Raw genomic sequence first — 57671 nt, forward strand, 5'->3', positions numbered from 1 at the left:
AGGGCAAAAGCGAAACCATCATCTTATGCCCCCACTCGTCTCGCTACATGTCAAGGTGGGGGCTTCTGTGTAAGAGACATTCCTTTCTCTTTCCATGAAATGAATGGTCAAATTAGCGTTTCTGTTCTCATGAAGAAACAAATCGATGAAAATAACGTTTACTGATGACGATGGTTGTTAAGAAAAGAAAACAAGCCCGTAAACAAGAAAATAGCTCCTACTGTTTTATAAGCATTGATATATTCTTTTAACATCTGCCAATACTCTTACGAACCTACAGAACCGCCTGCAGACCGAACCTATGATGAGACGGAATCACTCCCTCATTCAGGGCTGTTTAGAATGAACCACAACCCAATGATAGAAATAGCAAGCGAAACAACCTTCATTCTGTTTGTAGCTTTGAAAAAACTCATTTTTTCTCTCCCTCCCCAAGTCAACACTATCCCTTTCTGTTTATCAGCTATGAGGAAAATGGATAGAACCGCACACGAAACGTCTCAAACATCACCAAGATCATGGAGCATAAAATCAAAAAGATCCGTCTCCACTAATAGGTTATGGCACATTCATGAATGTCCGGAAAAAATAGTATGGAAGATGGGACGGCGCAACCGAAAAGTGAACTTTTCAAGGTGCATTTATGTAGATAGTAGCGAAAGCAACAATCATATTCAATATATTACCAAACATATATCCTCTATCTCTTCCCTTATGTCAATCCAAAAGAGTATGTATATCCGCCAACTAGAGGCAGTCATTCAGCACATTGATGTTGGTTGAATGTGCCGACTTGTTTTTATTTCCTGACTCTAAAAAGGAACGCCGCCCTCAAGCAACATGAGGGCGACGCAAGCTAGCTTAACTCATTCTCTCTTGTTCAAGTCCATCTGCTCCACCCGCAGGCTGCCGGAATGGCCACCAATTCGCGCGTCCGAACGTGCGAACCATGACTGGGACAAACAACGGCAGCACAACGAGCGCATAAAGCAGCAGCCCGGTTAAGACAATGGTTGCGATTTGCAAAAGCGACAAAACGCCGGACGGGTACATAGCGGCAAATGTTCCACCTAAAATGACAGCCGCTGAGATGATGACCGTACCCATATGCCCCATCGCCGAAAGCATCGCTTCTCTCACTGGACGGTCACGATATTCATTGAACCGGTCCATGAGGAAAATGCTGTAGTCGATGCCGAGCGCCATAAGCAGGACGAAAGCGAAAAACGACACCGCCCAGTTCAAGCCGGCATAGCCGAGGCCGTTGACGAAAATAAGTTCCGTGACGGCCATGGACGTGAAATAGGTCAACACGAGCGACAGCATCAAATAAAGCGGCATGATGAGCGAACGGAGCAGCACCGCCAACACAATAGCGATACCAATGATCATCAGCACCGCGGTACGCTGATAGTCGGCGTTCGAAATCGCCTGCAAATCGGCATACGTGCTCGTGACGCCACCAATCGCAATCGTCACGCCTTCCCATTTCGTTCCTTTCACCGCCCGTTCAGCGGCGGCGCGAATATCATCAATGCGGCCAAGCGCGGAGATGGAATACGGATTTTCGTCTAAAATGACGTCAAATGTGACGATGCGTCCATCTTTTGACATGTACGCGTCTTTCGCCTGCGCAAAGTCTTTGCTTTCGAGCGCTTCTTTCGGCATGTGCCAACCGGCCATTTCCTTCACCGGCGCTGATGACAAATCAGCCAAATACGTTTCCGCCGTTCCAAGACCGTCGGCCACTTGGCGCAAACCGGACGCGCTTTGGTCCAAGCCGTTGACAAGCTGGCCGAGCTGGCCGCCAAGTGCGGAGAAATGTTCGAGCAATTGTCGCTGGCCGCCGTTGACTTGCTCAAGACCGGCTGAGAATTGCGGCAGTTTATCAACCGCTTGTTTTTGGCCGTCGGCTGCTTTCTTTAAACCATCCTCAAGTTCACCAAGCCCGGCGATCACGTTGTCTAAACCGCCGTTGACGGCTGCCTGACCGTTGTTGAGTTGGGCAAACGACTCATTCGCTTTCACCAATCCAGCGCGCGCTTGATCAAGTGCCCCATTCAACTGCGTGAGGCCGGCCGCCATTTGCTTCACTTGATCAGATAAAGCAGCGACTGTCATTTTCGCCCGTTGATATGTCTCGTCTTGACGGAGCTCTGCATGCGACTGCTCGACTTGCTCGAGCATCATTTGTACGGCTGCGAGCTGATCGGCGACCGCCTTTAATCCCGTTTCAACTTGCTGGTATTGGCTGCTGATCGTCGACAGACCTTGTTCGGCCTGTTTGTAACCGCTAAGCAGCTGATTTGCGCCGGCTTGCAGCTTTTTCGCATTGTCGCGGAGCGTAGACACCCCTTTTTTCAGCTCGCCGGCCCCCATCGCTCCTTGGCGCACACCTTGTTCGATTTGGGTAAGGCCGTTTTGCAGCTCAACGATGCCGTTTTTTAACTGCTCCGTTCCCTCGACAAGTTCGCCAATGCCGGATGAAGCCTGCTTAAGCTGCGGCGCGGAAGCGGAGAGCTTATTGCTCGCTGTTTCGAGCCCAGCGCCGATTTTTTCGATACCGTCTTTGCCGGCGCCAAGACCGTCTTTCAGCTGTTTGGCCTGTTCGGTGACAAGCAACTGTTCAATCGGCTCTCCAGTCGGGCGTGTTGCCGAGCGGACGCTTGCCACACCGTTGACTTTCTCAACTTCGCGGCTGATCGTTTCGATTAACGCCAACCCTTCTTTAGAATCGAGTGTTTGCTTGCCTTTTAGCACGATTTGCGTCGGCATTGCGTCTCCTGGATTGAAGTGGTCAGCGATGATACGAAACGCTTTTACCGAGCGATAATGATCGCCAATTTCTTCCATTGAATCAAACGACAGCTTGCCTTCGTACGTCGCCAGCACCGGCACGGTCACCGCTGCGACGATAATGAGCGCCAACAGCGGGCGGGCGAACGCAAATCGGCCAGCCGCCAGCCAAAGCCGGCTTTGCCCGTGCTCAAGCTTTCCTCGAACCGGCCAAAACAATTTTTCGCCAAGCACGGCCATAAAAAACGGCACGAGCGTCACGAGCGCCACAAGCAACACCGCTACTCCAACGGCGACAGCTGCTGCCGATTGGTATAACTTAAACGTTGACAAGCCGATTGACGCAAAACCGATCATCACCGCCAATCCGCTCGCCAACACCGTTTTCCCGGCTGTTCGGTACGTCACAACAATCGCTTCCGTCCGATCGCCGAGTTTCGCTAACTCTTCTTTAAACCGGCTCAGCAGCAAAATGCAATAGTCGGTTCCAATCCCAAACAAAACGGCGACTAAAAAGATTTGCGTAAACGTCGATAGCGGAAAATCGACTTTGTCAACCAAAAAGGCGACGACCGACTGTGAAACGGCGTATGTCGCCCCGACCGCCACCAATGGAATCAGCGGCGCTACTGGTGAACGGAACACGGCGAGCAGAACAATTAAAATGAAGACGATCGTAATCCCTTCCGTTTTCTTCACGCCTTCAAGCGAGCTTGTCACCACATCTTCATCGATCATCCACCCGCCGGTGAAATAATGCTCAACCTTGACGCCATCCAACGCTTCATATAACGCATCGGTCAACTGTTTCGCCGTCCGCCCGTCCGGATCGATACTGACCGAAACGAGCATCGTCGTTTTGTCTTTAGAGATCAACTCTTTTTCTAACTCCGGGTTGGCAAACGGGGAAATGATATTCGTGATATGAAGGTCGCTTTTCTTCTTTTCGAGCGCGTTCACTGCTCGCTCAATTTCTTTTTTGTCTTCCGCCGTCAATCCGTCTTTCTGATAAAAGACGAGCACGGTAGAGAGCTCATTTTCTTTGTTTTCTTGCTTATTTGCTTCTTTGATCAATTCTGCTGCCACCGACGACGAATAGCCGTCCGGCACGCTCAGCTGCCCTTTTTCACGGACGAGCTCGCCCATGTTCGGCGCGGTCATCACGAGTACCGCCGCCACGGCAATCCACGTCAAAAGCACCAACCATCTTCCTCTGATGATCGCTCTCATTTCGCCTCTTCCACCTCCTGCAATACGCGGGCCAATTTCTCATACGTACGGATGAACGCTTCAATTTCTTCTTCTGGAAAACGAGCGATCACCTCTTCCACAAGTCGGTAGACGTTGCGATCCGTCTCGGCCACCCATTCCTCTCCTTGTGGCGTCAACGATAAGGCCACAACGCGCCGGTCGTTCTGATCACGGTCGCGGCGCAGCCAGCCTTTGTCGACGAGACGGTTCGTCATCGCTGTCACCGCGCTTTTATTGACACCAAACACCGTCGAGAGCTCCGTCGATGTGCACGTCCCCCGCCGGCGAATGTAGCGAAGCAAATAATATTGGTCATGCGTCATTTCCTCGTCAAGCCCGACTTTCACGAGCGCCGCTCCACGTTTTATCACGAGAAATGACACAGACAAATAGCGGTCGATCCAATCATCCACGTTCCGCTTCTTCACGATTTCACCTCCATTGGTTCACGAATTGAACTATTAGTCCGCTATACTCCTCACACGGCATTCATTGTCCATTTAGTTCAACTATTGAACTATTAATCAATTTATCAAGCGAAAAAGAAAAAGTCAATGAGGAAGACAGGCAAAACCTTACTGGTTGATAGACTGTTTTCATGCCTTGAAATTAAGAACGGTTGCAAATGGAGCCGCGGTCATCTTCATCCGTTTTCGTCCTCTTCCCGAAAACACACTGCTCAATGAGCAGATAGGAAAAAGAAAATACTGGTTTATTTGCAAAACGATTACATAGAATTCACATTCTCTTCATCTCGAGCTTGTACGATAAACATGACAAAATGAATTTGAAAAAAGGAGAGGAGAACGATGTTCAAATCGAAACGCTGCGCTGCTCTACTTATCGCTACGCTAAGTGTCGGACTCACGCTCAACCATGGCGGACAAGCAGTATCGGCTGCACCGTCCAAGCCCGCAAAGCCACCTGTCGTGAAAAATGTCATCATGCTCGTCGGCGACGGTATGGGAATAGCCCAGCGCAATGCCATTCGCCTAGCGACGAAAGGGATAGACGGGGAACTAGAAATGGACAGCATGCCATACAGCGGGCTCATTCATACAAACTCCGCCGACCCCAAATCATTCATCACCGACTCCGCTGCGGCTGCCAGCGCGATAGCGACAGGTGTGAAAACGTATAACGGCGCCATCTCCGTTGACTTACAAGGAAAACCGGTGAAAACGATTTTGGAACAAGCGAAAAAAGCCGGGAAAGCGACCGGGCTTGTCACGACTGCCCAAGTAACCGATGCTACCCCAGCGGCATTCGCTGCTCACACCGCCAATCGCTCCGCACAAAGCGACATCGCCAAGCAATACATCGAAAAAACCAAAGTTGACGTCATTTTGGGCGGCGGGGAAGACTACTGGTATCCAGCTGGACATCCTGGCTATTACCCAGATACGGCTGAAGATGCAGAAGAAGGAAGCAAAGGCACGCAAGGAAACTTAGTTGAACGCGCCAAGAAGCTCGGTTACACCTATGTCCGCACCGCCGATGAGCTGAAACGGGCAAAGGGGCGCAAACTGCTTGGATTATTCGCCAATGAAGAAATGTTCCAAAAACGTTCCGAAGGAGAAGGTAAGTACAACCCCGTCGTATCGCTGCCTGATATGACAAAAAAAGCGATTGATGTGTTGTCGAAAAACAAAAAAGGCTTTTTCCTTGTCGTCGAAGAGGAAGCGATTGATGAAATGAGCCATGACAATAACGGTTCGCTCATGATCAAAGCGGGGCAACAGTTTGATCAAGCAGTCGCCGTGGCGAAACGGTACGCCAAGCACCATCCAGACACACTCGTTCTTGTGCTCGCCGACCACGAATCCGGCGGCCTGACGATTGAAACGCCGGGCGACGCAGATGAATCAGAAGACAGTAACACGCTCTCTGACGAAAACGGCCCGTTTGTCGTCGCCCATTCTAAACAAACATTCACCTTAAACTGGACGACAACAGGCCACACTGCTGCCGGTGTGCCACTGACCGCCATGGGTCCGGGAGCGAAACGGTTTGCTGGCGTGTATGAAAATACGCACATTCATGACATTCTTGAGACGTTATTGTTTGGAAAAAGAGAAAGATAACCGATGCGTTATTTCCATCGTTCCCCTTCATCCGCTCTCTCTTCCCCGCCAATGTGTCGTTGACGGGGAGAGAGTTTTTGTCGATTTCTCCAGTCTTCGATCGGATGTCATGTCATTATGAACGTCCAAATTGATAGCCTAGCCATGCCAACCATATTCCAAATGAGTAGGTGACAGCCAAATAAGCCAGCGATTTTCCCCATTGTTTTTGCTGCATCATTTGCACACTCTCCCACTTTAAGGTGGAAAAAGTCGTGAACGCTCCCATAAACCCCGTGCCGATGAGCAGTTTTTCTGCATTGGCGGCACCGCTTCCTGCAAGCCAACCCAGCAAAAACGAGCCAAGCAAATTGACAAAGAGCGTCCCGAACGGAACATGTGGCATGCAGCGAGCGAACCACCGACTGACGGCATAGCGAGCCACAGCACCGAAAAAGCCGCCAAGCATCACCAACCATGGCGCTATCATGATTCCACTCCTTCCTTTCGTCCCCCATCACTCCGTTGGGCTGCAGCGTACCCAGCCCATGAGGCGAACAGACCGCCAAACAAACTAGCCGCAATATAAACAGCCGCCGCTCCCCATGCCCCTTGCTCCATCAATTCGACACACTCAACGCTAAGCGTAGAAAACGTTGTATACGAGCCGACAAAACCGGTCGTCATCGCCGTTTTCCACCACGTCGGCCACGTGGGGCGACAGGTGAAAACAACCGTCAGCCAGCTAAGCAAAAATGCGCCTGTCCAGTTCATTAACAGTGTCCCGAGCGGAAAACCGCCGACGGCGGCAGCGGGAACAGCCAATCCGAGCGCATAGCGGACAAGTGCGCCGATCATGCCAGCGATGCCGACAGCGACATACACCATAAGACATCCCTCCTCTGCAAAACAAGCAAACTCCTGCCACTCACAAACGCAGCAGGAGTCATCAGCAGGAAGCCGGTGGTTATGGCGAACCCCATCGCCTAGTATGTTGATATGTCTTTTATTTTACAATGATGGCCTGTTCGTGTGAAGACAAGTGCGTTTGGATGCTAGTGGGCACGGCGGAACCCGTACTGTTCAAATTGCTTCAACGCTTGTTCACTCGTCAAATAGGCATAAAACTGGCGCGCTTCTTGCAGATGTTTGCTCGTCTTGACCACACCGAGCGGATAGACGATCGGTTCGTGCATCTCATCAGGCACCGCAGCGGCGATGTGCACGTTGCCCGAGACAAGCGCGTCCGTCCGATATACAAAGCCGGCGTCGACGTTGCCCGTTTCGACATACGTCAATACTTGGCGAACGTCTTTGGCAAGAACAAGGCGCGGCTCGACGTTTTCCCAAAGCCCGGCGCGCTCAAGTGTTTGTTTCGCGTATATGCCGGCCGGCACCGACTCAGGGATGCCAATGGCCACCCGTTTCGCGCGAGTGATGTCATCGAGCGACTGAATCGCTCCTTCTTCCTGTTTTGGCACAATGAGCACGAGTTCGTTGGCAACCACCGTTTTTTCATGCGTGGAATCGATCAGCCCTTCCTTTTTCAGTTCTTCAAACGGCAGGACGGCGGCAGAGAAAAACAAGTCGACCGGCGCTCCTTGAGCGATTTGTTTTTGCAAGGCGCCGGATGACCCAAAATTATAGTGAATGCGGATATTCGGATGTTCATGCTCGAAGGCGGTTTTCACTTCCTTTAGCGCGTCTTGCAAACTGGCAGCCGCTGAGACGGTGAGCTCAACCGGTTGTTTTCCACCTTCTGATCGACCTGCGTCACACCCGTGCAACCCGACAAGTAAAACCATCGCAATGATCACAGCTCGAACGCTTCGCATCGTTCTCCCCCTTTTTTCGCGATGGGCGCGAATAGAAAAACAGGGAGCTGCCTACGCTCCCTGCCTAACACAGCCGCGGCATTACCCGCGCAACACCGCGCCAAACTGCTCCTCGACCGCTGCCAAAACCCGTTCATGGACGGCAGTAACTTCTTCATCAGTGAGCGTCCGTTCCGGATCGTAGTAGCGGAGCGAGAAGGCGAGCGATTTTTTCCCGGCCGGCAGACGGTCGCCTTTATAGACGTCAAAGAGGGCCACGTCTTTTAATAGCGGGTTCCCCGCTTCGGCGATCGCCTGCTTGAGAGCACCTGCTTCGACATTGTCGTCGACGACTAAAGCGATGTCGCGCACGACTGACGGGAAGCGCGGAATCGACTCGTAACGGATCGTTTCGCCTTCTGTATTCAGTAGCTCAGCGAAGGCGAGTTCAAAGACATACGTTTCTTTCAAATCGTACTCTTTTTGTACAGCCGGATGGAGCTGGCCGACAAAGCCGATCTCTTTGCCGTCAAGCACAATCTCCGCCGTCCGCCCCGGATGCAAATCAGCACGCTTCGCCGGACGGTAGCTGATGCGATCAGACAGCCCAAGCAGGGCGAACAAGCCGTCAAGCACGCCTTTTGCAACATAGAAATCAGCTGCTTTTTTCTCTCCTTGCCAAAGGTGGGCATGCCATAAACCGGTGATGACGCCGGCGAGCCGTTCTTTTTCCGCCGGTTGGACGTTTTCCCCCTTGGACAAATAGACAGAGCCGATTTCATATAGCGCGACGTTCTCAACTTGGCGGGCACGGTTGTAGCTCGCCGCTTCGAGCAAATGCGGCACCAAGCTTTGCCGGAGAACGCTCCGCTCCTCACTCATCGGCAACGCCAAGCGGACTGGTTCGGTTGTCTCCAAAGCAAACCGCGTCGCTTTGTCCGGACTAGTAAGCGAATACGTGATCGCCTGGAACAAGCCCACGCCTTCGAAATAGCGGCGGACACGGCGGCGTTTCGCTTGGTACGGTGTCAACTCGCCCGGTTTTGCTTCGGCCACCGGCAAAGTCGCTGGCAAATGGTCGTAGCCATACAAACGGGCGACTTCCTCGATAATATCTTCTTCGATCGTAATATCGCGGCGGCGCGATGGAACATGGATTGTAAACGTTCCATTATCTTCCGTAAACGAGAATTGCAAGTTTGAAAGAATGCCAGCCACTTCCTCTTTCGTCATCGCTGTGCCGAGGACGCCGTTGATGCGTTCCAGCGCCACCGTTACAACAACCGGCTCTTCTTTCCATGTATTAGCTTCCACGATACCGCTGACGACCTCGCCGCCGGCGTATTCTGCCATCAAAGCAGCAGCGCGCTCGAGCGCTTCTTTCGTCCGCGCCGGATCAATCCCTTTTTCAAACCGGGTGCTCGCTTCGCTGCGCAACCCGTGGTCTTTCACCGCCTGGCGGATGACCGGGCTCGTAAAATACGCGGCTTCGATGAACACTGTTTTCGTGTCATCCTGCACTTCCGAGTTCGCTCCGCCCATCACACCGGCTAAGGCGACCGGCTCACGGCCGTTTGTGATGACGAGATGATCTTCAGTCAGCTTCCGCTCGACATCGTCAAGCGTCACGATCATTTCTCCCGCCTTGGCACGACGAACGACGATCTCCTTCGAACCGAGACGGTCGTAGTCAAACGCGTGAAGCGGCTGGCCGTACTCAAGCAAAATGTAGTTGGTGATATCGACAACATTGTTGTGTGGACGAATGCCGGCCGCCATCAAGCGCGCTTGCATCCAAAGCGGCGACGGGCCGATTTGGACGTTTTTCACGATCCGTCCGGCGTACAGCGGATTGTCTTCCGGCGCCTCGACACGGACAGAAATGTAGTCATGGACGCTTTCTTCATTTTCGTTCACCGCCGTTTCCGGCAACTTCACATCGCAGCCGAGAATCGCAGCGACTTCGTAGGCAACGCCAAGCATGCTTAAGCAATCGGCGCGATTCGGCGTCAAGGCGAGTTCGAGCACTTCATCGTGCAAGCCGAGCCATTCAAGCGCATCAGCGCCGACCGGCGCGTCGCTTGGGAAGACGAAAATGCCTTCGGCGTATTCTTTCGGCACGACTTTTGTTTCAACACCGAGTTCTTGGAGCGAGCAAATCATGCCGTTCGACTCTTCGCCGCGCAGCTTCGCCCGTTTGATTTTAAAATTGCCCGGCAGTCTCGCCCCAACTTTCGCTACAGCAACTTTTTGCCCCTTGGCGACGTTCGGGGCGCCGCAAATGATTTGCACCGGCTCTCCTTCGCCAAGATCAACAAGACATTTCCGCAGTTTATCGGCGTTTGGGTGTGGCTCGCATTCGAGCACATGGCCGATGACGACTCCTTTCATTCCCCGCTCAAGCGCTTCAACCCGCTCGACTTCAATGCCGCTTTTTGTAATGCGATCAGCGAGTTGTTCCGCCGTCACGCCCGTCAAATCGACGTATTCGCCTAGCCAACGATAAGAAACGAGCATTCCCAACTCCTCCTTTTTCTTTTAGACACGCAAAAATTGTTGCAAGAAACGAAGATCGTTCTGATAGAAATGGCGGATGTCATCAATGCCGTATTTCAACATCGCGATCCGCTCCGGCCCCATGCCGAACGCAAATCCGGTATACGTTTTCGAATCAAAGCCGGCCATCTCAAGCACGTTCGGGTGCACCATGCCAGCGCCTAAAATTTCAATCCAGCCCGTACCTTTGCAAACGCTGCAGCCGTGCCCTTCGCAGCGGAAGCAGGACACATCGACCTCGACTGAAGGCTCGGTAAACGGGAAAAAGCTCGGACGAAAACGAATGTCGCGCCCTTCACCGAACAGCTTGCGGGCAAATTCGCGCAGCGTCCCTTTTAAATCGCTCATCCGGATGTTGCGGTCAACAACCAATCCTTCAATTTGCGTAAACTGATGTGAATGGGTCGCATCATCGGTATCGCGGCGATACACTTTCCCCGGGCAAATGATTTTTACCGGACCGCGCCCGCGATGTTTTTCCATCGTCCGTGCCTGCATCGGCGACGTGTGGGTGCGAAGCAAAATTTCTTCCGTAATATAAAACGAATCTTGCATATCGCGGGCCGGGTGTCCTTTCGGCAAATTGAGCGCCTCAAAATTGTAATAATCGGTCTCGACTTCCGGACCTTCGGCGACCGTATAGCCCATGCCGATAAACAAATCTTCAATTTCCTCGATGACGCGCGTCAGCGGATGAGGATTCCCCAGTTTCACCGGACGGCTCGGAAGCGTCACATCGATCGCTTCAGCCGCCAACTTCCGCTCGACTTCTTCTTCTTCCAGTTTCGTTTGTTTTGCTTCGAGCGCCTTTTGGATCGCCTCTCTTACCTCATTGGCAAGCGCACCAATTTTCGGACGCTCTTCTGACGGCAATGCTCCCATGCCGCGCAGCACTTCGGTAATCGGCCCTTTTTTGCCTAAATAGGCGACACGCACATCGTTGAGCGCTTTTAAATCGCCAGCTTGTTCAATTTTTTCAAGCGCTTCTCGTTCAAGCTCATGCAACCGTTCTTTCACGCCAATCCCTCCTCTAACAAAATAAAAAACCCGTCCCTCATAAGGGACGAGTTGTTGCTCGCGGTACCACCCTTGTTAACAGCGCAAACGAAGACGCACTGTTCCCTTCATTGCTATAACGGCCCGAAGCCGGATCACCTTTACATCCTGCCTGAGAGGATGGTCCCGGTGTCAACTCGGGAGGTGAACTTCACTTGCGTCGGCCATAAAAACGCTCCCAGTCTATGGCGTTTTCTCCCTGGATGGCGAGCAGCAAGCTACTCTTCTCCGTCATCGTTGTTATCGATATGGGAAATGTCGCTATTCATTATACGCAAACCAAGAGACAAAGGCAAGGTAAGTCAGAAATTTTTTACTGCGCCGTCTGCAAGGAGTAAAGTAAAATTCCAGCTGCAACGGCAACGTTGAGTGACTCGGCTTGGCCGTAAATCGGAATGTAGACATTTTCCGTTGTCATCTTGAGCAGCTCGCGCCGGACGCCGCTTCCTTCATTGCCAACTAAAAGCGCAAATGAGGATGATTGCGGGATGGCACGGTAGTCGACCGCATTCTCCAAGGCGGTGCCGTACACTGGAACACCTTGCTCTTTCAAGCGCGTGATCCATTCTGCCACATCGCCTTTGACAATCGGAAGATGAAACAACGACCCTTGGGTTGCGCGGATCACTTTCGGATTGTACAAGTCAGCGCATCCTTCTCCTAAAATGACAGCATCAATGCCGGCTGCGTCGGCAGTGCGAATCATTGTGCCAAGATTGCCTGGGTCTTGCACGGCATCAATGAGCAACGCCGTTTTCACACCTGTAAGCTCATGCGGCCGCTGACGACAGATGGCAGCGATCCCTTGCGGCGTTTCCGTGCTGCTGATCGCCTTCATCACCGTCTCGGTCACGATCACTACCGGAACATCGCTGACGTCCCAGCCGGGCGGGATCGTCGTCCGTTCATCCACAATCAACTCGACAAGCGGCGCTTGGCTTTTGACTGCCTCTTCAACGAGATGAAATCCTTCTAGCAAAAAGCACCCGGTTTCCTCGCGTCCTTTTTTCGTCAATAACTTTTTCCAATGCTTTACACGTGCATTTTTCGGCGATTCGATCCGCTTCACCGCTTCGCCCCCCAATGTTTGGCGATAAACTCGTCGCGCCCGGAAGCGGCACGATCTTGCTTGTAATGCTCCGGATTTTTCTTATGGTAGTTTTGATGGTGCTCTTCCGCCGGGTAAAACGTTGTAGCTGGCAAAATTTTTGTCACAATCGGCTTTGAGAAACGCCCACTTTCTTCTAACGCCCGCTTTGACTGCTCAGCGAGCCGGCGCTGTGTTTCGTTATGGTAAAAAATCGCCGTCCGGTATTGCGGTCCACGGTCATGAAACTGACCGCCGTCATCGGTCGGGTCAATTTGGCACCAATACAGCTCTAAAAGCCGCTCATATGGGAACACGTCCGGGTCAAACGTGATTTGCACCGCTTCATAATGGCCGGTCGTCCCTGTTTTCACTTGCTCATACGTCGGATTTTCAACATGCCCACCCGTATAGCCAGAGACGATGCCGTAAATGCCGTCCAGCTCTTCAAACGGCGTCACCATGCACCAAAAGCAACCTCCAGCGAATGTCGCTTTTTCCATTGTGTCGTCACCTCATACGTCAAGTTTCTTCATTTTGATATTTGCTCCCCATTATACCATAGACGTGAACCACCGATGTATAAATCCGCTGCCATTGGCAAACGATAACGTTGTACAACAACGGCAAACGAGGTGATGACAATGAATTTAAATCTTCGCCATGCGATTATGCACAATGTCGCAAACAATTCGAAAGATCAGCTCGAAAATACGATTGAAGACGCGATTCAACGTGGTGAGGAAAAGTATTTGCCCGGCCTTGGCGTCCTCTTTGAAGCCATTTGGACGAACGCCAATGAGCAGCAAAAAGACATGATGCTCTCCACGCTCGAGCAAGCAGTCAAACAGTAAGCAGTCGCTGGCGCTGCGGTCACCCTTCCCGCCTAGAAGGCTGATGAAACACAATGACTATGGGAAAAGGGAAACGTATTTCAACTTGAGAACGCCTACTATGAAGCTACATGCTCTGTTTCATCGCCCGCCTTCTAAACAGCGCCACCCCCAACACCTCGCCTCAACGAAAAAAGCCCGCCCGACTAGGGCGGCTTTTCCATTTTGATATAATAGGTAATCATAACAAATTGGAAGGGGAAAAACACTGCTGGTAAACAAAGCATATCCATTTAGAATCTATCCAAACAAAACATTTGGTTGTTCTCGATTCGTCCTTAACTTCTTTTTGAACAAGCAAAAAGAAAAAATAGCTATTAGCCTGAGGGATCCCTCAGTGTTCGCAGGAATCTCCCACTTCAAACAAACTGTAAGGCGGTTAAGCGGTGAGTAGTTCAACTCTCTTTCGGCCAATCATATCCCTCTGCTTACTAAAATAACTGCCCTGAGGCACGGCTCAACTAGTGAGACCGTTTTACTGCCGTCAATGCAAAAGCGGGTTGGAATACATCCGCCGGCAAAGCGAAAAACGGTCACAACATGTTGACCAATCAAGAAATTGGATAACAAGCGCCGCATACAAACCAGCACAATAAGTAGCGCTGTTTCTACCAAAAAGAAGGTGTCCCAAAACGTTCGGGACACCTGTTTCCTGTTCTGTATATACGCAGATCTTTTTCGCTAAAAGAGGCTGCCTTTTCAGGCAACCTCCTTACGCTCGTTATTCAAATGTAATTTGGTTCACTTTATCAGCATCAAGCCGTTTAATGACTTCAACTAATAGCTTGACCGTGTTTTCATAGTCATCGCGATGCAAAATGGAAGCATGCGAATGGATGTAGCGGGTTGGAATGGCAATCGTCAGTGACGGGACACCGCTGCCGGTTAAATGAATCGCCCCCGCGTCCGTGCCGCCGCCTGGCATGGCGTCAAAGTGATACGGAATGTTCAGCTCTTCCGCCACTTCGATGACAAATTCGCGCAAACCGCGATGCGACACCATCGTTGCATCGTATAGGACAATGTGCGGGCCGGCGCCGAGCTTGCCCATCGCTTCTTTTTCCGAGACACCTGGCGTATCGCCTGCCACGCCGACGTCAACGGCAAAAGCGATGTCCGGTTGAATGAATTGGGCAGCCGTGCGCGCCCCGCGCAAACCGACTTCTTCCTGTACCGTGCCGACACCATACACCGTGTTCGGGTGGTCAACGCCTTTCAGCTGCTTGAGCACATCAATGGCGATCGCACAGCCGATCCGGTTGTCCCACGCTTTGGCTAACAGCATTTTTTCATTGTTCAACACGGTAAACTCAAAATACGGTACGATCATATCGCCTGGGCGGACGCCCCACTCCATCGCTTCGTCACGGCTCTTCGCACCGATGTCAATGAACATATCTTTAATATCAACCGGTTTTTTGCGCGCCTCCGGCGGCAAAATGTGCGGCGGCTTCGAACCGATCACACCGGTGATGTCGCCCTTTTTCGTTACGATGGTCACTCGTTGGGCGAGCATCACTTGGCTCCACCAGCCGCCGAGCGTTTGGAAGCGGATGAATCCTTTATCATCGATTTGCGTGACCATAAAGCCGACTTCGTCCAAATGGCCGGCAATCATGACTTTCGGTCCGCCAGCTTTTCCTTCTTTTTTGGCGATCAAGCTGCCGAGACCGTCGGTCGTTACTTCGTCCGCATATGGGGCTATGTATGTTTTCATCACTTCGCGCGCTTCCCGTTCATTGCCCGGGACACCTTTTGCATCCGTCAACGCTTTCAGCATTGTTAACGTTTCGTCCAATTTTGCCATCTTGACACCCCTTTCCGTTTTTGTCCACTTTTTCATTATACCTGAAAAAGCTGGCGGTTGGCAAAATTCAATCATTTGCTCTCCAAAAAAGCTTAATACCGTTCGTTTTGCCGTTGATGGTTCACTTCATTTTTTCGACGGTACGCGGCGGTGATTTCATCTGGCGAAAAACCGAGCGCCGCGCCAAGGCACAAATATTCGGTAAACAGCTCGTGATAATCCGCACTCGCTTTCGTCATCCCGAACCGGTCAGCGGCGCGAAACACGGCGAGAAACTGTTCAACTAGCGGCCGTTGTGCCGAAGGAGACGTTTCACTTTCATAGAACAACCCGCATTCGAGTCCGAGCGACAAAAGGAAGTGCAACCCATCGACGTACTCTTCAAGCACTTTCTCTGCCGGTGAAGACGGCTTAACGCTCCAAAACTTAAAACAGCGTGTCTCGTTCGCCAGCTCACCAAGTTCAACAAGAAAAGCAAGATGCTTGCGCGCAAACAAATCTTCAGCCTCTAGGCCGTGCTGCGTTTCAATGCGTGTGTCTAACTCGCGTTGCATGTCGTAAAGCAAAGGCCAGTTCATTCTCTTCTCCCCTTTCTACCTCATCCACAGCCAATAAACAACGAACTCCGCCGCTGCCAACAGCGGCAAGCCGTATCGAAACACGCGATGGCGCGTTTTATGGCGAAACGTATACATGCCCGCCATAGCTCCGAAAGCTCCACCCAACCACGCCAGCAGCCAAAGCGTCCGCTCGGCGATGCGAAAACGATGGCGTCTCGCCTTATATTTATCAAGCCCCATGGCAAAAAAGCGAGAAGATTGACGGCTATTGCATATTGTATCATAAGGCCCCTCCCTCACTCCATTTCCTATGTAAATAAAAACGGCCATCCCCGTTCAGGATGGCCATTCGTATTACTTATTCAAGTTCGCTTTTGCCAAGTCAGCGAGTTGAGCGAACGCTGCTTGGTCGTTTACCGCCAAGTCAGCAAGCATTTTCCGGTTTACTTCTACACCGGCCAGTTTCAAGCCGTGCATGAGGCGGCTGTAGGACAAGCCGTTTTGGCGAGCTGCCGCGTTGATACGCGCGATCCATAATTTACGGAAATCGCGCTTCCGTTGACGACGGTCGCGATACGCGTACATGAGAGATTTCATAACTTGTTGGTTAGCAACTCTATATAACGCGTGTTTCGCGCCGAAATACCCTTTCGCAAGCTTTAATACTTTTTTGCGACGTCTGCGCGTCACTGGTCCACCTTTTACGCGTGGCATAATTTTTCCCTCCTACTGATCGGTCATTATTTCAAGTTGTCAAGCATTTGACGAATGCGTTTGAAATCGCCAGGCGAAACGAGCGCCGCTTTGCGAAGATGACGTTTTTGCTTTTTCGTTTTGTTAGCAAACAAGTGGCTCGTATACGCATGACCGCGTTTTAATTTGCCGCTCGCCGTTTTTTTGAACCGTTTGGCCGAGCCGCGGTGAGTTTTCATTTTTGGCATCGTAGTTCCTCCTTACTTGTTGTCATTTTTCGGTGCCAGCACTAAAAACATGTTGCGCCCTTCCAATTTCGGCGCCGTTTCGACGACCGCGATATCAGCGCATGCTTCCGAGAAGCGGTCAAGGACGCGCTGCCCGATTTCTTTATGGGTGATCGCCCGCCCTTTAAAGCGGATCGTCGCCTTCACTTTATCGCCTTTTTCTAAAAACTTGCGCGCATTGCGTAGTTTCGTATTAAAGTCGTGTTCCTCAATCGTCGGGCTGAGGCGCACCTCTTTAATGTTGATCACCTTTTGCTTTTTGCGCGCTTCTTTTTCTTTCTTTTGCTGCTCAAAGCGGAATTTGCCGTAGTCCATGATACGGCAAACAGGCGGTTTGGCGTTCGGGGCGACAAGCACAAGGTCCAAGTTGCGTCTTGCCGCGATCTCGAGCGCTTCCTGCTTCGACTTAATGCCGAGCTGATCGCCGTTTTGATCGATTAAGCGCACTTCGCGGGCACGAATTTGTTCGTTGATAATAAAATCTTTGCTAATAATGAGCCACCTCCAAGGTTTTTTCCGACTGTCTTGTTTGTCGGCAGAATCCCGCTCCTAACAAAAAAGCGCGGATGCACAAGGCACCCGCGCACGATGTTCGAATAAACCATTGACGAACCGTAACAACCTGCCAACAGCCACTTAAGCGTCGGTCAGGTGAGAAGCGGGTGCTTCTGCTTTCGTTACAAACAAGCAATCATTTCACTTTATACACTATACCACCTTGGTGATGGCATGTCAAGGATCCATTCTTGATAAACACAACGTCCTTTATTATAGCGGATCATTGTTTCGTTGACAAGAGAAAACTTTTGATTTGTGACAAAAAGTTTTGTTGCCCTTCGTGTTCCCGTTTCTGAGGCAGCGCAGCTGTTCACCTGAAAAAAGCAGCCCGGCAGGCGGGCATGCCGCCTACGGGCCGCTGTTGGCTCATCGTTTTTTCACTCGTTTTTGCCGCACATCTTCTTCTAGCATCGCGATAAACTTGTCAAGCGCCACAGTCTCGCTTTCTTTTTCACCGTAGCGGCGGACGTTGACCGCTCGCTCGGCCGCTTCTTTGTCGCCGACAACGAGCATATAAGGAATTTTTTGCATTTGCGCTTCGCGGATTTTATAGCCGATTTTTTCATCCCGTTCGTCGACTTCGACGCGGAAGCCGTTTACTTGCAGCGCTTGTTTCACTTCATACGCATAATCGAGATGGGCTTCCGACGATACCGGGATGACTTCCACTTGCACCGGGGCGAGCCACGTTGGAAATGCCCCTTTGTATTCTTCGATCAAGAAGGCGACAAACCGTTCCATCGTGGAAACAACGCCGCGGTGGATGACGACCGGGCGGTGCGGTTTTCCATCTTCGCCGATATATGTTAAGTCAAACCGCTCCGGCAAGAGGAAGTCAAGCTGTACAGTCGACAGCGTCTCATCTTTGCCGAGTGCCGTGCGCACTTGCACATCGAGCTTCGGTCCGTAAAACGCTGCTTCCCCTTCCGCTTCGTAGTAATCGAGGCCAAGTTCATCCATCGCCTCGCGCAGCATGCGTTGCGCCTTTTCCCACATCTCGTCGTCGTCGTAATATTTTTCTTTATCTTGTGGGTCGCGGTACGACAGGCGGAACGAATATTCGTCCAGCCCAAAGTCTTTGTATACTTCCAAAATCAAATTAACGACGCGCTTAAACTCGTCTTTAATTTGATCCGGGCGCACGAAAATATGGGCGTCGTTGAGCGTCATGCCGCGGACACGCTGCAGTCCAGTAAGCGCCCCGGACATTTCGTAGCGATGCATCGTGCCGAGCTCGGCGATGCGGATCGGCAGCTCACGGTAGCTATGAAGCTTGCTTTTATAAATCATCATATGGTGCGGGCAGTTCATCGGCCGCAGCACGAGCTCTTCGTTATCCATTTCCATCGGTGGGAACATGTTTTCTTTATAATGGTCCCAGTGTCCTGAGGTTTTATACAGCTCCACACTACCGAGCACCGGCGTATATACATGATCATAACCAAGGGCGATTTCTTTATCGACAATGTACCGTTCAATCAAGCGACGGATCGTCGCCCCTTTCGGCAACCAAAGCGGCAGTCCTTGTCCGACTTTTTGTGATGTCGTAAATAGCTCAAGCTCTTTGCCCAATTTGCGATGATCGCGCTCTTTCGCCTCTTCGAGCAACTGCAAATAATGGTCCAGATCTTCTTTTTTGAAAAACGCCGTACCGTAAATACGCTGCAGCATTTTGTTGTTGCTGTCACCGCGCCAGTAGGCCCCCGAGATGCTGAGCAGCTTGAACTCTTTGATTTTCCCGGTCGACGGCACGTGCACACCCCGACAAAGATCGAAAAACTCGCCTTGCTCGTAAATGGAAATCGTCTCGCCTTCCGGAATATCGTTGATGAGCTCCAGTTTCAAGTGATCACCAATTTTTTCATACAGGCGAATCGCCTCGTCGCGGCTCACTTCTTTGCGAACAACGTCAAGATTTTCCTTTACGATTTTGCGCATTTCCGCCTCAATTTTCGGCAAATCATCCGGCGTCAGCTTATGTTCCATATCAATATCATAGTAGAAGCCGTTTTCAATGACCGGGCCGACGCCAAGCTTGACGTTGTCATACAGCCGCTTGATCGCTTGCGCCATTAAATGGGCGGTGCTATGACGCAAAATATCAAGTGCCTCAGGCATGTCCTGGGTAATAATGACAAGCTCGCCGTCTTCTTGAAGCGGCGTGCGTAAATCAACAAACCGGCCGTTCAGTTTCCCGGCAATCGCTTTTTTCTTCAATCCCGGACTGATCGAGGCAGCGATGTCCTCAGTTGACGTTCCGCTCGGAAACTCCTTTTTCGCCCCGTCCGGGAACGTAATGCGAATAACGTCTGGCATGAAGTTCACTCCTTTACCTTAATGTCAAAATAAAAAAACTCCTCCCTCATAAAGGGACGAGTTTTTGTCGTGGTTCCACCCTTCTTCCCATGGCAAAAACAAAGCCATGGCTCAACACATATAACGGCCGTCGACCGGCGGCAACTACTAGACGTCGCGTTCGCTACCGCAGCTCTGAGGGGGTAAGCACATTTTTCGTGTTAGGAAGGTTCCAGCCAACGCCTTCCCTCTCTGGAAACCGTAAAAATGCGCCCATGTCCTCATCATCGCTTGTTTTCGTTCACTTTTATGACGTCATTATAGCGAAAACAACAGGAAAAATCAAGATTCTTCTCGATTTCCAGCGTTAGCGGTAAACAGATGGGCAAAATCAGCGCGACGCCGAAGGCGAAGCCGCTCTTGGAACACGTTTTGCATCGTCTGCACCATGCCATCATCCGGATGATCCGTGTACAGCTCGATTTCAGCCGGAGCAAGCGAAATAAGCGGCGCCAGAACGGAAGAATCGATATACATCGGCTGGCTGAAGACGAGATGGCGATCAATCATTTGTTTTACTTCAGCCATCGACAATTCCCGTCGGCTGCTGTCATAAAACAAAAAGTGTGGCGGGTCATGTACTAAGTAGAGGCGCGGCCATTGCGGCGTCCGGGTGGCAAGGCAGTCACGCAGCATTTGCACAAAGTTTTGGTATTCCTGTTCTAGTTTGTATTCATCAATCGCCAGCTCGACGTAATGCTGGAGGCGCTCCATATACGACTTTAAGCGGAATGTAACGAATGAAGAAAACGAAAACGATAATCCGTCACGCAAAAAGGAAGCGAATGCGCTGCGCAGAAGCACTGCACGCGAAGCGGCAAACTCCCCGCCTTTCCGGTAGTCGCGCCGCTCACCTTCTAAAAACGAATGGGCGAGCGCTAAAATTTGCTGTTGCTCCTCCACATCACGGAAATAAAAGACGTCGGAGATGATCGATAAGAGCAACCTGTCTTCCACAACCCTCCTCACAAACGCCGTCATGGCTGGTATGATATGCTCCTCAAGCACGTGCTTCTCCTCGCCATGTATGTAAACCGCCACGGTTTTGCGTCCATCGTAAGCGGCGTGAAACAGCGGACAGGCATCCTGTTTCCGTTTGTTCAGCAGCCAAAACAGTTTCTCCGCCTCGCTTGCCTCGTCAAAATGGATTTCGATCACCCGCTGTCCCCCCTTAATTCGAGATCAATGCTTGGTTTATATATATGGGGACAACCAGCTGTTTAGACTAAAAAAAGAGCCAAGCTTAACGGCGTTTCACCTGAAGGGCGGCAAGACAAAAAAAAATCGGCGTCCTACTTTTGGAAGCCGATCGTAAGAGAACGTTGCTGCGGGATCCTAGTACGCCTATTAACCGTTTTGCTCGCGACGGTTTGGCCCGGTCAGCTCAATCGGGTATGCCAAATAGCGAATCCGTTCCATAATGCGCGCCGCCTTCACTTTCTCTTCCTCGCCGCGCTGCGAATACGTTAAATGATGGGCAAGCTGCTGCATATCAAAGTTGGATGTAAAAAAGGTCGGCAAGTTTTCAAACATCCGGTATTGCAAAATCGGACCGAGCACGTCATCGCGCACCCAGCTTGACATCGACTCAGCACCAAGATCATCAAGCATCAAAATCGGCACTTTTTTCACGTAATCCAGCTTTTCGTTCATCGTCTGATCTTGGAGCGAATGTTTCAGTTCACGAAACAGCTCCGGTACATAGACAATGAGCGATGGGATGTTTCGTTTGGCAAGCTCGTTGGCGATCGCGCCAAGCAAATACGTTTTGCCGACGCCAAACGATCCGTGCAAATATAACCCTTTCATTTTTTTTCCTGGCTGGTATTCTGTCACAAACTTCTCGGCGAACTTGATCGCTTTAATCCGCCCATTATCGCTAAGATCAATATCAGACAGCGAGGCGTGCAAAATTTCACGCGGTACGAACATGCTTTGAATCAGCGATTCTTGCTGTCTTCGCTCGTCATCCTGCACCTTTTTCGGGCAGCGGTCATACTCGGTGTCAATCCGTCCACCGGTGACCACCAAATTCGGACGGTATCCCGGCAGCATGTTCGGGCATTGCTCGAGCCCTGGGCATTGGCGGCAGTGCTGGCTTTGCTCAATAAATTCATACAGCTTCATCAAACTGCGGTCAACCATGTCGTTTGACAACTGCCGCTCGTGTGCCCGCAAAAACGGCTGCACGTCCGGATGTGTCAAAATATAGGTCCTCATTTGTTCATAACGCTGCTTAAACCCTTGGTTGCCAAGCAACCGCTGCAACAAGTGGTTTACTCGTTCCATTGCTTTTACACCTACGATCCATCACGATATTTTTTCAGCCGTTCTTCAAGCTCTTTGCGCGCCTGTTCCACATCAAAATCGTCATCGTCCGGTTGACTGTAATCCATCTTCAGCCAGTCAGGAACAATTTCTGTGCGCACGACTTTTCGCACTGGCCGTGCCCCTTTTTCTTTTTCATTCGCCCACTGTTGGTATGTTTTTGCTTCCTCTTTGGCTAACTCCATGGCCTCTTTGACCGTCCGCACTTTTTTGCGCGCCCAATGACTGGCGATTTTTTCGACATATTTTTTTGATAGTTTCATATTCGTCCGCAGCATAACGTAATAAATCAACACGTTGACAACACCAGGAAGAAGCTGCTGCTGAAACATAACGTCTTCAATCAACTGCAAATCCCCTAGCGACGGTTCAGCACCACCTGAAATTTCTTTCAACAGCTGACGTGGAGAAATCGTTTCGAGCTGCTTCATCAGCTGCTCTTCCTTCGTGCGTGGTTCAACATTCTCCATCGTCCGATGGGCGAGCGGCTGCACCCGCTCGACAAGCCGCGGTGCAGCACCGCCATGCTCAAGCTCATACCATTCACGCGCCGCTTGACGCAGCGCATCAATATCGATATGGTAAGCGGGATCGATGACACCAAGAACGATTTTTTGCATTTCAAGCGGCGGAATGCCGTATAAAAATGCCAACTTTTTAATTGCTTCTTTCACTTTTGCCGTCACTGCTCGACGCGGCACCAATTGTTTCGACAGTCCAGCAAAAAACAGTTCAAAATCAAACACGTCGTCATCGAGCGTATACGATGCCCCGTCCCGCCCAATATGCACCTTTCCGTCCGGCGGCTCGAGTTCATGTCCGGCTTCTTCGCTAAAACCGGCGACGATTTGTTCAGCTTGGACGGCTGAAAAGACGTCAGAAAACGAACGTGTCACTCGGGTAAACTTCGTCTCGTCAATCGAGGGACGGGCAAAAAACTCGTTCAGTTGGGCAAACAAATGGCGACCGACTTGCCGATACAAAAAGACACCGAGCATTTCGTCGCGGAAAAACTGATCGGGCGCCAGCGGCGGACGCAATTCATAAAGAAACTGTTTCGGCTCTTCCGTTTCCCAAACACGGACGTATGTATTCAACAGTCCGATTCCTTCAAGTTTGAGCCGTTCACTATAAATGTCCGGCAGCCCGCATTGCATAAGCGCCATCAGCCGATGGTGAGTCGCTTCCCGGCCGCCGAGCAGCTCAAGTTCCCCCCAAAGCGTCATATAAAGCGCGAGCGCGCGATAGCCAATGAGCGGCTGATAGAGCATTGTCAACACTTTTCGATCCACATCATGCAATACTCCACGGCTTTGTACCATGTACCGGTCGACGGCAATCAGTTCTTTCCAATGATGTTCCATCGTCCCAACCTTCCATTTCGTCGTATTCGTTTCAACCCGCCTCTCTCCTTTCCTGCCCGAAAAAACGTTGAAAAAAGGGCTTGCTGCCTAACGCGAAAGCCCTTTTACCGCTGTCCTTTTTTAATCAACTCTTTTAGTTCTTCAATAAATACATTAATATCTTTAAACTGGCGATAGACGGAAGCAAAACGGACATAAGCCACTTCATCGATGCGCGACAGCCGTTCCATGACCATTTCACCGATCGTTTCGCTTTTCACTTCCGATACGCCTTGATTACGCAACTCTCGTTCGATTTCTTGCGTCACTTTTTCCAGTTCTTCCAACGCCACCGGCCGTTTTTCACACGCTTTAATCAAGCCACGCAAAATTTTTTCCCGGCTGAATTCTTCGCGCGTCCCTTCTTTTTTCACGACAATGAGCGGCGGCTCCTCGATCCGCTCAAACGTCGTAAACCGATAATGGCACCGTTCACACTCCCGCCGACGACGGATCGAACGGCCTTCCTCGGCTGGACGCGAATCAAGCACGCGCGTGCCTTGATGATGGCATGACGGACACCGCATAACATTCACTCCGTTTGTCTTCTTATTTTCTATCATACCGGAATGGAGAAAAGCAGACAAGCCATAGTTAGCCGTTTAACCCGGAGCCGATATACGGCAGACGGGCATCAAGCTTCCGGTACAATTCGAGGATCACTGCCCGGCTGGAGCCAAAATCAAACGGCAACACCTTCGTCTCCGTCGTCACTGAAAAGTCGACCGCTGTTTCAAACGGACGAACCGAAACGACGGTAGCAACAATAAACAACTTTTTGCCCCGCCGTGTCTGAGCACAAAGCTCGCCTCGCTCCTCGGAAACGGAAAGCAGCTCGGCGTTAGGTAACGACGAAAGCAGCTCTTTGACTGCTTCGATGACAGCACGGTTGGTCGCCTTGTAATAATGGCTGCGCAGCTCGGAATCTTCATGGGTTTCCCGCGTTTCACAATGGTTCGTCAACGCATACTTCAACTTCTTCCACACGCTCATAGCCACGTCTCCCTAGTCGTTCTTTTTCTTCCATCATACCATGATTTTCACCGCTGTTGTACCGTCGAAGAATAAAAAAAGGAGCGTTCCGCTTACGCTCCTTTCGGTTCCGTCGTTATGGAATTACAGCGCGTGCGCCTTTTTCACTTCGATTGGACGCATGCCGCGCGGAAGTTCAATCGTTTCTCGCGTTTGTGCGCCGAGCTGTTCTGCGATGTAGTCAGCGGCAATCGTCGGGTCTAAATGGCCGCATGTATACACATCAATACTCGCATAGCCATGTTCAGGGAACGTGTGAATTGTTAAATGAGATTCCGAAATAATGACAACTCCGCTTACGCCTTGTGGAGCGAATTTATGGAACGCGACTTCACGAATTTCCGCCCCTGATTTTAGTGCGGCGTCAACAAATGTTTTTTCAATAAAATCGATATCATTCAGTTTGTCAAAGTCGCATCCCCAGAGTTCCGAGATAACGTGACGACCCATCGTATCCATGCAAAGAATCCCCCTTTTAACCAATTTTCTCAAATAAAAAACAGATTGTCGTTTGCAAAATGGCATGTATAACTACCACGGGGGAAAGTTAGTCCTAAGAGGTCCTAACCCTTTAAGTAGTCACATTACCTTTGCCGTTAAGAAGTTCACGAGACATAGTATACTTTGTTTAGGGGTTTTTTGCAACAGCCTTTTTTAATTTTTTTACATGAGAAAAACAAGAAACGCCCAAGCCGCTCAACATCGGCTTGGACGCTTTTTGGAAACGGATTGGATAAGCCTTGCGGCGAATGTTCAAGCAACCAGTCAGCGAACGCCCTCCTACGTACCATCACACTGAGAAGCGGGGATACCTTGACTCAAGGTGATAAAATAACGCCGGCGGATGGCCGGCGAAGTGGTTACGCATTGACGTGAAGATGTTCGTTCATCTTAGCAGCGACAAGATGCGCTAAGTCGACGACGCGGCACGAATAGCCCCATTCGTTGTCATACCAAGCGAGCACTTTCACTTTCCGTCCATCGATCACCATCGTCGACAAACCATCAATGATCGCTGAATGCGGATTCGTGTTGAAGTCGATCGACACAAGCGGTTCCATCGTGAATTCTAAAATTCCTTTCAGCGGTCCGTTAGCCGCGCGAAGCAACGCCTCGTTCACTTCATCAATTGTCACATCCCGTTTGACATCGACGACCAAATCGACAAGCGAGACGTTTGGCGTCGGGACGCGCAGCGCCATGCCGTGAAGTTTTCCTTTCAAATGCGGTAACACTAAGCCAAGCGCTTTCGCCGCCCCAGTCGTCGTCGGAATGATCGATTGTGCGCATGAGCGGGCGCGGCGCAAATCTTTATGCGGATTGTCAATATTTTTTTGGTCGTTCGTATAGGCGTGAACGGTCGTCATCAGCCCATTTTCAATTCCGAACGCCTCATCAAGCACTTTCACGACAGGAGCGAGACAGTTCGTCGTGCACGAAGCGTTCGAAATGATGAAATGACGTTCGATATCAAGCATCTGTTCGTTGACGCCAACGACGATTGTGACATCCTCATTTTTGCCCGGAGCGGTTAAAATGACACGCTTCGCCCCAGCGTCTAAGTGGAGGCTCGCTTTCTCACGAGAATTAAATTTTCCAGTTGCTTCAATGACGATATCGATATCAAGCTCTTTCCACGGCAGTTGCTGCGGATCGCGCGAGTTCAATAGCTTCACTTTTTTTCCGTTGACAAGCAGGCCGTCTTCTAAGGCGGTGACGTCCCCGTCAAATTTGCCGTGGTTCGAGTCGTATTTCACTAAATGGGCTAACGTTTCGGGCGGATAGCTGGCATTGACCGCCACAATATCGAGATCAGGAGAATTGATGGCTCTCCGGAAAACCATCCGTCCAATTCGTCCGAATCCGTTAATCGCCACTTTCGCCTTCATTCACCTTGTTCTCCTCTCATATATGTTATACTATTTATCGCAATCTGTATAAATAGTATATCATATTTTTCAAGAATGTGGAGAGCAAAATGACAAAAAACAAACAAAAAAGACGCCTATTTTTCCAAGGCGTCCCATTGTTGCAAAATCGACAATAACTGTCGACGCGTCTGTTCCACCGTTCCGTTATTGTCGATAACTGCATCAGCACGTTTTACTTTTTCTTCGAGCGGCCACTGAGCGCGGATGCGGGCGATCGCTTCCTCCTCGGTGAAGCCGTTTCGCGCCATGAGGCGACGAAGCTGAACGTCATCATCAACGTAAACGACGAGCACTTTATCAACCCAATCGGTCAGTCCGCTTTCAAATAAGAGAGGAATATCCAAGACGACCGTTTTTGCTCCGGAACGAATGAGCTCCTCTTTTTCCGCAAGCATTTTCCGGCGCACAGCCGGATGGACGATGGCGTTCAGCTTTTTCCGCTCTTGTTCGTTGTTAAAGACGATCGCTCCGAGTTTTGCCCGGTCGATCTCGCCGTTCATCTGCAAAATGTCCGGACCGAAGGTAGCGACGATTTGTCGATACGCCTCTTCTCCTGGTTCAACGACAGCTCGCGCCGCCTCATCCGCGTCAATGACCGGAAGGCCGAGTTCGCGCATCATGGCACTGACCGTACTTTTCCCGCTCGCGATTCCCCCAGTCAACCCGATGGTTACTGCCATTTGATTTCTCTCCTTTTTCGTTTGTCGCCTACCGCTGACAGTGCGGGCAATAGTGCGTGCCGCGGCCGGCGACGACCGTTTTTTCAATCGGGGTTCCGCACCGTTTGCACGGCTCCCCTTTGCGGCCATATACGAACAAGCTATGTTGGAACGTGCCCGTTTCCCCTTGCGTGTTGACGTACGTTCGCACCGTGCTTCCCCCCTTCATGATGGCCTCACCGATGGTGGCGACCATCTGTTCATGCAGCCGCTTGATTTCTTCGTCTGTCAGTGAAGCGGCCTGCCGCTCGGGAAGAATGCCAGCGCGAAACAGTGATTCATCGACGTAAATGTTGCCAAATCCAGCGACGACGGTTTGGTCAAGCAGCAACGCTTTCACAGTCCGTTTCGTTTTCGCGGCCCGCTCCGCCAATACGGCTGGAGAAAACGCCGGGGAAAGCGGCTCCGGCCCCAATTGATCAAGCGGCGGCTGGCGGTCTCCCTCCTCCTTGGCATACACATGCATCGTTCCGAACTTGCGCACATCGCGATAACGGAGCTCACTATCGTCAGTGAAGCGGAACACGACGTGCGTGTGCGGGTCAAGCGGTTCGTGTGCATCAGCAACGGTGTAACGCCCTTCCATGCGCAAATGGGAAACAAGCATATCTTGGTCAAACAAAAACTTCAAAAATTTCCCTCGCCGATCGATGCCGCGCACCGTCTGTCCAACAAGCCTTGCGGCAAATGCCTCCGGATCTTGTGGATGACGAATGATGTTCGGCCAAAAAATTTGCACATCCCCGACCGTTTTGCCAACAATAAGCGGCAGCAACGTGCGGCGGATCGTTTCCACTTCCGGCAATTCTGGCATCACGTTCCCTCCTTTCTTTGCTCGTTTGCCTGTACAATCACAAAATGCAGGCTGGCCGGGCAGAGAGCCTTTTTCTTCCCTGTCGTTCACCGGCGTCCCGACTCAAGCCAAGACGACTTCTCTTTGTTGATGTCGACTTGCCCCGCAACCGGGCAAAAGCTTTTTCCCATTCGCATCAGCCCGGCTGGGAGAAGTTCTTTTTCTATGATTGGCCGGCCCGTTTCCGCCCCCGTACCCCTTATTTGGCATCATACCATGTTGGGCCGTAATGGTAGTCGACTTTCAGCGGCACGCGGAGCGTAACGGCCTGCTCCATCACTTCCGGAACAAGCTCACATAATCGCTCAATTTCCTCTTTTGGCGCTTCCAAAATGAGCTCGTCATGCACTTGCAGCAAAAGACGAGCCTGAAGCTGCTCTTCTTTCAGCCGTGCCGCTAAATCAATCATCGCTTTTTTAATAATGTCAGCGGCGCTTCCTTGAATTGGCGTGTTCATGGCCGTCCGCTCTGCAAAACTGCGGACGTTGAAATTGCGGCTTGTAATATCAGGCAAATAGCGGCGCCGATGCAACAGCGTTGTCACATATCCTTTCTGTTTCGCTTCTTGCACAATGTTTTCCATATACTGCTTTACGCCCGGAAAGCTGGCGAAGTAACGTTCGATAAATTCGGCAGCTTCTTTGCGCGTAATGTTCAAGTTTTGCGCCAATCCGTAATCGCTAATTCCGTAAACGATACCGAAGTTAACGGCCTTTGCCTGGCGGCGCATGTTGGCCGTGACTTCCTCTTCGCTCACATGGAAAATGTCCATCGCCGTTTTTGTGTGAATATCCAAATCGCGTTGGAACGCTTCAATTAGATTGTCGTCATCGGCGATATGGGCGAGGACGCGCAATTCAATTTGTGAGTAATCGGCGGCGAAAATGAGCCAGTCCGGCTCTGACGGGACGAACGCTTGGCGGATTTTCCGCCCCTCTTCGAGCCGAATCGGAATGTTTTGCAAGTTCGGCTCGGCCGAGCTGAGCCGCCCAGTTTGCGTCAGCGCTTGGTTGAACATCGTATGCACTTTGCCGGTATCAGGGCGCACAACTTTCAACAATCCTTCAATATACGTTGATTGCAGTTTGCCAAGCTGGCGGTAATGCAAAATGTTTTCGACGATTTCATGATGCGGCGCAAGCTTCTCAAGCACATCAGCCGAAGTCGAATAGCCTGTTTTCGTCTTCTTCAGCACCGGTAGCTGCAGCTTTTCAAATAAAATGACTCCGAGCTGTTTTGGTGAGTTAATGTTGAACTCTTGGCCGGCTAGCTCGTAAATGCGCTGCTCGATGGCACGCAGTTGTTCGGCGAGCTCCGAACCCATCTGTTCAAGCCGCTTTGTATCCACGTTCACCCCAGTGAATTCCATTTCAGCCAAAATCGCCGCCAGCGGCTGCTCAAGCTTCGTTAATAATTGATCTTGTTCGTTGTTCCGCAAATCGTCCATAAACGGCTGCTCAAGCGCCCAAATGGCTGCCGCTTTGCGAACGAGATGCTCAGCAAGCGTCTGTTCGTCCGGCAGCGACCGCTTGGCGCCTTTGCCATAGACCGCTTCATCCGACCGCACCGCTTCATATTGTTTCATTTTCGCCACCGCAGCGATATCGCCGGCATCTTGAGCCGGATTGAGCAAATAGGCAGCGAGCAATAAATCAAAGGCGACGCCGCGAAGCTCAATTCCTTTCCACTTTAAGGCAACGACTGCCCGCTTGGCGTCAAACATGCTTTTTTTCTTCGTTTCATCGGCAAGCCATGCTAAAAATTGCGAATCAGCCAGCGCGGTCTCCGGGCGCATAAAAAATCGCCCATGCTCGTTCACTAGTGCGATTCCGACAATCGGGGCATCGTGGTAGTTTTCTTCCATCACCTCAACGACAAGCGCTGCCTTGTCGGCAAGCATCTCTTCGGTAATGACGTCAACGATGGCAAACTCCATCTCCTCAAGCGGTTTCTCCCCTTCGGCTGCCGGCGCGGCCATTTTTTCCAAGAACGACTGAAACCCGAGTTCTTTAAATAACGCGATGACTTTTTCGCGGTCTTGTCCTTCGTAGACGATGTCATCTAACGACAGCTCAACCGGGGCGTCGCGGCAAATGGACGCCAGCTGTTTGCTCAAGAGAGCTAAATCCCGGTGTTGGCGCAAGTTTTCTTTCAGTTTTTCCCCTTTCACCTCATCGATCGATGCGAGCACATTTTCCACCGTACCAAATTGCTTCAGCAGCTTGACCGCCGTTTTTTCCCCGATGCCGGGCACGCCCGGGATGTTGTCGGATTTATCGCCCATCAATCCTTTTAAATCCACTATTTGCTCCGGAGTCAGGCCGTATTTTTCGTGAACGGTCTCTGGCGTATACGGCTCAATGTCGGTAATCCCTTTTTTCGTAATATCGACCGTCACATGACGGGAGGCGAGCTGGGTTAAATCGCGGTCGCCGGAAATGATTTTCACTTCAAACCCTTCTTGCTCAGCGCGGGCAGCGAGCGTCCCGATAATATCGTCCGCTTCGTAATGATCAAGTTCATAAGCGGGAATGCGGTACGCTTTTAATAACTCGCGCAACAGCGGAAACTGCTCGGACAGTTCCGGGGGAGTTTGTTGCCGTCCGCCTTTATACTCTTGAAACGTTTCATGCCGGAACGTCGTTTTTCCGGCGTCAAACGCTACAAGTAAATGGGTCGGTTGTTCTTCCGCCAAAATTTTGTTCAACATCATCGTAAACCCGTAAACCGCATTCGTATGAATGCCTTTGTCGTTATGCAAAAGTGGCAAGGCAAAAAAGGCGCGGTATGCCACGCTGTTGCCATCAATTAAGACGAGTTTTTTCTTCAATCTCATCCCTCCTCGAACGCTCCTTGTTCTATTGTACCATGCAAACCGCTTCTCATAAAAAAGAAGCCGGCTACCGCTCCGGCTTTGGAAAATGGATCGTAAACACTGTGCCGCGCCCCACTTCGCTTGCTACTGTAATATAGCCGTGATGAGCCTCCACCAAATGTTTGACGATCGAAAGGCCTAGGCCTGTTCCGCCGGAATCACGACTGCGCGCTTTGTCAATGCGATAAAAGCGCTCAAAAATACGAGGAATTTCCTTCTCCTCGATACCAATACCGGTATCTTTCACATGAATGAGCACTTCCTTCTCTTTTTCTTCCGCTTCGACGGCGACTTGTCCATGTTCTGGCGTATAAGCGAGAGCGTTGGCAAGCAAGTTAATCAAAATCTGCTTCAACCGATTTCGATCGCCGCGGATGACAAGCCCGGGCAACGCCTCAACGCGCAAGTCAATTTGCTTTTCCTCCGCCTTTTGACGAAACACGGCTGCCGCCTCGGCAATCACTTCGGCCACGTCCACGTCTTCGAGCTGCAATTGAAATCCGTGCTGCTCAATTTTTGACAAATCAAGCAATTCTTCAACGAGTGTTTGCAGCCGCTCGCTTTCCTTTAAAATGATCGTCAAAAAATGCTCTAACGCCTCTTCGTCTTTCATCGCTCCGTCAAGCAGCGTCTCGGCAAACCCTTTAATGGAGGTGACCGGCGTTTTCAGCTCGTGTGAAACGTTGGCGACAAAGTCTTTGCGAATTTGCTCCAGACGCTTCAATTCCGTAATGTCATGGAACACTACGACGATCCCTTTCCACTCGGCATTCGTTCCGATAATCGGAGCGCCGTATACATCAAAATGCTTCCGCTCAATGCCAATCGTCAACCGCATGTGCCGGCGCATCGCCGTTTCGGTGATAAAAATATCGTCGATCAATTTGATGATGTCACGGTGCGGCAACACATCGGCATATGGACGGTACAAGCAATCGGACGAATCAAGATGAAAATACGTTTGGAACGCGCGGTTGATCAAATGGATATGCCCGCGATGGTCGATAAACAACAAGCCGCTGCCGACATTTTCGATAAGCGTATGGAGCCGGTCGGTTTGGATTTCCCGCGCCCGGCTCATTTCCTGCAAGTTGCGGGCAAGCCGGTTGATCGAACGGACAAGCATGCCGGCTTCTTTATACTCGCCATCGGGAACCCTGGCAGCATAATTGCCTTTTTCGAGCTCAAACGCCACTTTTGTGGCCGCCTCAATCGGCCTCATATATTGGTTGGCGATTTTCCAGCCCAAAGCGACAATAACGATGAGCGCCATGCCGAGGCTGCTCACGAGCACTCCCCAAATTTGCTGACTCACTTTTTTCAGCGAACTCGTCGGCGTGCTTAAAATGACATACCCGCCTCGCTCGCTGCCGTGCCCGTACGGGGCAATATAGTAGTACACATCGTTCGCTTTTTCGATCACCGAAAAGCGAGGGAACTGCTTTTTACGCAAAATGGTGCGGATAATGCGCTCGTGGTCTTCGTCGCTGATCGCCGCGATGCGCCCGCTGTCAAACTGCAACCGCTGGTGTCGATCAAGCACAGTGATGCGCGACGACAGCTCATCCCCCATTTCCTTCAAATCGAGGCGAATTCGCTCAAGTGGTTCGTTTTCAAGCAAAATGGCGAGCGCTTTTGCCTCCTTTTCCATCCGTTTGTTCATCGTCTCAGCATAAAAGTCTTTCAGCAATTGACCGAGCAAAAGGCCAAGGGCGATCAAGACGGTGACAATAAGTGTTACGAGCCAAAACAGCAACCGGTTGCGGAAGCTATTCATACCCGCCTCGGTTCCTCCAATTTATAGCCGAGACCGCGCACCGTTTTAATGTATACTGGCTTTTTCGTATCTTCCTCAATTTTCTCGCGCAAATGGCTGATATGGACATCGACAATGCGTGTATCGCCGGCAAAATCGTAGTTCCATACCGCGCTGAGGAGTTGATCGCGCGTCAACACCCGCCCTTTATGCCGCGCTAAGTGAAGGAGCAACTCAAATTCTTTCGGCGTCAGCTCAAGCGGCTTGTCGCCGACTGTCGCTTCGTAACGCTCTGGGAAAATCTCCAGCTCGCCGATGACAAGTCGTTCGCTCGGTTCAGCGGCCGGTTGAGCAAGATCCGTGCGGCGCAAAATCGCCTTCACACGCGCAACGACTTCGCGAGGGCTGAACGGTTTCGTCATGTAATCATCTGCGCCAAGCTCAAGGCCGAGCACCTTGTCAAATTCATCGTCCCGTGCCGTCAACATTAAAATCGGCGTCATGATTTGCTGCTGGCGAAGCCGTTTGCATACTTCGACACCGTCAAGCTTTGGCAGCATCAAGTCCAAAATGATCAGCGCCGGCTGCTCAAACGCCACTTTCTCCAGCGCCTCTTCGCCGTCATAGGCGGCTACGACTTGAAAACCGGCTTTCTCCAAATTGTAAGACAAAAGAGTCACAATCGGCTGCTCGTCATCGACAACTAAAATTTTTTTGCCCATGCCACGCCTCCATCTCGTCCAATGTTTCTCATTTTTATCATACCATAACTCACGCTTTTACTCGGCAAAAAATGAAAGAGGCTGTTCTTCCAACGGTCGGTTCACCCGTGAAGAACAGCCCCTGGCATTTGGTTTGCCTCTTTGACAGAAGATAAATATCGTTTGCTACCAAGAATGATACGGCCTAGAAAAACAGTCCTAGCGACGCCTTTTTTATCAAAAATTTTCTAGCACACGGCCATCGAAGCGCGGAAGTGCGTGCGGCGGACAGACGGACAACGTGCCATCAAGCACCGTCTCCGCACCGCGCGTCGCTGTCACGTTCAATGTGACACAATGCCCCGCCTCATCCACCTCTGCCACTTCAAGCAAAAATTCGAGCGTTTCATAATGATACACCGGACGGAGAAAACGAAGATCCTGCCGCGTAATGTAGCTTCCCGGACCCGGCAAATATTTGGAGACTGCTGACGTAATCATCCCCGTCAACATGACGGTCGGAACGATCGGCTTCCCGAGCGGTGTTTGTGAGGCGTAGTCATGCTGAATGTAAAGCGGATTCGCATCATCGGTCAGCCCGAGATAAAGAAGCAAATCTTTATCTTCAATGGCCGCCTGGAAGACAAGCTTTTCTCCAGGTTGGATTTCCCTGATTGTTCTCCCCAACTTCCGTTTTTTTAACACGTTCCCACCCCCTTGATTTGGAAAACGCTTTCAAAATGAAGGTGCAAAAATTCGGGACAACGCCCGAATTTTTGCCTTGCGGTTATTCTAATACGCGCATGACGTTTTTGACCGACTCAACCGATTTGGCGAGTGCCGCTTTTTCATCCTCGGTCAGCTCGAGCTCAATCACTTTCTCGATGCCGTTGCCACCTAGGATCGTTGGCACCCCCAAATAAATGCCTTCATAGCCGTATTCGCCTTCAAGGTAGGCGATCGCCGGCAAAATGCGGCGTTGATCTTTGACAATCGCCTCGACCATTTCGGCAAGCGAGGCAGCCGGCGCATAGTAGGCGCTGCCATTGCCAAGCAGGTTGACGATTTCGCCGCCGCCTTTGCGCGTCCGCTCAACGATGGCGTCAAGACGGTCTTTTGGAATAAGTTTTTCAAGCGGAATGCCGCCGGCGTACGAGTAGCGGACGAGCGGCACCATGTCATCGCCATGGCCGCCCAACACAAACCCGGTGACGTCTTTCACCGAAATGTTCAGCTCCTGGGCGACGAACGTACGGAAGCGTGCCGTATCGAGGACGCCCGATTGACCGATGACGCGGTTTTTCGGGAATCCGGATTCCTTAAAGACCGTATACGTCATCGCATCGACTGGGTTCGTCAAGACGATGATGTAGCAGTTTGGCGAGTATTTGACGACTTCTTTCGTCACTTGTTTCATGATTTTTTGGTTTGTCGTCACTAAGTCGTCGCGGCTCATTCCCGGCTTGCGGGCGATGCCGGCCGTAATGACGACGATGTCAGAATCAGCCGTGTCAGCGTAATCCGACGTACCGACGATGTTCGCGTCAAAGCCGAGTACCGGGCTTGACTCGAGCATATCGAGCGCTTTCCCTTTCGTCGGGTTCTCAAGCTGCGGAATGTCGACAAGCACGATGTCGCCAAGCTCTTTTTGCGCCAAAAGGAACGCCGTCGTCGCTCCCGTAAATCCGGCGCCAATGACCGAAATTTTTTTCCGTTTCATCGCCATCGTTTGCCATCCCCTTCGTTAAAGGTTAGTCCATATTGCGGATGAGCGCATCAGCAAATTCCGAACATTTCACTTCGGTTGCCCCTTCCATCAGACGGGCGAAATCGTACGTGACCACTTTGGACGCGATCGTTTTTTCCATTGCTTGAATGATCAATTGAGCTGCTTCGTTCCAGCCGAGATGCTCAAACATCATGACGCCGGACAAAATAACCGACGACGGATTGACTTTGTCCAAACCAGCATATTTCGGCGCCGTGCCGTGCGTCGCTTCGAAAATGGCGTGACCGGTTTCATAGTTGATGTTCGCTCCTGGTGCGATGCCGATACCGCCGACTTGGGCTGCGAGTGCATCGGAAATGTAATCGCCATTTAAGTTCATCGTCGCGATGACATCAAATTCGCGCGGACGCGTCAAAATTTGCTGCAGGAAGATGTCGGCGATGGCGTCTTTAATGATGATTTTACCGGTCGCTTCCGCGTCAGCAAGCGCTTTGTTCGCCGCTTCTTTTCCTTCTGCTTCAACGATCCGGTCATATTGTGCCCACGTGAACACTTTGTCGCCGAACTCTTGTTCAGCCAGCTCATAACCCCAGTTTTTAAACGCCCCTTCAGTGAACTTCATAATGTTCCCTTTATGGACGAGCGTAACCGACTTGCGGCCGTGTTCGATCGCATAGTTGATTGCCGCGCGCACGAGCCGTTTCGTTCCTTCTTCAGAAATCGGTTTGATGCCGATACCGGACGTTTCCGGGAAGCGGATTTTGCGCACGCCCATTTCGTTTTGCAAAAAGTCAATCACTTTTTTCACTTCTGGGGTCCCTTTTGCATACTCAATACCGGCGTAAATGTCTTCCGTATTTTCGCGGAAAATGACCATGTCGGTATCTTCCGGACGTTTTACCGGCGACGGAACACCTTGGAAGTAACGAACCGGACGCAGGCAGACGAACAAGTCCAGCTCTTGGCGGAGCGCAACGTTCAACGAACGGATGCCACCGCCAACCGGCGTCGTCAACGGCCCTTTAATAGCGATTATGTATTCGCGGATCGTCTCAAGCGTTTCATCTGGAAGCCAGTTGCCCGTCAGCTTGTACGCTTTTTCACCAGCAAGCACTTCCTTCCAGACGATTTTCTTCTCGCCTTTGTACGCTTTTTCAACGGCTGCTTCGAGCACGCGCGAAGCGGCTGCCCAAATGTCCGGACCCGTTCCGTCCCCTTCAATGAACGGGATGATCGGGTTGTTTGGAACGTTGAGAACACCATTGGTGACAGTAATTTTTTCCCCTTGCGTCACGAGTAAAACCCCCAATGCCATTTTTTATTGAAAAGGCGTGAAGGTTGGCCTTCAGCGCCTTGTCCACTTGTTTAACCGCGCTGTTCAATCGGCACGTACACTTGCTTGCTCGGGCCGGTGTACTCCGCACGCGGACGGATGAGACGGTTGTTGTCATATTGCTCTAAAATGTGGGCTAACCATCCCGATGTCCGGCTGACGGCAAAAATCGGCGTAAATAAATCATGGTCGATTCCTAAACAATGGTAAACCGAGGCGGAATAAAAGTCAACGTTCGGCGGCAACGCTTTTTCCGATGTGACGATTTCTTCAATCTTCGTCGACATTTCATACCAGTGCGGTTCACCAACAAGCTTCGTCAGTTTTTCCGACATTTTTTTCAAATGCTTGGCGCGCGGGTCGCCTTTCCGGTAGACGCGGTGGCCAAACCCCATAATTTTCTCTTTATTGGCCAGTTTTCCGCGGATGTACGGCTCAACGTTGTCGATCGTGCCGATTTCCGTCAACATTTTCATGACCGCTTCGTTCGCCCCGCCGTGAAGCGGCCCTTTCAAGGCGCCGATCGCTGCAGTAATGCCAGAATAAATGTCCGACAGCGTTGCCACGCAGACACGCGCCGTGAACGTCGATGCGTTCAGCTCATGGTCAGCATGCAGCACGAGTGCCTTGTTGAACGCTTCCTCCGCAATTTCATTCGGCTCCTCACCGGTGAGCATATACAAGAAATTCGCAGCAAAGCTTAAATCTTTGCGCGGCGCAACCGGTTCCAATCCTTTGCGCACGCGGGCAAATGCGGTGACGATCGTCGGGATTTTCGCCTGCAGGCGGATTGCTTTCCGGTAGTTTGCCTCTTTCGTCATAACATCCGCCTCTTCATCATACAGGCCGAGGAGCGAAATCGCCGTGCGCAACGCGGCCATCGGATGCACTTTATCGATCGGGTATAATTTAAAATGCTCAATGATTTCGTTCGGAATCTCCGCATTCTCTGCAAGCTGCTGTTTCAGTTCCGCCAGCTGCTCTTTTGTTGGCAGCACCCGATGCCAAAGCAAATAAATGACCTCTTCGAAGGAAGCGTTTTCGGCTAAATCATCAATGTTATAGCCGACATACGTCAATGTATCATCGATGATCGAGCTGATGCTTGAGGTTGTCGCCACAACCCCTTCTAAACCGCGGGTTACTGTCATACGAATCTCCCCTTTTCTTCATAATTCCTGCCTTGCCACTAGACGGCTGGTGAGCGCTTGCTCGAAATGGATGCAAAAACAGACATACACAAGAAAGTGCTTACATTGACACATCGGCTGCCGCCTTGTTGTGACAACGCTATATGTCGCTTGGGCCGAAAACTAGCTTACGCCTATTATTATAAACAATTATCAGATTTTTGTGAACGGTAATGCATCCATTTGTCAAAAGATTATTACACAGGAATAATGATCCTCGCCCAGCTTCAAAAATATTCTACCATTTTTATAACCACATAGGCAATTCCTGCGCCAATTAATGGTCCGACTGCCACCCCGTGAAACAGCGATACGGCAATGACCGTACCCAACACAAGTGAAGCGGTGATGTGCGGGTCACTGGCCAAAAGCGTCACCCCTCCTTTGGCAATTAACGCCACAAAAATGCCAGATAAGAGGGCAATCCAGGCCGACGCCGACTGCAGCGAGCCGATGAGCTGCTTAAACCCGATCTCTCCGGTGGCAATCGGCGCCAACACTGCAACCGTAATGACCGTAACCCCCCAGTTGATTCCTTTCGCCTGAATGGCCGGCAACAGCCGCGCTTCCAACCCGAACAGTTTGATGGCCAACAGCACCGCAATGGCGATGATGAGCGACTGATTTTTTGCGATCACCCCGATCGCCAAAAGCAAAAGCAAAAATAATACTGGTTCATTCATAAGCGTCCGTCCTTTCCTATGAAACTTGTCTTTTTGCTTCTTCGTAAAGAAACATGTAATATATCAGTATGGAAAACCGTTGGGGGTGAAACATTGTCCCGAGTCTATATCGACCGTTTTTTGCGCTTTCTCATTGTCATCGCCGTCGTTGTGTTGGGCCTCATGGCCGCCTATTATGTCTCGACGGTGACGTACCCGTTTATTATTGCCTTTTTTATCGCTCTTCTCATCAATCCGCTCGTCAATTTTTTGGAACGAAAGACGAAAATGCCGCGCTGGCTCGCCGTCAGCGTGACGCTGATCGTCCTGTTTGCCGCTGTTGCGGGAATCGTGATTCTGTTAATTGCCGAAATCGTTTCGGGAACGCAATACTTGGCCGACGTCGTGCCGGAAAAATTCCAGGCGCTCATCGCGTACATGGAGTCGTTTGCGGCCAATCAGCTCATCCCACTCTATCAAGACTTAGCCGTCCTGTTTAAAAGTTTAAATGATAATCAGCAGGATACAATCATGCAAAACATCCAGGCGGTCGGAACGCAAATTGCGACGACAGTCGGCGAATTCATCCAGCGCGTGTTGCAAAACATTCCGCAGCTCCTCGCCTGGCTGCCGAACGCGGCGACAGTTTTTATTTTTTCGCTGCTCGCCACCTTTTTCATCAGCAAAGACTGGCACCGTCTCATGCGGATGATACAGCAATGGCTGCCCGCGAAAGCCCGCACAAGCGGAAAAACGGTGTTTCTTGACTTGAAGCGGGCGCTGTTTGGCTTTATTAAAGCACAGGCGACGCTCATTTCGATTACGACCGTCATCGTGTTGATCGGCTTGCTCATTTTGCGCGTCGATTACGCTATTACAATCGCCTTAATCATCGGATTCGTCGATATTTTGCCTTACTTAGGGACGGGGATTGTGTTCGTGCCTTGGATTATTTACGCGGCGGTCAGCGGCGACATCCCGTTTGCGATCGGGCTTGGCGTTTTGTATATCGTCGTGCTCGTCCAGCGGCAAATTATGGAGCCGAAAGTCCTTTCCTCATCGATCGGTCTCGACCCGCTCGCGACGCTCATTGCCTTGTTTGTTGGCTTCAAGCTGCTCGGCTTTCTCGGCTTGATCGCCGGCCCGGTCATTCTCGTCATTATCCGCACGCTCCATAGTGCCAACGTCTTTCACGACATTTGGCGTTTTATCATCGGTAAACCATCCTCATAAAAAGAGGCTGTCTCAAAAGGTCGTTAAACCGACCTTTTGGGGACAGCCTCTGTTTCTTTTCTTTACTATTTGGTTATTTATTCCTTTTTTGAAGCAGGAATTTCTCCTTATTTCTGAATTTTATCCTGTTTTTTCTTTGTTGGATCGGTTGTGGCCGCCCACTTTCTCAAATTGTGAGCAGCACAAATAAGCCCCCATTCCAAGGTAATTTTTGGGAGCCCTCTTAACAAAAAGCGCTGAAATTGCTGGTTGTGCTTGATTTGCCCAAACACCGGCTCGTTTTCGATTTGTCGTTTTCGGTACGTCGCCGCCCCTTCTTCCGTGGACAGCCGTTTACGGATCTCCTGCCGTTGTTGTTGATTTTTCAAGGAAACGCGGATGGTTTTCGTGTCTTTGCCTTTGGCGCATGCCGTCTGAAACGGGCATCCGGCACAAGCCGTACAACGATACGTCCGTTTGACGGTAACGTACCCGTTGTCGGTCGTTTCCTTCCGTTCATACACAAACACCAACCGTTCCCCTTTGGCGCAAATCCACTCATCCAGCTCCTCATCATACGTCATGTTCTCGATTCGGCCGATCTCCTTCGCCCACGCTTTCGTTTGTTCCCGATCCAACGTGTTGTACTTGATCAGGGCGACTATCTCCTTTTTCTCACAGTACGTGTAGTTCTCCTCACTCCCATAGGCGGAATCCGCAATGGCTTGTTTAGGCATTGGACGCCCATAGGCGGCCAATTGCTCCAAATGCGGAATGAAACATCCGGCATCCCCTGCCCGTTGATGCACGCTAAATCCAGTGATGAATTGGTTCTCTGTCCCAATCTGCACATTGTACCCCGGTTTGAGCTGGCCGTTTTTCATATGGTCGTCCTTCATCCGCATAAACGTGGCATCCGGATCCGTTTTCGAAAAACTGTTCCGTTCGCCTAATCTTTCTTTGTATTCTTCATATTTTTTCTTACGGGGGAGAAGATCTTGTTCCAATTGCCGTTTGGCTTTCTTTAACGTACGATTCTTCGGCTCTTTCTTTAGGCGCTCTTCCACTTGTTCGATGACGGCTTCGATCCTTTCGGACGTGATCGGTGAAGCTTCCAGCTTTTCTTGAAAATCCCCCTCTTGTTCCGCCTCTTCATCTTCTTTCGTCACCTGTTCGATCGAGGCAACGATTTTCCGGAATTTCTCCTCCAGTTTCTGATCGTACTTTTCCGTTGATTTGCGCCAAACGAATGTATATCGGTTGGCATTGGCCTCGATTTTCGTTCCATCCAGAAAATAATCCTCTAACTTGACCAACCCTTCTTGACGCAGAAGATCGACAATGGAGAAAAACGTTTCGTAAATGATGTCCTTCATCCGTTCCGACCGAAATCGGTTGATCGTGCGAAAATCCGGTGTTTGATGGCCGGATAGCCACATAAAGTAAATGTTTTCTTTCAACTGCTTGGCGATTTGGCGAGAGGAGTAGATCCGATTGGCGTAGGCATACAGGATGACTTTCAACATCATTTTCGGATGATAGGCTGGACGCCCTCCGCCAGGATAGAGGGAAACGAACAGAGCCGGATCCATTTTTTCCACTGCCAGATCCACGATCCGGCAAAGATGATGTTTGGGAATGAAAATTTCAAGATCCATTGGCAAAATGAGTTGATCTCGGTTATAATAAATGTACATAAGAAAACCGTCCTTTCTTTGGTAGGGTTGTGGTGACTCTATTATACCAAAAGAGGAACGGTTTTCTTCTTTTTTATCCAAAAAAGTGTCCCAAAAGCGAACGCTATGCGAACACTTTTGGGACATCCTCTTTTTTCGATCATAAAACGATATTACAAGACGCTTGCGTGGCCGCGGTAGACAGCACCAAACCCTCCGTCGACCGTAATTTCTTGCCCGTCTTTAAACAAGCTTGTTGCATTGTTCACCCCGACAACGACAGGAATGCCAAGGCTTAGGCCAACAACCGCGGCATGGCTTGTCAATCCGCCTTCCTCGGTAATGATCGCCGACGCCTTTTCAATTGCCGGCATCATATCGGCATCGGTGTTGATGGTGACTAAAATGCCACCCTCCACCATTTTTTGACACGCTTCTTCCGCTGTTTTCGCCACAACGGCCTTGCCAAACGCCGACTTGCGACCGATGCCTTGTCCTTTCGCGATCAAGTCGCTGATGACGTGCACTTTCATTAAGTTCGTCGAACCGGTCTCACCGACCGGAACCCCGGCGGTGATGACGACTAAATCACCGTGCTTCACCAAACCGGAACGCACCGCGGCATCGACGGCGACATCGAGCATTTCATCCGTCGTGTTCACATGTCGCGCTTCTTTCGTATAGACGCCCCATACGAGCGCCAACCGGCGCGATACCGCTTCGTTTGAGGTGACAGCAATAATCGGCGCTTTCGGGCGGTATTTCGCCACCATTTGCGGCGTTTTCCCGCTCACCGTCGGCGTAACGATCGCTGCTACATCTAAATTTAAGGCTGTATGAGCGACTGACTGCCCGATGGCATCGGTAATCGTCGTCGCGCTTTCTTTTGTGCGCTGGGACAAAATATCGTGGTGCTCAAGCGCCTGTTCGGTGCGGAGTGCAATTTGGTGCATCGTTCTGACCGCTTCGACTGGATATTGGCCAGCCGCCGTTTCCCCAGAAAGCATGACAGCATCCGTGCCGTCAAAAATAGCGTTGGCGACGTCGCTTGCTTCCGCCCGCGTCGGCCGCGGGTTGCGCTGCATCGAATCAAGCATTTGCGTCGCTGTAATGACCGGCTTGCCGAGCATATTGCACTTTTTGATCAACAGCTTTTGGATGAGCGGCACTTCCTCAGCCGGAATTTCGACGCCTAAATCACCGCGGGCCACCATGAGGCCGTCGGCTGCTTCTAAAATTTCGTCGATGTTGTCGACGCCTTCTTCATTCTCAATTTTGGCGATAATTTGGATATGGAGGGCATCGTTCGCTTCAAGCAGCTCGCGAATTTCGAGCACATCGGACGCTCGGCGAACGAACGAGGCAGCGATAAAGTCGATTCCTTGACGAATGCCAAACAAAATATCGGCCCGGTCTTTCTCGGTAATCCCCGGCAAGTTGACGCGCACCCCCGGGACGTTGACCCCTTTTTTGTTTTTCAACACGCCGCCGTTTAAAACGGTCGTGATAATTTCTCCGGCTTGCTTGTCAACTGCATTGACCTCAAGGGCGATCAACCCATCGTCGAGCAAAATTTTCGAACCGACAGATACGTCATCGATCAATCCCGGATAAGTGACCGAGATCTTTTCTGGCGTGCCGAGCACTTCGCTCATCGAAATGACCAGCTTCGCTCCTTCTCTCAGTTCGATCGCACCGTTTTCCATATTGTGCGTCCGGATTTCCGGGCCTTTCGTATCAAGCAAAATGGCGACCGTTTTGCCCGTTCGCTGCGCTGCCTCACGAATGTTGGCAATGCGCCGTCCATGTTCCTCGTAATCGCCATGCGAAAAATTCAGGCGTGCTACGTTCATTCCCGCTTCAATCAGTTGTTCAAGCTTGTCCACACTTTCACTTGCCGGCCCAATGGTACAGACGATTTTCGTTTTCCGCTTCATCGTTTCCTCTTCCTTTCCCCTCGGGAATTAGATGGACAATTCTTTCGACAGTAAGTACATCCGCTGATCGACGGTATGTTTCTGCGCTAACGCTTCGGCAATGTCATGGTCGACAAGCTGGTTTTGTTGAATGCCGACGCAGCGTCCTCCTTTTCCTTCCAACAGCAACTCTACCGCACGGGCGCCAAGACGGCTAGCTAGCACACGGTCAAACGCTGTCGGCGACCCGCCGCGCTGCACATGGCCTAAAACAGTGACGCGCGTTTCAAATCCGGTCGCCTCTTGAATTTGCCGGCCGAAGTCAACACCGCTGCCAACCCCTTCAGCAACGATGATAATGCTATGTTTCTTGCCACGCTCATGGCCGCGTTTCAACCGGGCGATGACGTCGTTCATATCGTAGTCCGCTTCTGGAATTAAAATCGTTTCCGCCCCGCCAGCAAGACCGGACCATAAGGCGATGTCGCCGGCATGACGACCCATGACTTCGATGACGTACGTCCGTTCATGTGAGGTTGCCGTATCACGAATTTTGTCAATGGCATCAATGACTGTATTCAGCGCCGTATCAAAACCGATCGTAAAATCCGTACCTGGAATGTCGTTATCAATCGTTCCTGGTACCCCAACGCACGGAAAACCATGTTCAGTCAGCTTTTTTGCCCCTTGGTACGAACCGTCGCCACCGATGACGACAAGCCCTTCAATGCCGTGCTTTTTCAACTGTTCAATCCCTTTTTTCTGCCCTTCTTCTGTTTTAAACTCCGGACAGCGAGCCGTATATAACATGGTGCCGCCGCGATGGATAATATCACCGACATCGCCGACTTCCAACTTTTTAATGTTGCCGGCAATCAGCCCCGCATAGCCGTAGTAGACGCCATACACTTCCACGCCGTGATAAATCGCCTTGCGGACGACGGCACGAATGGCGGCGTTCATCCCCGGCGAGTCGCCGCCGCTTGTCAATACACCAATCCGTTTCATGATTTTCCACCTCATTTACATGGAATTCAACACGTCCGACCTCATACGTCTGTCGCTCTTGAACATTCCTAATGTACCATGAACATCTAAGGAACACAATATCGAAGCCCTCACTGAAACGGCTTACATTAATGAATTTTTCTAGACAGAATAAAGCTGTCCCACAGATGGAGACAGCTTTTTCCTTATCTTGCCCGAATCGTTTCTTGTAAAAACGATACTTGGCCCATTTGTTTAAATTTTTCATAGCGCTGTTCAACGAGCGCCTCACCGTCGAGCGTCAACAGCTGCTTCAGCGAAGCGCGCAACACGCGGTCAATTTCTTTCGCCTGCTCGTCGGCATTGCGATGGGCGCCGCCTTTCACTTCTGGAATGATTTCGTCAATGACGCCGAGCGTCTTTAAGTCATGAGCGGTAATTTTCATCGTTTCCGCTGCCCGTTGGGCTAATGACGCATCTTTCCATAAGATAGCGGCCGCTCCTTCCGGTGAAATGACCGAGTACGTTGAGTTTTCAAGCATATGAATGTGGTTACCGACACCAAGCGCCAGCGCTCCGCCGCTTCCGCCCTCACCGATGACGATGCAGACGACCGGTACCGTCAATCCTGCCATTTCAAACAAGTTGCGAGCGATCGCTTCGCTTTGGCCGCGCTCTTCAGCCGCTTTGCCTGGATAGGCGCCTTTTGTATCAATAAAGCAAATGATCGGCCGGGAAAATTTTTCCGCTTGTTTCATGAGCCGAAGCGCCTTCCGGTAGCCTTCCGGATGCGGCATGCCGAAATTGCGGCGCAAGTTTTCTTTCGTATCTTTACCGCGCTGGTGGCCAATCACCGTCACCGGAAGCCCATCATAATCCGCAATGCCGCCGACGATCGCCTCATCATCACCAAAACAGCGGTCGCCATGGCATTCGAAAAAGTTCGTAAACAGCCGCTCAATATAATCAAGCGTCGTTGGCCGCTGCGGATGGCGGGCGATTTGCACGCGATCCCACGGCGTCAAATTCGCGTACACTTCGTTCTCAAGCTTGGTGAGGCGCGCCTCCAGCTTTTCAATTTCCGACGACAAATCGACGTCTGCCGTTTTCATAAACTCTTTCAGCTCTTGAATTTTGCGGCGCAACTCGACGAGCGGCTTTTCAAATTCTAATTCCGCCACCATCCTGATTCCCCTCCTCCTGCGTGAATCGCCAACACGACGGCGAGCTTCTCCTTCAGCTCATGCCGATGAATGACGGCATCCAACTGCCCGTGCTTTAACAAAAACTCCGCTGTCTGGAAGTCTTCCGGCAGCTCTTCGCGCACCGTCTGTTCGATGACGCGGCGGCCGGCAAAACCGATGAGCGCGCCAGGTTCGGCGAAGTTGTAATCGCCAAGCGAGGCGAAGCTTGCCGATACGCCGCCCGTCGTTGGGTGGGTCATGACGGAAATAAACAAGCCCCCGTCGTTGCTGAATCGTTTGAGCGCCGCGCTCGTTTTCGCCATTTGCATCAGGCTTAGCACTCCTTCTTGCATGCGGGCGCCGCCGGAAGCGGTAAAAATGAGAAACGGCATCCGCTGTTCGTGCGCCCGTTCGACGGCGCGGGCGATTTTTTCACCGACAACCGATCCCATGCTGCCCATGCGGAACGATGAGTCCATCACCGCGATGGCAAGCGGATGGCCTTCAAGCGTCCCCTCGCCGGTGACGACCGCCTCGTTCAATCCGGATTTGCGCCGATCTGCTTCCAGTTTTTCTATATAACCCGGGAACCCGAGCGGGTTGACCGATGTCATGCCGGCGTCATACTCGCGAAAGCTGCCTTCATCAAGTACGCTTTCAATCCGTTCGCGCGCCGGCATGGGATGATGGTAGCCACAGCTTAAGCAAACGCGCAAGTTTTTCACTAATTCTTTTGTATACATGATCTTTTTGCATTGCGGGCATTTCGTCATTACGCCTTCCGGCACTTCAGGCCTCAACGGCTCGGAAGGGATTGCCGCATATTTTTTCTTTTTCACAAATAAATCTTTCCACACGAGGGAGCCCCTCCTTTGCGTTTTCGCCTCTCTACTACTTTATCGAAAATACGTACGATTGTTTGTCAAACGGTGTCAGCTCTTTTTCGACAATGGCCAGGGCCGGTGCGCCTCCCATACGGCGATGGCTTCCGCCGAATCACGCTTTTTCAATGCTGCTAGCAGCTGGTCATAAAATGAATCCGCAAGCGACGGCTTCGGCGCAAAGGCGGCCGCAAACGCGGACAACGCCCGCCAAATGCGGACAAGCAAGTAATTGCCAGCTGCTTCGGCGATCGTCTGAAAAAACCGCTCGAAATCGATCGGTTTTTGACGAACGGTTTTTTCAAGCCTTCCTATGGCTTCCTCACCTTGACGCTGACAGAAGAGTTCAAGCAACAGCCGTTCGACAAGCCATTTCGTTTCCGCCAAATCGGCTTTTGCCCGTTCATTTTCAAGCAAAAACATCGCCAGCAAATCGACTAGCTGATGGCTGCCGATCTCACACATATAGGTTCCTTCGCCGCGCCGCGTTTCAATCAGGCCGAGAAATTCGAGCGCCCGCAGCGCCTCGCGCACTGACGAACGACCGACTCCAAGCCGTTCGGCCAACTCCCGCTCCGACGGCAGCTTATCGCCGGGGGCGAGGCCATCCTGAACAATGAGACGGTGAATATGTTTCAACGTCTCAGCATACACTTTCTCGTCGTTCAACGAAGATCCCTCCCGGCGATTTACTAGCAAAAAGATTTCTAAAGTCGAAAACTGAATCTTTACCGACCTTGGGAACGATGGGTGACGAGAATCGGCGGCTTTTCCTCACTTCTCAATTCCATACTGGTCTGACCACCTAATGGTTATACGATATAATAAAATAGCGAAATAGTAAAGGGCGATTTATTTAACAGCTAGGCGACGAGCGCCGAACAAGGCGATCAGTTCATCGATCAGCGGCGCGGTCAAAGCGACGCCATACCGCTCCGGCAGGCGGAGGAGCGACCGCTTCGTCTCATCGTACAAATAAACCGGAGTGCTGCCGCGATGCTGCTCAAGCAACAGCTTCAGCGCGGAAAGCCGAGATCTGTCTGCAAGGCTCGCATGAATGTACAGCGCCGACGCCGGCAGGCGTTCCGCCCGGCGGAGGACGAGCTGGCGCCGTCCGGCGCGCATGTCCACCGTTCCGGCGAGCAGCACAAAATTCCCTTCTTCAAGCTCACCAGCCGCACGGGCATAGACGGATGGGAAAGCGACCGCCTCCAATTCTCCACTTTCATCGCTCACCGTTATAAATGCCATTTCTTCTCCAAATTTCGTTCTCGTTTTCCGTAACTCGGCGATGCAGCCGCCAACAACGACCGGCGAACCGTGCACCTCAGCCGCAGGCACCGCCCGGACCGCTTGAAATAAAGGGCGGCAGACGGCGGCTGGATGCGGAGTGACAGCGAAGCCAAGCAGTTCTTTTTCCCGCTGCCGCCGCTCGGCCGGTGACAACGGCGGCGCATCCGCATATTTCGGCTTGAGCGACAGCCCTCCGGCTTCTAAATATGGCCGCATCAGTTGCACGTGTTCGATGGCGATCTCAATACTAGCCAAAAGTGAACCCCGCTCCTCACCCAACTCGTCAAACGCACCGGCGGAAATGAGCGCCTCGAGCGCCGAACGCGCCAACCCTTTTGGCAACAGACGAACGGCAAAATCAAAAAAGTCCGCAAACGGCCCGTTCTCCTTCCGCTCATCAATGATGAGCTTCGCCGCCGAGCCGACATGCTTCACCGTTGCCAATCCCGCACGGATCGCCTCCCCTTCAACGGCGAACCGGTAGCCGCTTCGATTGACCGACGGCGGCAAAAGTGCGATGCCTTTTCGCGCCGCCTCGTAGCTATAAAGCACCATTTTTTCCCGGTCACCGGAAGCGTTCGAGAGCATGACCGCATAAAAGCAAAGCGGATAATGGGCTTTTATATACGCCAACGCATACGACAGCAGCGTATAACTGACGGCATGGCTCCGGTTGAAACCGTAATCGGCAAAGCGAACGATTTGCCGGTACAACTCTTCGGCCATCGGCGCTGGATAGCCGTTCGCTACGCAGCCGGCCACAAACGCCTCCCGGTGTTCAGCGAGCAGCGCTTTTTCCTTTTTCGCCACCGCCCGCCGGAGCACATCCGCTTTGCCAAGCGAAAATCCAGCAATCCGGGCAGCGATTTGCATAATTTGTTCTTGATAAATGAGAACACCGTATGTCGGCGCTAAAATTGGCTCAAGGTCCGGATGGAGATACGAAATCGCCTCTTCGCCGCGCTTGCGCCGGATATAAGTAGGGATCATGTTCATCGGCCCCGGCCGGTACAGCGCATTGACGGCGACGATCTCTTCCAATGTCGACGGCCGCAATTCGGCAAGTACGCGCTTCATCCCGCTTGATTCAAGCTGAAAAACGCCGCTTGTATCCCCGGCACTAAGCAGGGCGTACGTTTTTTCATCATCAAGCGGCAACGTGCGCACATCAAACGGCTTTCCCGTCTGCCTTTCGATCAGGCGCACCATTTGCCCGAGCAGAGTCAACGTGCGCAAGCCGAGAAAGTCAATCTTCAATAAACCGAGTGCTTCCAATGCCCCCATGGCGTATTGCGTGAGCGGCCACTCGCCATGGCTCGGCTGCAGCGGCACATGACGCATAAGCGGATCTGGACTGATAATGACGCCTGCAGCATGGATGGACGTATGGCGTGGCAATCCTTCCAACTTTTTCGCGATCGTAAGCCATCGCTCTCCGTCAGGGAGGGCACGGAGCGCACGGCGGAAAGCAGCGGATTCACGATGCCATTGGCTGATGGTCACGCCTTGTTTGTTCGGCAACAGCGCCATAACTCGTTCCGCTTCGCGCCCAGAGACGCCAAGCACCTTCGCCGTCTCGCGGAGCGCCGCTTTGGCGCCGAACGTGCCGAACGTAATAATTTGCGCGACGTGATCACGCCCGTATGTTTCCACGACATAGCGAATCACTTCTTCACGGCGATCATCAGGGAAATCTAAGTCGATATCCGGCACCGACACCCGTTCCGGGTTTAAAAACCGTTCAAACAAGAGCCCGTATTCGATCGGATCGACATCGGTAATCGACAAAGCGTAGGCGACGAGCGATCCGGCCGCCGAACCGCGGCCCGGGCCGGTCAAAATGCCGCGTTGACGAGCGTAGGCGAGCACATCAGCGACGATCAAAAAATAGTCGCTAAACCGCATCGTTTGAATGATGTGCAGCTCATGCTCAAGCCGCTCCCGGTAGCGCGCATCCGCCGATGGCACGCGGCGGGCGAGCCCTTGTTCGCACAAGCGGCGCAAATAGCTATCCGCCGTCTCTCCGTCCGGCACCGGAAACTTCGGCAGCCGCCAGCGGCCGAACTCGATATGGAGCTCACACTGATTGGCGATATTCATACTGTTTTCAAGCGCCTCTGGCAAGTCGGCAAACCGGCGAGCCATCTCATCCGGCGCGGCTAAATACCGCTCATCCTCTTCCGGAATATGCGCAAGCGGCACACCGTCACCAATCGCCTCCAAGCAGCGCCATGCGAGCGCATCTTCGCGCTCAACGTAGCGAACCTCGTTCGTCGCAACCACCGGGACACCGGTCTCTTCAGCCAGCCTCAACAGCGCACTTTCATACGGAGCGCGCGTCCGCTCGCCGCGCTGGATGGCTATATATAAACAGCCGGCAAACAGCTGTCGATAGCGAAGCAACGTTTCTTTGGCCTGCGCAACTTCTCCGGCTGCGAGAAACGATTCAACCCGCCCGTTCAGCCCCGGAGTGATGGCAATGATTCCACCGCTCAAGCGGCGGAGGGCGGCTTCATGAACATGCTTTTCTTCCCCCATTTGAACCGCTGTGCTTATCTCAATTAAATGGCGGTATCCTTCCTCATTGGCCGCGAGCAAGACGAGCGGAAACGCCCCGCTGTCCCCGTCAAGGACAACATCAGCCATCATGCCGATGATCGGTCGGAGCCCGTGGCGCTGACACTCCCGATAAAACGGAATGGCACCATACAACACCTGATGGTCGGTGAGCGCTAAAGCCCGGTAGCCTAGCTGTTTTGCTTTTGCCACAAGCGCCTCGACCGTGGCCGTACTTTGAAACAAGCTATATCCGCTTAACACGTGCAAGTGGACGAACGTCATTGCCATCCCTCCTTCATCCGTACACTTTACGGGCGAAAACTTCTCTTTCAGCTACATACTCCGTCCAACTTGTTGATATACATAGTAAAAGAAAAGAAAGGGCGGGGAAACAGATGAACGAAAAAGTGGCCTTTTTGCCAGCGTTTATTCAAAGCTATTTCATCGCGGTCGGCGTGCTGCTCGGCGGCGCCATCATCGGCGCGCTCGGCGCTTTTTTGAGCGGCGGCCAGCCGCTGACAGCCATGTATCGGTTCGCCGGCGATTTGCGCATTTGGGCGGTGGTGGCCGCCATCGGCGGGACGTTTGATACGTTTTATGTCGTCGAGCGGGGGCTGTTTCTTGGGGAAACGAAAGACATCGTACGGCAATTTTTGTTGATTTTGTCTGCCATGGGCGGCGCGCAAACAGGGGTAGCGATCATTACGTGGCTGACGCAGGAGCACATTTCGCCATGAGAATTTCTCCGCATTACCAATCCCCATCATGGCAGCGCTTTTTCGCCGGCGCAGCGATCGGAGCGCTGATTAGTTGGTTTGTCTTTTTATATATTTTCGGCGTCCTGCAGGAAAAACAAGCGCGGCATGTCAACGAGCTCAATGAGCAGATTGCTGATTTACAAAATGAAATTCGCATTTGGCAAGAGGACTATATCCATTACAACAAAGAAATGAAAAAAAAGCTGACCGTACAAGACGTTTCCGTCCATCTCGCCAACGCTAAGCAGTACAAGCTTGACTCGTACACGACGTTTCGCATCGAAGACAGCGTCAAAGAAGACTTGTCCCATTTAATTACAAAGGACATTGAAACAGTGTACAACAGCCGTGATTTGATCAAACGGGCCATCGAAAACAAAACGTATACGATCCACGAAAAACCATACCGTCTTCAAATTCATACACTCACGATTTTCACCATCTTAGCGGTCGAAGTCAAATTAACGCCGCTCCCGTAATCAATCTCCTGGTGGCGCGCCATTGTCCGCCGGCGGCAAAAGAGGGTGTCCCCAAAGGTCGGGACACCTTTTCTCATGACCATATCGGCGCATATGGGCTTTTTCCGGAAGAACAACTCCTTCCTTTACCGCTCGGCCCGACAGACGGCTTTCACATCTTCAACAATACGGTCAGCTTCTTCCCATGAAGCGATGGAAGCACCGGCCGCAAGCGGATGGCCTCCGCCGCCGTACTGTTTGGCGACAACATTGATGATCGGTCCTTTTGACCGGAAGCGGACGCGAATCTCCTTCTCTTCCTCAATGAAAAACACCCAGGCAACAATGCCATCGATATTGCCGAGCAATCCGACAAGCTGCGACGCTTCAAGCGGAGCAACGCCGTACTCCTCAAGAAGCGCCCGCGGCATTTTCACCGCCGCCACTCCTTCGTCGATCGTGAAATTCGACAGCACGTAACCGCTCAAACGCGCGAGCGGCAAGCTTGTTCGATACAGCCCGTCATACAACTCTGAGAGCGAAAAGCCGTACGAAATGAGCTCCCCGGCGTAACGGAACGTTTTTTCACTCGTGCGCGGAAACAAAAAGCGGCCCGTATCCCCGACAATACCGGCGTAGATTAAGCGTGCCGCCTCCACCGTCATCGTCAGCCCGTGATCTTTCCCCGCCAAATAGAACTCGTAAATCATTTCGCTTGTCGAGCTGGCTGTGGTATCGACCCACATCATATCACCGTACGGCGTGTCGTTCGGGTGGTGGTCGATTTTGATGAGTTTCCGTCCAAGCCGGTAGCGGCCGTCACAAATCCGCTCCTCATTGGCCGTATCGCAGACGATCACAAGCGCCTGTTCATACACATCGTCGTCAATGACATCCATTTTCCGCAAAAATGACAATGACGGATCATCTGTCCCGACTGCATACACCCGTTTTTCCGGAAATGACGCTTGAAGCAGCGCCGCCAATCCACCTTGCGACCCGTACGCATCCGGATCTGGACGCACATGGCGGTGAATGATGATCGTGTCAAATTGGCGAATCGCATCTAAAATTTGTCGGCATTGTTCTCTCATCGTTCTTCCCCTTTTGGATTACCTGTCATTTTCAACCGCTGGCCTTTTTTTCCGTTTCTATGTACAATGGGAAAAGAAATGGACAACGGAGGGATCATCTATGCCAGCACTGGTTATTTTCATTATATTTTCCTTTTCGTTTTACGTCTATTATAAAATCCGCTATGTCCGTGCGCAGCGCCCGATGGAGCGCCAGTTTTACTCAGCAAAATCGAGCATGGCACTTGGATTGTTTGTCGCATTGTTCGGCATCAACCAACTGTTTTTGTATTCAACAACATTAACGTACATCATCTCCGCCATTTTTATCGCCTTAGGCTTGGGCAGCGCTTGGGCCGGCTACCGCGCTTACCGTCATTATTTGCCGCAGGCGGCGCAAGAGGCGGAAGAAGCGGCGAAACGGGGATAAAAATCAAGGAGTGCACCGCAGACAGCATGGTCTAGGCGTGCGCTCCTTTTTCTCAAAAAGGTCGATGGTTGTGCAAAATGAGCGAGTTTTTCCGTTTGCCCCTCTCACTGTGCTTTTGCTGCGATTGGTTCCATAGAGTGCGATGTTTTCATCAATCTAAAGCACGTGTTCGTTTCATCGGACGGCTACCACGATTGTATGATCGTTCCTTGATGGAAAAACATTTGCCATCTCCCATCTACCTGCTTCCAAATGGAACTGCGCAACGTATGTTGCCTTCTTGTTTCATCTTTGACACGATATGTTGTTAGCACCACATGTTCTGTTAAAGGGTGTATATGAAAATCATAAAGAGTCATTTCTGTTGCACTAAGTCCACCCTCGCCAACGAAATCTTTTTTATACCAGACATTCCCCGAACTTCCGAATTCAAAAAAATCATCTGCAAGCAGCTTTTCCAACTCTGCTGGTGTTGTGCGAATGTTCGGGTCTAACAATCGTTCCTCTAATTGCTGTAAATGCTCTTTTAAGGCGAAATGATTTTCCAATTTTTTACTCCTCTCCCCCGTCTTCCATCGGTGGCGCTAAATCGTTGAGATGCCTCACTCTAGGAGCAACAGCTCCTCTCCTTCATCCTCTGGCAACATACAAACCGATATCCTCGCCTTGCTTTGTGTCCTTTCTCAGAAGTAAAAAGGGATGGTCGAATCGTTGGCATCGCCTCATCCCCTTCGTTTGCCTTCACCGTCTATCGGTCGATCAGCTGGCACATCATCATCGCCTTGCCGACGATCGCCCCTTCATTATACACCTCGACATCTACTTTCCCGAATTTGCGCCCGAGTTCAAGCAACTTCGCCTTCACATCGACCGTGCTGTCGATTTGCACTGGCTTGATGAAGTAAATGGTTATGTTTTCCATCACTAAATCCCCGCGTTTGTACGCCCTCAGCATCCGTGCCGCCGCTTCGGTGACGATCGTCGTAAACACACCATACGAGAGCGTCCCTAAATAGCTTGTCATTTGCGGGGTGATCGCGCAGCGAAACAACGTCTCTTTGTCGCCTGACTCACGAAACTGGGCGGTGATGAGGTCTTCGATCGTCTCGCCGACTTGCGGCTGACGCTGTGCCATCTGCAGCGCTTTCAACACATCCTGTCGGCTAATAATCCCTTGCAGCCGGTGGTGATCATCCACAACCGGAAGAAGTTCGATCCCTTCCCACACCATAATGTGGGAAGCAAAAGCGACCGACGTTTTTCCATTCACCGTAATCGGCTGCTTCGTCATCACTTTTTCGATCGGCAGCTGGCGATCCATATCAAGTACGTCTTTCGCCGTCACAATCCCTTGTACTTTCCAATCGTCATCGACAACCGGGAAGCGGCTATGGCGCGTTTCCTTGTTTAATACATACCACCGCTCAATCGGGTCGTTGACGCGCAAGTACGCGGTTTTTTCCAGCGGGATAATAATATCCTCGACGAGCACAATTTCTTTTTTAATCAACTGGTCGTAAATGGCACGGTTGATCATCGTCGCCACGGTAAACGTATCGTAGCTCGTCGAGATGATCGGCAGCTGCCGCTCGTCGGCAAGTTTTTTGACGTGATCGGCCGTATCAAACCCTCCGGTGATGAGCACTGCCGCCCCAGCTTGAAGCGCCAGCTCATGCGCTTTTGTCCGGTTGCCGACAATCAACAAATCGCCCGCCCCGGTATAGCGCATCATCGCTTCCAGCTGCATCGCACCGATGACAAAGCGGTTGAGCGTCTTATACAATCCTTCTCTCCCGCCGAGCACTTGTCCGTCGACGATGTTAACAACTTCCGCATACGTCAACTTTTCAATGTTTTCCTTTCGCTTTTTCTCGATCCGAATCGTGCCGACGCGCTCAATCGTGCTCACATATCCTTTGTTTTCCGCATCCTTAATCGCTCGATACGCTGTGCCTTCGCTCACGCCCATTTCTTTGGCGATCTGGCGGACAGAAATTTTCTCGCCAATCGGCAACTGATGGATGTATTGCAAAATTTGCTCATGTTTTGTCGCCAACGGTCCTTCACCCTTTGCATATTGTTACTTTCATTATAACGGGCACAACGGCAGCGATTCAACGGGAAGGGGCTATGCGAAGGATGTGGCTCATCAAAAAACACAACCGGCAATCACCAATCACTCCAACCGCATCACCGCGCATCCACCCGTTTGACCAAAGGGGCATGTCGTCCTGTTGACAAAAAGAGAGGAAAGGTCAATTCCTTTCCCCTCAATGAACAGCGGCTAAAAGCGGTTTGTACTGCAAGGAACAGGCGGTTACAGCTCGATGCTTTCGCCCGGCTGCAAGGCGCGTCCGACGCCCGGCGGGAGAAGCGACACGAACTGTTGTGGATCTTGTGCGATCGGCGGGAACGTGTTGTAATGGATCGGCACGACCAGCTTCGCCCCAAGCCATTCGGCAGCCACCGCCGCATCTTCCGGTCCCATCGTGAAGCTGTCGCCGATCGGCAAAAACGCCACATCGATCGAATGACGCTCGCCGATCAGTTTCATGTCAGAAAACAGTCCGGTGTCACCGGCATGGTAGATCGTTTTGCCTTCGGCGGTGAACAAAATGCCAGTCGGCATGCCTAAATAAATGATTTGTTTGTCTTCTGTCACAAAGCCGGAGCTGTGAAATGCCTGTGTGAACTTCACCGTGCCAAAGTCAAATTCGCGCGCCCCACCGATGTTCATACCGAACGTCTCGACCCCTTGCCAGCTTAAATACGTCGCCAGCTCGAACGTCGCTACGACGAGCGCATTGTTCCGCTTCGCAATCTCGACCGTATCACCCACATGGTCGCCGTGCCCGTGCGTCAACAAAATGACGTCCGCTTTCACATCGGCTGCGTTCAAGTCGGTCGTTGTGTTGCCGGTGATGAACGGGTCGATCAAAATCGTTTTTCCGTTTGTTTCAATGCGAACAACTGAATGGCCATGGTAGCTGATTTTCATAGTCACATCTCTCCTTTCCACTTAAACATGGTTCGCCGCCGCGCGTTCATTTCCTTCTTTTCCCGCTTATCCATTTACAATTTGCCCGTTTCTTGGTACGCTCAAAATGAACGATAGCGAAAAAAGGAAGGAATGGAACGATGAATCAACGGCTGAAATCGTTATCATTATGGCTTCAACATCATGATGATTCATTTGCCTTCATCACGTCAAGCGCCAACGTCTTTTATTTAAGCGGATTTTGGTGCGACCCGCACGAGCGGCTGCTCGCGCTTCTCGTTTTTCCTGACGGCGAGCCCGTGCTCGTCTGCCCGCAAATGGAAACCGCCCGCGCCCGCCGGGCTGGTTGGGGGTATGCGGTGATCGGCTATGATGACAGCACCGACCCGTGGGAAGAAATTCACCGCCATCTGCAAGGACGAGCGATTAAAGCAAACACCATCGCCGTCGAGAAAAGCCATTTGTCATTCGCGCGTTTCGAGCGGCTTTCGGCGCTGTTTCCCAACGTCCAATGGCTCGACGCTGAAGAAACACTGCGTCAGCTTCGCCTTATCAAAGACGAGCAAGAAATGAAACGGTTGCGCCAGGCAGCCGAACTCGCCGACCGAGCGATTGAAATCGGCGTATCGGCCATCCGCCCCGGCGTAACAGAGCTCGAGCTCGTCGCTGTGATCGAATATGAACTGAAAAAGCTCGGCGTGGAAGGAATGTCGTTTCCGACAACCGTGCTGACAGGCGCGCGCACGGCCGATCCGCACGGCGTGCCGGGATCGGCAGCGGTCGCTTCGGGCGATTTCGTCTTATTCGATTTGGGAGTCATCGTTGACGGCTATTGTTCGGACATCACCCGCACTGTCGTCTGTCAAACGGCAAGCGACGAACAACGACTCATTTACGACACCGTCCTGCGCGCCCAACAAGCGGCGATTGATGCTTGCCGCCCGCAAACAGCTTTGGGCGCCATCGATCGCGCCGCCCGCAGCGTCATCGAACAGGCCGGCTATGGTCCGTACTTCACCCATCGCGTCGGCCACGGCTTAGGGATTGAGGTCCACGAACACCCATCCCTCCATGGCGCAAACGAAGAGCTTCTTGTCCCAGGGATGGTGTTTACAATCGAACCAGGCATTTACGTCCCCGCAATCGGCGGCGTGCGCATTGAGGATGACATCGCTGTCACCGACAGCGGGGGTCAGGTGCTGACATCGTTTTCAAAAGAACTGATCATCGTTTAACGTGCGGAGTTTAGAAACTGATTCTCTTGTCTAAACAGCGAAAGCTGCCCGCCGGCCTGCTGCAAGGCCGAGTTGGGCAGCTTTGCGGTTTATTGGCTTTGTTTCTTGCACCTTCTCCTTCGGGAATCACTGGGCGCCCCGCCACCATTTCATTACCCTAATACCTGATGAACATCCATATACGGCATATTGTGAGCCGCCGCTACCGCTTCGTACACGATGTGCCCGTCTAGCGTGTTGATTCCTTTTAACAATGCCGGATTGTCAAGACTCGCAGCGCGGTAGCCTTTGTTGGCGATCTGCAAGGCGTATGGGATCGTGACGTTCGTAAGCGCAAACGTCGAGGTGCGTGGGACAGCGCCCGGCATGTTGGCGACGGCGTAATGGACGATGCCGTGCTTGACGTATGTCGGGTTGTCATGCGTCGTCACTCGGTCGGTTGTTTCAAAAATGCCCCCTTGGTCGATCGCAATATCGACAAGTACCGAGCCTGGAGCCATCGAGCGAACCATCTCTTCGGTAACGAGCTTTGGCGCTTTCGCCCCCGGGATCAAGACCGCGCCGACGACCAAATCTGATTCGCGCACACATTCCGCGATATGGTATGGGTTGGACATTAACGTCGTCACATGGTCGCCAAACAAATCATCCAACTCACGCAGCCGATCGGCGTTGATGTCCAAAATCGTCACGTCCGCCCCGAGGCCGACGGCGATTTTTGCT

General features: G+C 51.6%; 53 protein-coding genes, 1 pseudogene, 1 riboswitch and 3 other annotated features (1 of these 58 cut by a window edge). Of the genes and pseudogenes, 8 read left to right on the forward strand and 46 right to left on the reverse strand.

The genetic code is table 11. The features are described 5' to 3' along the window. Positions 1–861: 861 nt before the first annotated feature. Together IC804_RS05365 and IC804_RS05370 are read right to left on the reverse strand one after the other, a co-directional pair. Entirely contained in the window at positions 862–4026 is a 3165-nt protein-coding gene (locus IC804_RS05365) for an MMPL family transporter (RefSeq protein WP_011887939.1), read from the reverse strand. Further along, positions 4023–4475 (reverse strand): MarR family winged helix-turn-helix transcriptional regulator, encoded by a 453-nt coding sequence (locus tag IC804_RS05370; RefSeq protein WP_008881156.1) that lies wholly within the window; start codon positions 4473–4475, stop codon positions 4023–4025. The genes IC804_RS05365 and IC804_RS05370 overlap by 4 nt, the downstream gene beginning before the upstream one ends. A 381-nt stretch (positions 4476–4856) precedes the next feature. On the opposite strand from IC804_RS05370, the gene IC804_RS05375 reads away from it, so the two are divergent. Then, complete coding sequence (locus IC804_RS05375; RefSeq protein WP_060476093.1) at positions 4857–6131, forward strand: alkaline phosphatase; 1275 nt, start codon at positions 4857–4859, stop codon at positions 6129–6131. Between the two features lie 115 nt (positions 6132–6246). Here IC804_RS05375 and crcB read toward each other — a convergent pair whose 3' ends face one another. From crcB to msrA, 7 genes are all read right to left on the reverse strand, one after another. Then, positions 6247–6600, reverse strand: a complete 354-nt coding sequence (crcB, locus tag IC804_RS05380; RefSeq protein WP_060476094.1) for a fluoride efflux transporter CrcB — start codon at positions 6598–6600, stop codon at positions 6247–6249. Beyond that, positions 6597–6998, reverse strand: coding sequence for a fluoride efflux transporter FluC (locus tag IC804_RS05385; protein ID WP_008881159.1), 402 nt, complete (start codon positions 6996–6998; stop codon positions 6597–6599). Before IC804_RS05385 ends, crcB begins: the two co-directional genes overlap by 4 nt. Before the next feature lie 45 nt (positions 6999–7043). Further along, positions 7044–7106, reverse strand: a riboswitch (Fluoride riboswitch). Between the two features lie 59 nt (positions 7107–7165). Continuing rightward, positions 7166–7945 carry a molybdate ABC transporter substrate-binding protein gene (gene modA / locus IC804_RS05390; RefSeq protein ID WP_081156916.1) on the reverse strand — a complete coding sequence of 260 codons (780 nt, stop codon included), beginning with the start codon at positions 7943–7945 and terminating at the stop codon, positions 7166–7168. An 81-nt stretch (positions 7946–8026) separates the two neighbouring features. After that, a complete protein-coding gene (gene pheT / locus IC804_RS05395; RefSeq protein ID WP_081156914.1) occupies positions 8027–10441 on the reverse strand; it encodes a phenylalanine--tRNA ligase subunit beta in 2415 nt (804 codons plus the stop codon). Between the two features lie 21 nt (positions 10442–10462). Further along, on the reverse strand, positions 10463–11497 hold the full coding sequence (pheS, locus tag IC804_RS05400; protein ID WP_081156912.1) for a phenylalanine--tRNA ligase subunit alpha: 1035 nt from the start codon (positions 11495–11497) through the stop codon (positions 10463–10465). 39 nt (positions 11498–11536) lie between these two features. Beyond that, positions 11537–11780 (reverse strand) — a binding site (T-box leader). A 69-nt stretch (positions 11781–11849) separates the two neighbouring features. Next, positions 11850–12605, reverse strand: coding sequence for a TrmH family RNA methyltransferase (locus IC804_RS05405; RefSeq protein WP_081156910.1), 756 nt, complete (start codon positions 12603–12605; stop codon positions 11850–11852). Beyond that, on the reverse strand, positions 12602–13126 hold the full coding sequence (gene msrA, locus IC804_RS05410; protein ID WP_008881164.1) for a peptide-methionine (S)-S-oxide reductase MsrA: 525 nt from the start codon (positions 13124–13126) through the stop codon (positions 12602–12604). Before msrA ends, IC804_RS05405 begins: the two co-directional genes overlap by 4 nt. 141 nt (positions 13127–13267) lie before the next feature. On the opposite strand from msrA, the gene sspI reads away from it, so the two are divergent. Together sspI and IC804_RS18480 are read left to right on the forward strand one after the other, a co-directional pair. Continuing rightward, on the forward strand, positions 13268–13477 hold the full coding sequence (gene sspI, locus IC804_RS05415; protein WP_008881165.1) for a small acid-soluble spore protein SspI: 210 nt from the start codon (positions 13268–13270) through the stop codon (positions 13475–13477). Positions 13478–13754: 277 nt separating this feature from the next. After that, positions 13755–13910: a helix-turn-helix domain-containing protein gene (locus tag IC804_RS18480; RefSeq protein ID WP_230459266.1), complete on the forward strand. Its 156-nt coding sequence runs from the start codon at positions 13755–13757 to the stop codon at positions 13908–13910. Positions 13911–14237: 327 nt separating this feature from the next. Here IC804_RS18480 and IC804_RS05425 read toward each other — a convergent pair whose 3' ends face one another. From IC804_RS05425 to IC804_RS05540, 25 genes and pseudogenes are all read right to left on the reverse strand, one after another. Beyond that, a complete protein-coding gene (locus tag IC804_RS05425) occupies positions 14238–15323 on the reverse strand; it encodes a M42 family metallopeptidase (protein WP_011887941.1) in 1086 nt (361 codons plus the stop codon). Between the two features lie 92 nt (positions 15324–15415). Then, a complete protein-coding gene (locus tag IC804_RS05430; RefSeq protein WP_011887942.1) occupies positions 15416–15901 on the reverse strand; it encodes a dUTP diphosphatase in 486 nt (161 codons plus the stop codon). Between the two features lie 15 nt (positions 15902–15916). Further along, a pseudogene (locus IC804_RS05435) lies at positions 15917–16167 on the reverse strand (DUF1294 domain-containing protein). 70 nt (positions 16168–16237) lie between these two features. Further along, complete coding sequence (rplT, locus tag IC804_RS05440) at positions 16238–16597, reverse strand: 50S ribosomal protein L20 (protein WP_011887944.1); 360 nt, start codon at positions 16595–16597, stop codon at positions 16238–16240. 26 nt (positions 16598–16623) lie between these two features. Continuing rightward, positions 16624–16824: a 50S ribosomal protein L35 gene (gene rpmI / locus IC804_RS05445; RefSeq protein ID WP_011887945.1), complete on the reverse strand. Its 201-nt coding sequence runs from the start codon at positions 16822–16824 to the stop codon at positions 16624–16626. A gap of 12 nt (positions 16825–16836) precedes the next feature. Then, positions 16837–17358: a translation initiation factor IF-3 gene (gene infC / locus IC804_RS05450; protein WP_078172646.1), complete on the reverse strand. Its 522-nt coding sequence runs from the start codon at positions 17356–17358 to the stop codon at positions 16837–16839. 53 nt (positions 17359–17411) lie between these two features. After that, positions 17412–17543: a sequence feature (ribosomal protein L20 leader region), on the reverse strand. Between the two features lie 244 nt (positions 17544–17787). Next, positions 17788–19737 (reverse strand): threonine--tRNA ligase, encoded by a 1950-nt coding sequence (thrS, locus tag IC804_RS05455; protein WP_029760619.1) that lies wholly within the window; start codon positions 19735–19737, stop codon positions 17788–17790. Between the two features lie 49 nt (positions 19738–19786). Beyond that, positions 19787–20013: a binding site (T-box leader), on the reverse strand. Positions 20014–20058: 45 nt separating this feature from the next. Further along, positions 20059–20934: a putative sporulation protein YtxC gene (ytxC, locus tag IC804_RS05460; protein ID WP_060476097.1), complete on the reverse strand. Its 876-nt coding sequence runs from the start codon at positions 20932–20934 to the stop codon at positions 20059–20061. A gap of 189 nt (positions 20935–21123) precedes the next feature. Next, complete coding sequence (gene dnaI / locus IC804_RS05465) at positions 21124–22065, reverse strand: primosomal protein DnaI (protein ID WP_008880842.1); 942 nt, start codon at positions 22063–22065, stop codon at positions 21124–21126. An 11-nt stretch (positions 22066–22076) separates the two neighbouring features. Beyond that, the gene (locus tag IC804_RS05470; protein WP_081156908.1) at positions 22077–23468 is read right to left on the reverse strand and encodes a replication initiation and membrane attachment family protein; all 1392 of its coding nucleotides are present in this window, start codon (positions 23466–23468) and stop codon (positions 22077–22079) included. A 104-nt stretch (positions 23469–23572) separates the two neighbouring features. Beyond that, positions 23573–24034: a transcriptional regulator NrdR gene (nrdR, locus tag IC804_RS05475; RefSeq protein WP_008880844.1), complete on the reverse strand. Its 462-nt coding sequence runs from the start codon at positions 24032–24034 to the stop codon at positions 23573–23575. A gap of 67 nt (positions 24035–24101) precedes the next feature. After that, positions 24102–24500 (reverse strand): hypothetical protein, encoded by a 399-nt coding sequence (locus IC804_RS05480; RefSeq protein ID WP_008880845.1) that lies wholly within the window; start codon positions 24498–24500, stop codon positions 24102–24104. Between the two features lie 123 nt (positions 24501–24623). Next, positions 24624–24998 (reverse strand): adenosylmethionine decarboxylase, encoded by a 375-nt coding sequence (speD, locus tag IC804_RS05485; protein ID WP_008880846.1) that lies wholly within the window; start codon positions 24996–24998, stop codon positions 24624–24626. A gap of 169 nt (positions 24999–25167) precedes the next feature. Beyond that, on the reverse strand, positions 25168–25296 hold the full coding sequence (locus IC804_RS18820; RefSeq protein WP_255505896.1) for a hypothetical protein: 129 nt from the start codon (positions 25294–25296) through the stop codon (positions 25168–25170). 103 nt (positions 25297–25399) lie between these two features. Next, positions 25400–26428, reverse strand: coding sequence for a glyceraldehyde-3-phosphate dehydrogenase (locus IC804_RS05490; protein WP_008880847.1), 1029 nt, complete (start codon positions 26426–26428; stop codon positions 25400–25402). A 116-nt stretch (positions 26429–26544) separates the two neighbouring features. Beyond that, on the reverse strand, positions 26545–27150 hold the full coding sequence (gene coaE / locus IC804_RS05495) for a dephospho-CoA kinase (protein ID WP_008880848.1): 606 nt from the start codon (positions 27148–27150) through the stop codon (positions 26545–26547). 28 nt (positions 27151–27178) lie between these two features. Beyond that, positions 27179–28003, reverse strand: coding sequence for a DNA-formamidopyrimidine glycosylase (gene mutM / locus IC804_RS05500; RefSeq protein ID WP_008880849.1), 825 nt, complete (start codon positions 28001–28003; stop codon positions 27179–27181). A gap of 238 nt (positions 28004–28241) precedes the next feature. Continuing rightward, on the reverse strand, positions 28242–30878 hold the full coding sequence (polA, locus tag IC804_RS05505; RefSeq protein ID WP_081156906.1) for a DNA polymerase I: 2637 nt from the start codon (positions 30876–30878) through the stop codon (positions 28242–28244). Between the two features lie 64 nt (positions 30879–30942). Then, entirely contained in the window at positions 30943–32694 is a 1752-nt protein-coding gene (gene pnpS / locus IC804_RS05510) for a two-component system histidine kinase PnpS (RefSeq protein WP_011887955.1), read from the reverse strand. Further along, a complete protein-coding gene (locus IC804_RS05515) occupies positions 32691–33395 on the reverse strand; it encodes a response regulator transcription factor (protein WP_081156904.1) in 705 nt (234 codons plus the stop codon). The genes pnpS and IC804_RS05515 overlap by 4 nt, the downstream gene beginning before the upstream one ends. A 216-nt stretch (positions 33396–33611) precedes the next feature. Continuing rightward, entirely contained in the window at positions 33612–34079 is a 468-nt protein-coding gene (locus tag IC804_RS05520; RefSeq protein WP_011887956.1) for a MaoC family dehydratase, read from the reverse strand. Between the two features lie 82 nt (positions 34080–34161). Continuing rightward, positions 34162–35100: a malate dehydrogenase gene (gene mdh, locus IC804_RS05525; RefSeq protein ID WP_008880855.1), complete on the reverse strand. Its 939-nt coding sequence runs from the start codon at positions 35098–35100 to the stop codon at positions 34162–34164. Between the two features lie 25 nt (positions 35101–35125). After that, entirely contained in the window at positions 35126–36397 is a 1272-nt protein-coding gene (gene icd, locus IC804_RS05530) for an NADP-dependent isocitrate dehydrogenase (RefSeq protein ID WP_008880856.1), read from the reverse strand. A 71-nt stretch (positions 36398–36468) separates the two neighbouring features. Then, positions 36469–37587 (reverse strand): citrate synthase, encoded by a 1119-nt coding sequence (gene citZ / locus IC804_RS05535; protein ID WP_008880857.1) that lies wholly within the window; start codon positions 37585–37587, stop codon positions 36469–36471. Positions 37588–37853: 266 nt separating this feature from the next. Beyond that, the gene (locus IC804_RS05540) at positions 37854–38309 is read right to left on the reverse strand and encodes a DUF441 domain-containing protein (protein WP_008880858.1); all 456 of its coding nucleotides are present in this window, start codon (positions 38307–38309) and stop codon (positions 37854–37856) included. 93 nt (positions 38310–38402) lie between these two features. Between IC804_RS05540 and ytvI the strand changes: the two genes are divergently transcribed. Next, complete coding sequence (ytvI, locus tag IC804_RS05545) at positions 38403–39521, forward strand: sporulation integral membrane protein YtvI (protein WP_041264639.1); 1119 nt, start codon at positions 38403–38405, stop codon at positions 39519–39521. A 107-nt stretch (positions 39522–39628) separates the two neighbouring features. Here the strand turns inward: ytvI and IC804_RS05550 are convergent, their stop codons facing one another. The 7 genes from IC804_RS05550 to dnaE all read right to left on the reverse strand — a co-directional run bounded on the left by IC804_RS05550 (position 39629) and on the right by dnaE (position 50278). Further along, positions 39629–41197 (reverse strand): IS1182 family transposase, encoded by a 1569-nt coding sequence (locus tag IC804_RS05550; RefSeq protein ID WP_190300613.1) that lies wholly within the window; start codon positions 41195–41197, stop codon positions 39629–39631. Positions 41198–41349: 152 nt separating this feature from the next. Then, the gene (gene pyk, locus IC804_RS05555) at positions 41350–43113 is read right to left on the reverse strand and encodes a pyruvate kinase (RefSeq protein WP_060476099.1); all 1764 of its coding nucleotides are present in this window, start codon (positions 43111–43113) and stop codon (positions 41350–41352) included. A gap of 27 nt (positions 43114–43140) precedes the next feature. Continuing rightward, the gene (pfkA, locus tag IC804_RS05560) at positions 43141–44100 is read right to left on the reverse strand and encodes a 6-phosphofructokinase (protein WP_008880861.1); all 960 of its coding nucleotides are present in this window, start codon (positions 44098–44100) and stop codon (positions 43141–43143) included. 185 nt (positions 44101–44285) lie between these two features. After that, complete coding sequence (gene accA / locus IC804_RS05565) at positions 44286–45263, reverse strand: acetyl-CoA carboxylase carboxyl transferase subunit alpha (RefSeq protein ID WP_060476100.1); 978 nt, start codon at positions 45261–45263, stop codon at positions 44286–44288. Next, a complete protein-coding gene (gene accD / locus IC804_RS05570; RefSeq protein ID WP_008880863.1) occupies positions 45248–46120 on the reverse strand; it encodes an acetyl-CoA carboxylase, carboxyltransferase subunit beta in 873 nt (290 codons plus the stop codon). Before accD ends, accA begins: the two co-directional genes overlap by 16 nt. A 75-nt stretch (positions 46121–46195) precedes the next feature. Further along, a complete protein-coding gene (locus IC804_RS05575; protein WP_008880864.1) occupies positions 46196–46813 on the reverse strand; it encodes a FadR/GntR family transcriptional regulator in 618 nt (205 codons plus the stop codon). A gap of 183 nt (positions 46814–46996) precedes the next feature. Then, on the reverse strand, positions 46997–50278 hold the full coding sequence (gene dnaE / locus IC804_RS05580; protein WP_029760611.1) for a DNA polymerase III subunit alpha: 3282 nt from the start codon (positions 50276–50278) through the stop codon (positions 46997–46999). Between the two features lie 113 nt (positions 50279–50391). On the opposite strand from dnaE, the gene IC804_RS05585 reads away from it, so the two are divergent. After that, on the forward strand, positions 50392–50733 hold the full coding sequence (locus tag IC804_RS05585) for a sporulation membrane protein YtrH (RefSeq protein WP_008880866.1): 342 nt from the start codon (positions 50392–50394) through the stop codon (positions 50731–50733). Beyond that, positions 50730–51233 (forward strand): sporulation membrane protein YtrI, encoded by a 504-nt coding sequence (ytrI, locus tag IC804_RS05590; RefSeq protein WP_008880867.1) that lies wholly within the window; start codon positions 50730–50732, stop codon positions 51231–51233. The genes IC804_RS05585 and ytrI overlap by 4 nt, the downstream gene beginning before the upstream one ends. Before the next feature lie 125 nt (positions 51234–51358). On the opposite strand, the gene IC804_RS05595 is transcribed toward ytrI, so the two are convergent. Next, complete coding sequence (locus IC804_RS05595) at positions 51359–52306, reverse strand: DHH family phosphoesterase (RefSeq protein WP_008880868.1); 948 nt, start codon at positions 52304–52306, stop codon at positions 51359–51361. A 100-nt stretch (positions 52307–52406) separates the two neighbouring features. Here IC804_RS05595 and IC804_RS05600 point away from each other — a divergent pair, with 100 nt between their 5' ends. After that, positions 52407–52715, forward strand: coding sequence for a YtpI family protein (locus IC804_RS05600; RefSeq protein WP_008880869.1), 309 nt, complete (start codon positions 52407–52409; stop codon positions 52713–52715). 185 nt (positions 52716–52900) lie between these two features. Here IC804_RS05600 and IC804_RS05605 read toward each other — a convergent pair whose 3' ends face one another. From IC804_RS05605 to IC804_RS05615, 3 genes are all read right to left on the reverse strand, one after another. Further along, positions 52901–53263, reverse strand: a complete 363-nt coding sequence (locus IC804_RS05605; RefSeq protein WP_008880870.1) for a nuclear transport factor 2 family protein — start codon at positions 53261–53263, stop codon at positions 52901–52903. Positions 53264–53463: 200 nt separating this feature from the next. Continuing rightward, a complete protein-coding gene (locus IC804_RS05610; RefSeq protein WP_029760610.1) occupies positions 53464–54771 on the reverse strand; it encodes a CBS domain-containing protein in 1308 nt (435 codons plus the stop codon). A gap of 261 nt (positions 54772–55032) precedes the next feature. After that, entirely contained in the window at positions 55033–55713 is a 681-nt protein-coding gene (locus IC804_RS05615; protein WP_008880872.1) for a metal-dependent hydrolase, read from the reverse strand. 140 nt (positions 55714–55853) lie between these two features. Here IC804_RS05615 and IC804_RS05620 point away from each other — a divergent pair, with 140 nt between their 5' ends. Beyond that, positions 55854–56948 (forward strand): M24 family metallopeptidase, encoded by a 1095-nt coding sequence (locus IC804_RS05620; RefSeq protein ID WP_060476103.1) that lies wholly within the window; start codon positions 55854–55856, stop codon positions 56946–56948. A gap of 152 nt (positions 56949–57100) precedes the next feature. Here IC804_RS05620 and ald read toward each other — a convergent pair whose 3' ends face one another. Then, positions 57101–57671, reverse strand: partial view of an alanine dehydrogenase gene (ald, locus tag IC804_RS05625; protein ID WP_008880874.1) — the 3' portion only. Its footprint extends 545 nt past the window's final position; 571 of the gene's 1116 nt are visible here — the last part of the coding sequence; its start codon lies beyond the right edge, outside the window; it ends in the stop codon at positions 57101–57103.

The sequence above is a fragment of the Geobacillus sp. 47C-IIb genome, from assembly GCF_014679705.1.
Lineage (GTDB): Bacteria > Bacillota > Bacilli > Bacillales > Anoxybacillaceae > Geobacillus > Geobacillus thermodenitrificans.

Excerpts from the sequence above, each read along its gene's own strand:
- IC804_RS05425 (WP_011887941.1), bottom strand. The coding sequence starts at position 15,323 with ATGGCAAAATTGGACGAAACGTTAACAATGCTGAAAGCGTTGACGGAT.
- speD (WP_008880846.1), bottom strand. The coding sequence starts at position 24,998 with ATGGATACGATGGGTCGTCACGTTATCTCGGAACTCTGGGGATGCGAC.
- thrS (WP_029760619.1), bottom strand. The coding sequence starts at position 19,737 with ATGCCAGACGTTATTCGCATTACGTTCCCGGACGGGGCGAAAAAGGAG.
- IC804_RS05430 (WP_011887942.1), bottom strand. The coding sequence starts at position 15,901 with ATGAACTGGCCTTTGCTTTACGACATGCAACGCGAGTTAGACACACGC.
- IC804_RS05470 (WP_081156908.1), bottom strand. The coding sequence starts at position 23,468 with ATGGAACATCATTGGAAAGAACTGATTGCCGTCGACCGGTACATGGTA.
- crcB (WP_060476094.1), bottom strand. The coding sequence starts at position 6,600 with ATGATAGCGCCATGGTTGGTGATGCTTGGCGGCTTTTTCGGTGCTGTG.
- pheT (WP_081156914.1), bottom strand. The coding sequence starts at position 10,441 with ATGCTCGTTTCTTATCGTTGGCTAGGCGAATACGTCGATTTGACGGGC.
- polA (WP_081156906.1), bottom strand. The coding sequence starts at position 30,878 with ATGAGATTGAAGAAAAAACTCGTCTTAATTGATGGCAACAGCGTGGCA.
- dnaE (WP_029760611.1), bottom strand. The coding sequence starts at position 50,278 with ATGACGTTCGTCCACTTGCACGTGTTAAGCGGATATAGCTTGTTTCAA.
- rpmI (WP_011887945.1), bottom strand. The coding sequence starts at position 16,824 with ATGCCAAAAATGAAAACTCACCGCGGCTCGGCCAAACGGTTCAAAAAA.
- IC804_RS05615 (WP_008880872.1), bottom strand. The coding sequence starts at position 55,713 with ATGAAAATCAGCTACCATGGCCATTCAGTTGTTCGCATTGAAACAAAC.
- IC804_RS05585 (WP_008880866.1), top strand. The coding sequence starts at position 50,392 with ATGAACGAAAAAGTGGCCTTTTTGCCAGCGTTTATTCAAAGCTATTTC.
- IC804_RS05600 (WP_008880869.1), top strand. The coding sequence starts at position 52,407 with ATGCCAGCACTGGTTATTTTCATTATATTTTCCTTTTCGTTTTACGTC.
- citZ (WP_008880857.1), bottom strand. The coding sequence starts at position 37,587 with ATGACAGTAACCCGCGGTTTAGAAGGGGTTGTGGCGACAACCTCAAGC.
- nrdR (WP_008880844.1), bottom strand. The coding sequence starts at position 24,034 with ATGCGGTGTCCGTCATGCCATCATCAAGGCACGCGCGTGCTTGATTCG.
- dnaI (WP_008880842.1), bottom strand. The coding sequence starts at position 22,065 with ATGGAACGAGTAAACCACTTGTTGCAGCGGTTGCTTGGCAACCAAGGG.
- IC804_RS05365 (WP_011887939.1), bottom strand. The coding sequence starts at position 4,026 with ATGAGAGCGATCATCAGAGGAAGATGGTTGGTGCTTTTGACGTGGATT.
- accA (WP_060476100.1), bottom strand. The coding sequence starts at position 45,263 with ATGGTGGCGGAATTAGAATTTGAAAAGCCGCTCGTCGAGTTGCGCCGC.
- msrA (WP_008881164.1), bottom strand. The coding sequence starts at position 13,126 with ATGGAAAAAGCGACATTCGCTGGAGGTTGCTTTTGGTGCATGGTGACG.
- mdh (WP_008880855.1), bottom strand. The coding sequence starts at position 35,100 with ATGGCGATGAAACGGAAAAAAATTTCGGTCATTGGCGCCGGATTTACG.
- IC804_RS05550 (WP_190300613.1), bottom strand. The coding sequence starts at position 41,197 with ATGTACATTTATTATAACCGAGATCAACTCATTTTGCCAATGGATCTT.
- IC804_RS05480 (WP_008880845.1), bottom strand. The coding sequence starts at position 24,500 with ATGAGCGTGTGGAAGAAGTTGAAGTATGCGTTGACGAACCATTGTGAA.
- IC804_RS05490 (WP_008880847.1), bottom strand. The coding sequence starts at position 26,428 with ATGAAGGCGAAAGTGGCGATTAACGGATTCGGACGAATTGGACGGATG.
- IC804_RS05540 (WP_008880858.1), bottom strand. The coding sequence starts at position 38,309 with ATGAATGAACCAGTATTATTTTTGCTTTTGCTTTTGGCGATCGGGGTG.
- coaE (WP_008880848.1), bottom strand. The coding sequence starts at position 27,150 with ATGGCAGTAACCATCGGGTTGACTGGGGGAATCGCGAGCGGGAAAAGT.
- rplT (WP_011887944.1), bottom strand. The coding sequence starts at position 16,597 with ATGCCACGCGTAAAAGGTGGACCAGTGACGCGCAGACGTCGCAAAAAA.
- IC804_RS05385 (WP_008881159.1), bottom strand. The coding sequence starts at position 6,998 with ATGGTGTATGTCGCTGTCGGCATCGCTGGCATGATCGGCGCACTTGTC.
- ytrI (WP_008880867.1), top strand. The coding sequence starts at position 50,730 with ATGAGAATTTCTCCGCATTACCAATCCCCATCATGGCAGCGCTTTTTC.
- IC804_RS05515 (WP_081156904.1), bottom strand. The coding sequence starts at position 33,395 with ATGGGCAAAAAAATTTTAGTTGTCGATGACGAGCAGCCGATTGTGACT.
- IC804_RS05595 (WP_008880868.1), bottom strand. The coding sequence starts at position 52,306 with ATGAGAGAACAATGCCGACAAATTTTAGATGCGATTCGCCAATTTGAC.
- pnpS (WP_011887955.1), bottom strand. The coding sequence starts at position 32,694 with ATGAATAGCTTCCGCAACCGGTTGCTGTTTTGGCTCGTAACACTTATT.
- pfkA (WP_008880861.1), bottom strand. The coding sequence starts at position 44,100 with ATGAAACGGATTGGTGTATTGACAAGCGGCGGCGACTCGCCGGGGATG.
- modA (WP_081156916.1), bottom strand. The coding sequence starts at position 7,945 with ATGCGAAGCGTTCGAGCTGTGATCATTGCGATGGTTTTACTTGTCGGG.
- mutM (WP_008880849.1), bottom strand. The coding sequence starts at position 28,003 with ATGCCAGAATTGCCGGAAGTGGAAACGATCCGCCGCACGTTGCTGCCG.
- IC804_RS05620 (WP_060476103.1), top strand. The coding sequence starts at position 55,854 with ATGAATCAACGGCTGAAATCGTTATCATTATGGCTTCAACATCATGAT.
- pyk (WP_060476099.1), bottom strand. The coding sequence starts at position 43,113 with ATGAAGCGGAAAACGAAAATCGTCTGTACCATTGGGCCGGCAAGTGAA.
- sspI (WP_008881165.1), top strand. The coding sequence starts at position 13,268 with ATGAATTTAAATCTTCGCCATGCGATTATGCACAATGTCGCAAACAAT.
- IC804_RS05375 (WP_060476093.1), top strand. The coding sequence starts at position 4,857 with ATGTTCAAATCGAAACGCTGCGCTGCTCTACTTATCGCTACGCTAAGT.